This is a genomic window from Streptomyces sp. NPDC024687 (genome assembly GCF_055559055.1).
In genome coordinates, this window is sequence record NZ_JBVHLJ010000014.1 from 1 (window position 1) to 54,277 (window position 54,277).

General features: G+C 71.5%; 56 protein-coding genes and 3 pseudogenes (1 of these 59 cut by a window edge). 19 read left to right on the top strand and 40 right to left on the bottom strand.

Going from position 1 to position 54,277, the window contains the following annotated elements:
- Positions 1-167: 167 nt before the first annotated feature.
- Together ACZ39I_RS37580 and ACZ39I_RS37585 are read right to left on the bottom strand one after the other, a co-directional pair.
- Positions 168-611 (bottom strand): ankyrin repeat domain-containing protein, encoded by a 444-nt coding sequence (locus ACZ39I_RS37580; protein WP_467249648.1) that lies wholly within the window; start codon positions 609-611, stop codon positions 168-170.
- A 115-nt stretch (positions 612-726) separates the two neighbouring features.
- Positions 727-1,753 (bottom strand): annotated as a pseudogene (locus ACZ39I_RS37585) (transposase).
- Between the two features lie 747 nt (positions 1,754-2,500).
- Between ACZ39I_RS37585 and ACZ39I_RS37590 the strand changes: the two are divergent.
- Entirely contained in the window at positions 2,501-2,902 is a 402-nt protein-coding gene (locus tag ACZ39I_RS37590; RefSeq protein ID WP_467249650.1) for a squamosa promoter-binding protein 15, read from the top strand.
- 206 nt (positions 2,903-3,108) lie between these two features.
- On the opposite strand, the gene ACZ39I_RS37595 is transcribed toward ACZ39I_RS37590, so the two are convergent.
- Both ACZ39I_RS37595 and ACZ39I_RS37600 read right to left on the bottom strand, forming a co-directional pair.
- Entirely contained in the window at positions 3,109-5,004 is a 1,896-nt protein-coding gene (locus tag ACZ39I_RS37595; protein ID WP_467249652.1) for a rhamnogalacturonan lyase, read from the bottom strand.
- Positions 5,005-5,047: 43 nt separating this feature from the next.
- A complete protein-coding gene (locus ACZ39I_RS37600) occupies positions 5,048-5,998 on the bottom strand; it encodes a helix-turn-helix transcriptional regulator (protein ID WP_467249654.1) in 951 nt (316 codons plus the stop codon).
- 40 nt (positions 5,999-6,038) lie between these two features.
- Between ACZ39I_RS37600 and ACZ39I_RS37605 the strand changes: the two genes are divergently transcribed.
- Complete coding sequence (locus ACZ39I_RS37605; protein ID WP_467249656.1) at positions 6,039-6,518, top strand: hypothetical protein; 480 nt, start codon at positions 6,039-6,041, stop codon at positions 6,516-6,518.
- Entirely contained in the window at positions 6,515-6,991 is a 477-nt protein-coding gene (locus tag ACZ39I_RS37610; protein WP_467249658.1) for a hypothetical protein, read from the top strand. The genes ACZ39I_RS37605 and ACZ39I_RS37610 overlap by 4 nt, the downstream gene beginning before the upstream one ends.
- Here the strand turns inward: ACZ39I_RS37610 and ACZ39I_RS37615 are convergent.
- Positions 6,960-7,607: pseudogene (locus tag ACZ39I_RS37615) on the bottom strand (class I SAM-dependent methyltransferase). The gene ACZ39I_RS37610 and the pseudogene ACZ39I_RS37615 overlap by 32 nt on opposite strands.
- 42 nt (positions 7,608-7,649) lie before the next feature.
- Positions 7,650-7,955 carry a 4a-hydroxytetrahydrobiopterin dehydratase gene (locus tag ACZ39I_RS37620; RefSeq protein ID WP_467249660.1) on the bottom strand — a complete coding sequence of 102 codons (306 nt, stop codon included), beginning with the start codon at positions 7,953-7,955 and terminating at the stop codon, positions 7,650-7,652.
- A gap of 142 nt (positions 7,956-8,097) precedes the next feature.
- Between ACZ39I_RS37620 and ACZ39I_RS37625 the strand changes: the two genes are divergently transcribed.
- The 3 genes from ACZ39I_RS37625 to ACZ39I_RS37635 all read left to right on the top strand — a co-directional run bounded on the left by ACZ39I_RS37625 (position 8,098) and on the right by ACZ39I_RS37635 (position 10,709).
- On the top strand, positions 8,098-8,919 hold the full coding sequence (locus ACZ39I_RS37625; protein WP_467249662.1) for a helix-turn-helix domain-containing protein: 822 nt from the start codon (positions 8,098-8,100) through the stop codon (positions 8,917-8,919).
- Positions 8,920-8,984: 65 nt separating this feature from the next.
- Entirely contained in the window at positions 8,985-9,848 is an 864-nt protein-coding gene (locus ACZ39I_RS37630; RefSeq protein ID WP_467249663.1) for a helix-turn-helix domain-containing protein, read from the top strand.
- Positions 9,849-9,908: 60 nt separating this feature from the next.
- Positions 9,909-10,709 carry an SAM-dependent methyltransferase gene (locus ACZ39I_RS37635; RefSeq protein ID WP_467249665.1) on the top strand — a complete coding sequence of 267 codons (801 nt, stop codon included), beginning with the start codon at positions 9,909-9,911 and terminating at the stop codon, positions 10,707-10,709.
- 12 nt (positions 10,710-10,721) lie between these two features.
- On the opposite strand, the gene dnaK is transcribed toward ACZ39I_RS37635, so the two are convergent.
- From dnaK to ACZ39I_RS37675, 8 genes are all read right to left on the bottom strand, one after another.
- Complete coding sequence (gene dnaK / locus ACZ39I_RS37640; RefSeq protein ID WP_467249667.1) at positions 10,722-12,572, bottom strand: molecular chaperone DnaK; 1,851 nt, start codon at positions 12,570-12,572, stop codon at positions 10,722-10,724.
- A gap of 49 nt (positions 12,573-12,621) precedes the next feature.
- Positions 12,622-13,380, bottom strand: a complete 759-nt coding sequence (locus ACZ39I_RS37645) for a glycerophosphodiester phosphodiesterase family protein (RefSeq protein ID WP_467249669.1) — start codon at positions 13,378-13,380, stop codon at positions 12,622-12,624.
- Between the two features lie 7 nt (positions 13,381-13,387).
- Positions 13,388-14,746 carry a magnesium transporter CorA family protein gene (locus ACZ39I_RS37650; RefSeq protein WP_467249671.1) on the bottom strand — a complete coding sequence of 453 codons (1,359 nt, stop codon included), beginning with the start codon at positions 14,744-14,746 and terminating at the stop codon, positions 13,388-13,390.
- A 94-nt stretch (positions 14,747-14,840) separates the two neighbouring features.
- Complete coding sequence (locus ACZ39I_RS37655) at positions 14,841-15,269, bottom strand: OsmC family protein (protein WP_467249673.1); 429 nt, start codon at positions 15,267-15,269, stop codon at positions 14,841-14,843.
- A 64-nt stretch (positions 15,270-15,333) separates the two neighbouring features.
- Positions 15,334-17,100, bottom strand: a complete 1,767-nt coding sequence (locus ACZ39I_RS37660) for a vWA domain-containing protein (RefSeq protein WP_467249900.1) — start codon at positions 17,098-17,100, stop codon at positions 15,334-15,336.
- Between the two features lie 59 nt (positions 17,101-17,159).
- Positions 17,160-18,221: an ATP-binding protein gene (locus ACZ39I_RS37665; RefSeq protein WP_467249675.1), complete on the bottom strand. Its 1,062-nt coding sequence runs from the start codon at positions 18,219-18,221 to the stop codon at positions 17,160-17,162.
- Between the two features lie 76 nt (positions 18,222-18,297).
- Positions 18,298-20,385, bottom strand: a complete 2,088-nt coding sequence (locus ACZ39I_RS37670) for a phage holin family protein (protein WP_467249677.1) — start codon at positions 20,383-20,385, stop codon at positions 18,298-18,300.
- A 59-nt stretch (positions 20,386-20,444) separates the two neighbouring features.
- Positions 20,445-20,846 carry a hypothetical protein gene (locus ACZ39I_RS37675; RefSeq protein WP_031045739.1) on the bottom strand — a complete coding sequence of 134 codons (402 nt, stop codon included), beginning with the start codon at positions 20,844-20,846 and terminating at the stop codon, positions 20,445-20,447.
- A gap of 83 nt (positions 20,847-20,929) precedes the next feature.
- Here ACZ39I_RS37675 and ACZ39I_RS37680 point away from each other — a divergent pair, with 83 nt between their 5' ends.
- Positions 20,930-21,703 (top strand): MBL fold metallo-hydrolase, encoded by a 774-nt coding sequence (locus ACZ39I_RS37680; RefSeq protein WP_467249680.1) that lies wholly within the window; start codon positions 20,930-20,932, stop codon positions 21,701-21,703.
- Entirely contained in the window at positions 21,700-22,314 is a 615-nt protein-coding gene (locus tag ACZ39I_RS37685; protein ID WP_467249682.1) for a DedA family protein, read from the top strand. The genes ACZ39I_RS37680 and ACZ39I_RS37685 overlap by 4 nt, the downstream gene beginning before the upstream one ends.
- Before the next feature lie 13 nt (positions 22,315-22,327).
- On the opposite strand, the gene ACZ39I_RS37690 is transcribed toward ACZ39I_RS37685, so the two are convergent.
- From ACZ39I_RS37690 to ACZ39I_RS37705, 4 genes are all read right to left on the bottom strand, one after another.
- Positions 22,328-23,440 (bottom strand): MBL fold metallo-hydrolase, encoded by a 1,113-nt coding sequence (locus ACZ39I_RS37690; RefSeq protein ID WP_467249684.1) that lies wholly within the window; start codon positions 23,438-23,440, stop codon positions 22,328-22,330.
- Positions 23,437-24,675: an aminotransferase class I/II-fold pyridoxal phosphate-dependent enzyme gene (locus ACZ39I_RS37695; RefSeq protein ID WP_467249685.1), complete on the bottom strand. Its 1,239-nt coding sequence runs from the start codon at positions 24,673-24,675 to the stop codon at positions 23,437-23,439. The genes ACZ39I_RS37690 and ACZ39I_RS37695 overlap by 4 nt, the downstream gene beginning before the upstream one ends.
- 185 nt (positions 24,676-24,860) lie before the next feature.
- Positions 24,861-25,538 (bottom strand): hypothetical protein, encoded by a 678-nt coding sequence (locus ACZ39I_RS37700; protein ID WP_467249687.1) that lies wholly within the window; start codon positions 25,536-25,538, stop codon positions 24,861-24,863.
- A 207-nt stretch (positions 25,539-25,745) separates the two neighbouring features.
- Positions 25,746-26,546 carry an RNA polymerase sigma factor SigF gene (locus tag ACZ39I_RS37705; protein ID WP_467249902.1) on the bottom strand — a complete coding sequence of 267 codons (801 nt, stop codon included), beginning with the start codon at positions 26,544-26,546 and terminating at the stop codon, positions 25,746-25,748.
- Between the two features lie 242 nt (positions 26,547-26,788).
- Here ACZ39I_RS37705 and ACZ39I_RS37710 point away from each other — a divergent pair, with 242 nt between their 5' ends.
- The 4 genes from ACZ39I_RS37710 (at position 26,789) to ACZ39I_RS37725 (ending at position 30,255) form a co-directional block, all read left to right on the top strand.
- On the top strand, positions 26,789-28,582 hold the full coding sequence (locus tag ACZ39I_RS37710; protein ID WP_467249689.1) for a thiamine pyrophosphate-requiring protein: 1,794 nt from the start codon (positions 26,789-26,791) through the stop codon (positions 28,580-28,582).
- Between the two features lie 255 nt (positions 28,583-28,837).
- On the top strand, positions 28,838-29,224 hold the full coding sequence (locus ACZ39I_RS37715) for a DUF2795 domain-containing protein (RefSeq protein WP_467249691.1): 387 nt from the start codon (positions 28,838-28,840) through the stop codon (positions 29,222-29,224).
- Positions 29,221-29,706 (top strand): CBS domain-containing protein, encoded by a 486-nt coding sequence (locus tag ACZ39I_RS37720; protein WP_467249692.1) that lies wholly within the window; start codon positions 29,221-29,223, stop codon positions 29,704-29,706. The genes ACZ39I_RS37715 and ACZ39I_RS37720 overlap by 4 nt, the downstream gene beginning before the upstream one ends.
- Before the next feature lie 6 nt (positions 29,707-29,712).
- The gene (locus tag ACZ39I_RS37725; RefSeq protein WP_467249693.1) at positions 29,713-30,255 is read left to right on the top strand and encodes a type 1 glutamine amidotransferase domain-containing protein; all 543 of its coding nucleotides are present in this window, start codon (positions 29,713-29,715) and stop codon (positions 30,253-30,255) included.
- Between the two features lie 84 nt (positions 30,256-30,339).
- Here the strand turns inward: ACZ39I_RS37725 and ACZ39I_RS37730 are convergent, their stop codons facing one another.
- The gene (locus ACZ39I_RS37730; RefSeq protein ID WP_467249694.1) at positions 30,340-30,621 is read right to left on the bottom strand and encodes a DUF6158 family protein; all 282 of its coding nucleotides are present in this window, start codon (positions 30,619-30,621) and stop codon (positions 30,340-30,342) included.
- A gap of 64 nt (positions 30,622-30,685) precedes the next feature.
- Here ACZ39I_RS37730 and ACZ39I_RS37735 point away from each other — a divergent pair, with 64 nt between their 5' ends.
- Positions 30,686-31,789, top strand: a complete 1,104-nt coding sequence (locus ACZ39I_RS37735; RefSeq protein WP_467249695.1) for a baeRF2 domain-containing protein — start codon at positions 30,686-30,688, stop codon at positions 31,787-31,789.
- Positions 31,790-31,819: 30 nt separating this feature from the next.
- On the opposite strand, the gene ACZ39I_RS37740 is transcribed toward ACZ39I_RS37735, so the two are convergent.
- On the bottom strand, positions 31,820-33,442 hold the full coding sequence (locus tag ACZ39I_RS37740; protein WP_467249696.1) for an ABC-F family ATP-binding cassette domain-containing protein: 1,623 nt from the start codon (positions 33,440-33,442) through the stop codon (positions 31,820-31,822).
- 215 nt (positions 33,443-33,657) lie between these two features.
- Between ACZ39I_RS37740 and ACZ39I_RS37745 the strand changes: the two genes are divergently transcribed.
- Together ACZ39I_RS37745 and ACZ39I_RS37750 are read left to right on the top strand one after the other, a co-directional pair.
- Positions 33,658-34,503 (top strand): class I SAM-dependent methyltransferase, encoded by an 846-nt coding sequence (locus ACZ39I_RS37745; protein WP_467249697.1) that lies wholly within the window; start codon positions 33,658-33,660, stop codon positions 34,501-34,503.
- Positions 34,504-34,543: 40 nt separating this feature from the next.
- On the top strand, positions 34,544-34,714 hold the full coding sequence (locus tag ACZ39I_RS37750; RefSeq protein ID WP_069760366.1) for a hydrophobic protein: 171 nt from the start codon (positions 34,544-34,546) through the stop codon (positions 34,712-34,714).
- Between the two features lie 13 nt (positions 34,715-34,727).
- Here the strand turns inward: ACZ39I_RS37750 and ACZ39I_RS37755 are convergent, their stop codons facing one another.
- From ACZ39I_RS37755 to ACZ39I_RS37815, 13 genes are read right to left on the bottom strand one after another with little or no spacing between them, the layout of a single operon-like run.
- The gene (locus ACZ39I_RS37755; RefSeq protein WP_467249698.1) at positions 34,728-35,012 is read right to left on the bottom strand and encodes a gas vesicle protein K; all 285 of its coding nucleotides are present in this window, start codon (positions 35,010-35,012) and stop codon (positions 34,728-34,730) included.
- On the bottom strand, positions 35,009-35,197 hold the full coding sequence (locus ACZ39I_RS37760) for a gas vesicle protein (RefSeq protein WP_007385868.1): 189 nt from the start codon (positions 35,195-35,197) through the stop codon (positions 35,009-35,011). Before ACZ39I_RS37760 ends, ACZ39I_RS37755 begins: the two co-directional genes overlap by 4 nt.
- Entirely contained in the window at positions 35,194-35,964 is a 771-nt protein-coding gene (locus ACZ39I_RS37765; protein ID WP_467249700.1) for a GvpL/GvpF family gas vesicle protein, read from the bottom strand. The genes ACZ39I_RS37760 and ACZ39I_RS37765 overlap by 4 nt, the downstream gene beginning before the upstream one ends.
- A complete protein-coding gene (locus ACZ39I_RS37770) occupies positions 35,961-36,299 on the bottom strand; it encodes a gas vesicle protein (RefSeq protein WP_057608233.1) in 339 nt (112 codons plus the stop codon). Before ACZ39I_RS37770 ends, ACZ39I_RS37765 begins: the two co-directional genes overlap by 4 nt.
- Positions 36,296-37,444, bottom strand: coding sequence for an SRPBCC family protein (locus ACZ39I_RS37775; RefSeq protein ID WP_467249701.1), 1,149 nt, complete (start codon positions 37,442-37,444; stop codon positions 36,296-36,298). Before ACZ39I_RS37775 ends, ACZ39I_RS37770 begins: the two co-directional genes overlap by 4 nt.
- On the bottom strand, positions 37,444-38,175 hold the full coding sequence (locus ACZ39I_RS37780; RefSeq protein ID WP_467249703.1) for a DNA primase: 732 nt from the start codon (positions 38,173-38,175) through the stop codon (positions 37,444-37,446). Before ACZ39I_RS37780 ends, ACZ39I_RS37775 begins: the two co-directional genes overlap by 1 nt.
- A complete protein-coding gene (locus tag ACZ39I_RS37785; RefSeq protein WP_467249705.1) occupies positions 38,172-38,435 on the bottom strand; it encodes a gas vesicle protein GvpG in 264 nt (87 codons plus the stop codon). The genes ACZ39I_RS37780 and ACZ39I_RS37785 overlap by 4 nt, the downstream gene beginning before the upstream one ends.
- Before the next feature lie 7 nt (positions 38,436-38,442).
- A complete protein-coding gene (locus tag ACZ39I_RS37790) occupies positions 38,443-39,213 on the bottom strand; it encodes a GvpL/GvpF family gas vesicle protein (RefSeq protein WP_467249707.1) in 771 nt (256 codons plus the stop codon).
- The gene (locus ACZ39I_RS37795) at positions 39,210-39,635 is read right to left on the bottom strand and encodes a gas vesicle structural protein GvpA (RefSeq protein WP_403672064.1); all 426 of its coding nucleotides are present in this window, start codon (positions 39,633-39,635) and stop codon (positions 39,210-39,212) included. Before ACZ39I_RS37795 ends, ACZ39I_RS37790 begins: the two co-directional genes overlap by 4 nt.
- A 60-nt stretch (positions 39,636-39,695) precedes the next feature.
- Complete coding sequence (locus ACZ39I_RS37800; protein WP_467249709.1) at positions 39,696-40,064, bottom strand: gas vesicle protein GvpO; 369 nt, start codon at positions 40,062-40,064, stop codon at positions 39,696-39,698.
- Between the two features lie 44 nt (positions 40,065-40,108).
- Positions 40,109-41,041, bottom strand: coding sequence for a non-homologous end-joining DNA ligase (gene ligD, locus ACZ39I_RS37805; protein ID WP_467249711.1), 933 nt, complete (start codon positions 41,039-41,041; stop codon positions 40,109-40,111).
- Positions 41,038-42,885 (bottom strand): transketolase, encoded by a 1,848-nt coding sequence (locus tag ACZ39I_RS37810; RefSeq protein WP_467249713.1) that lies wholly within the window; start codon positions 42,883-42,885, stop codon positions 41,038-41,040. Before ACZ39I_RS37810 ends, ligD begins: the two co-directional genes overlap by 4 nt.
- Entirely contained in the window at positions 42,882-44,621 is a 1,740-nt protein-coding gene (locus ACZ39I_RS37815) for an NAD(P)/FAD-dependent oxidoreductase (protein ID WP_467249715.1), read from the bottom strand. Before ACZ39I_RS37815 ends, ACZ39I_RS37810 begins: the two co-directional genes overlap by 4 nt.
- A 149-nt stretch (positions 44,622-44,770) precedes the next feature.
- Between ACZ39I_RS37815 and ACZ39I_RS37820 the strand changes: the two genes are divergently transcribed.
- Together ACZ39I_RS37820 and ACZ39I_RS37825 are read left to right on the top strand one after the other, a co-directional pair.
- Positions 44,771-45,730, top strand: coding sequence for an LLM class F420-dependent oxidoreductase (locus ACZ39I_RS37820; RefSeq protein ID WP_467249717.1), 960 nt, complete (start codon positions 44,771-44,773; stop codon positions 45,728-45,730).
- A 3-nt stretch (positions 45,731-45,733) separates the two neighbouring features.
- Positions 45,734-46,825 carry an enolase C-terminal domain-like protein gene (locus ACZ39I_RS37825; RefSeq protein WP_467249719.1) on the top strand — a complete coding sequence of 364 codons (1,092 nt, stop codon included), beginning with the start codon at positions 45,734-45,736 and terminating at the stop codon, positions 46,823-46,825.
- A gap of 41 nt (positions 46,826-46,866) precedes the next feature.
- Here the strand turns inward: ACZ39I_RS37825 and ACZ39I_RS37830 are convergent, their stop codons facing one another.
- Positions 46,867-47,874: an SDR family oxidoreductase gene (locus ACZ39I_RS37830; RefSeq protein WP_467249721.1), complete on the bottom strand. Its 1,008-nt coding sequence runs from the start codon at positions 47,872-47,874 to the stop codon at positions 46,867-46,869.
- A 32-nt stretch (positions 47,875-47,906) separates the two neighbouring features.
- The gene (locus ACZ39I_RS37835; protein WP_467249723.1) at positions 47,907-48,371 is read right to left on the bottom strand and encodes a phage holin family protein; all 465 of its coding nucleotides are present in this window, start codon (positions 48,369-48,371) and stop codon (positions 47,907-47,909) included.
- A gap of 57 nt (positions 48,372-48,428) precedes the next feature.
- Between ACZ39I_RS37835 and ACZ39I_RS37840 the strand changes: the two genes are divergently transcribed.
- The gene (locus ACZ39I_RS37840) at positions 48,429-48,779 is read left to right on the top strand and encodes a VOC family protein (protein WP_352381340.1); all 351 of its coding nucleotides are present in this window, start codon (positions 48,429-48,431) and stop codon (positions 48,777-48,779) included.
- A 13-nt stretch (positions 48,780-48,792) separates the two neighbouring features.
- Here the strand turns inward: ACZ39I_RS37840 and ACZ39I_RS37845 are convergent.
- Both ACZ39I_RS37845 and ACZ39I_RS37850 read right to left on the bottom strand, forming a co-directional pair.
- Positions 48,793-49,638, bottom strand: a pseudogene (locus ACZ39I_RS37845) (tetratricopeptide repeat protein); the annotation flags it as partial.
- Position 49,639: 1 nt separating this feature from the next.
- Entirely contained in the window at positions 49,640-50,539 is a 900-nt protein-coding gene (locus ACZ39I_RS37850) for an arginase family protein (protein WP_467249725.1), read from the bottom strand.
- 59 nt (positions 50,540-50,598) lie between these two features.
- Between ACZ39I_RS37850 and ACZ39I_RS37855 the strand changes: the two genes are divergently transcribed.
- Positions 50,599-50,946 (top strand): DUF6204 family protein, encoded by a 348-nt coding sequence (locus ACZ39I_RS37855; RefSeq protein WP_467249727.1) that lies wholly within the window; start codon positions 50,599-50,601, stop codon positions 50,944-50,946.
- On the opposite strand, the gene ACZ39I_RS37860 is transcribed toward ACZ39I_RS37855, so the two are convergent.
- The 3 genes in view from ACZ39I_RS37860 to ACZ39I_RS37870 are tightly spaced (at most 20 nt apart) and all read right to left on the bottom strand, a layout consistent with a single transcriptional unit that may run on beyond the window.
- Positions 50,918-51,481, bottom strand: a complete 564-nt coding sequence (locus ACZ39I_RS37860; protein ID WP_467249729.1) for a GNAT family N-acetyltransferase — start codon at positions 51,479-51,481, stop codon at positions 50,918-50,920. The two genes, ACZ39I_RS37855 and ACZ39I_RS37860, sit on opposite strands and share 29 nt — an antisense overlap.
- Positions 51,482-51,501: 20 nt before the next feature.
- On the bottom strand, positions 51,502-52,425 hold the full coding sequence (locus ACZ39I_RS37865; RefSeq protein ID WP_467249732.1) for a S66 peptidase family protein: 924 nt from the start codon (positions 52,423-52,425) through the stop codon (positions 51,502-51,504).
- Positions 52,422-54,277: the 3' portion of a dipeptidyl-peptidase 5 gene (locus tag ACZ39I_RS37870; RefSeq protein ID WP_467249736.1), read on the bottom strand. 133 nt of this gene lie beyond the right edge of the window; 1,856 of the gene's 1,989 nt are visible here — the last part of the coding sequence; its start codon lies beyond the right edge, outside the window — the gene reads right to left on this strand; the stop codon is at positions 52,422-52,424. Before ACZ39I_RS37870 ends, ACZ39I_RS37865 begins: the two co-directional genes overlap by 4 nt.

Sequence of the window (54,277 nt, forward strand, 5' to 3'; positions counted from 1 at the left end):
CCTCCCGCCCCACCCGTCACCCCGCCCAGCCCGCATGCCCCGCGCACACCTGCTACCTCTTCGGCACCGCAATCCCACATTGCAAGAATCGGCCTCTATCAAGGCAGTACAGGTGACAACGACCTCTTAGGGCCTGTTGCCGAAGGTGGGTAGTGAGATTCTGCTGGCTACGGAGCTGGGTGAGCTTCCGTTGTTGGGTGCGCTCCTGCTGCCCTGAGGACTTCGGCAGTGTCGGGGTGGGGGCCATGGTCCGCCCAGTCCAGCGGGGACCAGCCTGTGCCGTGGTCTTCGCGGAGGGTGGGATCGGCGCCATGCGCCAACAGTTCCCGGACCGTCGCGGTGTGTCCCCAGCAAGCAGCTGCACACAGCGGTGTGCCCTCCGAGCCGGTGCCGCTGCTTTGAGTGTCAGGGGAAGCCCCGGCCTCCATGAGCAAGCGGGCCACCTCGGCCTCTCCCTGCACCGATGCCAGGTACAGAGGAGTGGTGCCGTCGGGGTTCCTTCTCTCCGGACTTGCTCCACTGCGCAGCAGGGTCTTCGCGCTCATGGCGTCACCCGACAGGATTGCCTCGAAAAGGCGGTGGGAGAGCTTCTTCTGCTGCCGCTGCTTCATAGCCGTTGAGGCTAGCGATCATCGGTAGGTCAGAACCACTCATATCTATTCGTTGATCATTGCGATCAGCACAGTGGCCTCGTAGCGGACGGCGAGCTTGATGCCCCTATGGATGTCAAGCAGCTGATCCTGGCTTGTCCATATTCGGTCGGAGCGTGACGATCGCCTGGTAGATCTCGCGGGCGACGTAGCGTTTGAGGCAGCGTATGGCTTCGCGGTGTGTCCTGCCTTCGCAGACTCGGCGTTCGATGTAGGCGCGGGTGCGGGTATCCCAGCGCATCCGGGCCAGGACGATTGTGTAGAGGGCGGAGTTGGCCTGGCGGTCGCCGCCGCGGTTGAGTCTGCGGCGCTGGGTCTTGCCGGAGGAGGCTTCGACGGGGCGCGCGCCGCAGAGAGCGGCGAAGGACGCCTCGCTGCCCATCCGTTGCGGGTTGTCCCCGGCCGCTGTCAGCAACGCGGCAGCGGTGTCGGGGCCGACGCCGTGGACATCGAGGAGTTTGGGCGCGCAGACGCCGATGGCCGAAGTGATTTGCTTGGTGAGGTCGCTGATCTCGTCGGTGAGATGCAGGATGCGCCTGGCCAGGAGACGGAGCGTGTGTCGGGCGGCGGCCTCAGGGCCGGGTCCCCCGCTGAGGCTCAGCTCACTGCAGCCCCGGATGAGCTTGGGGTTGCTCAGGTCGGCCAGTGACTCACGCAGGGTCGGGTCTGCGGCAACCAGGATGGCCTTGAGCTGGTTGATGGCCTGCGAACAGGACTTGATCGCGGATGTCTTGGCCATTTTGAACAACCGGATGGTCTCCACCGGGCCGTTGGTGGTCTTGGCGGCGGCGGTGGCGCGGCCAGACAGAACGGCGTGAGCCGCTGCTGCAGCGTCGATCGCGTCGGTCTTGCCGCGTCGGCGGTGCGGCTCCGTAGGAGCCCGTGCACTCCACGCCGGCCCGCTGTAACTTCCCGAAGGAGCGGGCCCAGGACAGGAGTTGGCAGTATCCCTCCCTCGTGGTGGGGAACGTGCGACTGTCCAGCAGTGCTCCGGTACTGGTGACTACCGCGGCTGCGTGGATGTCCTTGTGGGTGTCCACCCCGAGAACCACTTCCGCGCTGAGGTCAGTCGTGTGGTGACGTGGGCGGGTGTGCTGGGTCATGCTGGTCACGGTCGACTGTCTCCTGACGTCTCGGGAACACCGGCCGACGCCGGGCCGAGTGTGACGGTCAGGACTGTGACGGTGCCTGTCGCGAAGGCCCCTATCGGGACACGCCCACCGGTCCGGCGGCAGCATGCGCCGCCTCAGGCAGTGGTCGGCAGATCAAACTCAAGGCGCCAAGGCCAGTCGTATCGCGTGGCCACGGCCCGATGGCGCTAGAGGGGATCGATGCCGCACTCGACGGCATGCCGCCCGCGGTAGTCGCTCTCGTCGAACTTCGGAGGCCGACCGCCTTGGGAGCTGAGCTTGCGGCGGTTGCGGACCCGCCCGCCGGAACCGGGATGGTCGCCTTGATACCGCGTCTACGCAGGTAGGCCCGGGTGCGGCGGGAGTCGTACGCCTTGTCGGCCCGCACCCGGCCCGGTCGCCTGCGAGGCCGTCCAGGGCCGAGTCGGGGCACCCGGATCGCGCCCAGGATTCACCGATTCGGGACGCAGCGCACGCTGAACCCCCGGCCAGCGTGCGGACCGGGGGCGCGCGGTGCAGGGTCAGGCGGGTACCGCGGAGGCTTCGGTCGGGGCGAGGCCGGAGTTTGCCTCGGCGACATCCGCAGTCCCCTCGAACAGGTAGGGGGCTTACTGATCGTTTCGAAGTGAGACGTGCCAGCCGGCACGCGAGCCTTGGTCACGTTTACCTGTGGAGGAAACGTGGGGCAGAGACGCTGGTTGTTGCTGTACAACGATCGCCATGAGCTGGGTGGCGAACGTGATGATCTCGGTTGACGTGGCCGACGGCGCAGGTGTGGAGGCGCTGAGTGAGTGGTTGCGGACGGATGCCCCCCGTCGTTCTCAACCGGAGGCCCATGGCGTCGGTTTCTTGCAGTCGCTCACCAGCCGCGAGACCCATCAATGGGGTGGATGGAAGCACCCCGAGTGCGAGGTGTGGGCGGGTGCTTTGAACCACGCCGATCTCGACGCCCTCAAGCAGCGTGTATTCGAGATGCCATGGCGGGAACCGAACCTCGTACAGCTCTTGGTGATGGATCAGGAGGAAGCGTTCTTCCGCGTGTGGATGATCCGAGGCGGCGAGCTGCGGCAGTTTGCGCCGCTGCAGCCGAACGAGGAGGACGAGGGCTTCTATCGAGGTTGATGAGCTGGGTCGGTGGTTCATGCCGAACTGCTCGTCGAACGTCATGGGGCGTTGCTCTTGTACTCGATGATCCAGGTCGACAAGGTGTCGGATGCGCCTACAGAAGTTTTCCCACGCAAGCCGGCGGAGTGGGCGGCGACCGGTGATGGCCCTGAGCCGATCGCCGCTCCGATTTCAACGAGGAGCCGTTTCAGCAGGTCATGGCCCTACGGCGTGTAGACCGCCGGCCTCGGTGCCGTGGCCATCCCGTTGCCGAGGTAGAAGCTCGGGTGCGGGGGTTGGTTGTAGGCCGTGTTCTGCCAGGCCAGGGCCGTGCGGTACATCGTGTCGTGGAGGAGGGTCGTGATCTTCGTCGTCGTTTCGTACGGCGTGGAGTAGATGCGGAGCGCCTTGTTGTCGGAGGTCGGCCAGACGACCTCCTCGCGCCAGTCGCCCAGGATGTCGCCGGACAGGGACGGGGTCGCCTTGGTGCTGTTGTTGGAGTGGACCGACGCTCCGGTCAGCAGGCGGGTGTCGGACGAGGTGCCGTACTTGTCGATGTGGGTGCCGTCGAGGAGTTCGCGGACAGTGTCGCCGTCCCACCAGGACAGGAAGTTCACCGAGGACGGCTCGCGGCCCTTCGTGGCGCCGGCCTCGTCGCGGATCGAGGAGTCGGAGGCCGACCAGACCTCGGCGCCGTCGTTGCCGGCCCAGATGTCACCGGCGACCCCTCGCCCGTTGTCGCAGCACGCCGCCAGTTTCCAGTTCACCGTGCCGTTCGCCGGGTTGATGTACAGCTCCGCCGGCTGGGAGGTCGACTCCGAGACCTTGAAGTACTCGAGACCCGCGTGGGAGGGGTCGAGGTCGCCGAGGTGCTGGGCGTCGCCGTGCCCGGTCTTCGTGGTCCACAGCCCGTTGCCGTTGTCGTCGACCGCCATCGCCCCGTAGACGATCTCGTCCTTGCCGTCGTTGTCGACGTCCCCGACGGACAGACTGTGCGAGCCCTGACCGTCGTATCCCTTGCCGCTGTTGGTCGAGGAGTTGGTGTCGAAGGTCCAGCGGCGGGTGAAGGCGCCGCCCCGCCAGTCCCAGGCGGCGATCACCGTGCGGGTGTAGTAGCCGCGGGCCGTGATCAGCGACGGCCGGGCGCCGTCCAGGTACGCCGTTCCCGCGAGGAAGCGGTCGACGCGGTTGCCGTACGAGTCGCCCCATGACGACACCGTGCCGCGGGCCGGGACGTAGTCGACGCTCTGCATCGCCTTGCCGGTCTGCCCGTTGAACATGGTCAGGTACTCGGGGCCGGACAGGACATAGCCGCTGGAGTTGCGGTAGTCGGCCGACGGGCTGCCGATCACCGCGCCCGTCCCGTCGACCGTGCCGTCCGCCGTCTTCATGGCGACCTCGGCCTTGCCGTCGCCGTCGTAGTCGTACGCCTGGAACTGCGTGTAGTGCGCGCCGGAACGGATGTTGCGGCCCAGGTCGATCCGCCACAGCCGGGTGCCGTCGAGCTTGACGCCGTCGAGGATCGTGTTGCCGGTGTAGCCGGACTGGGAGTTGTCCTTGGCGTTGGTCGGCTGCCACTTGAGGACGAAGTCCAGTGCCCCGTCACCGTCGAGGTCGGCCACCGAGGCGTCGTTGGCCTCATAGGTGTAGGCGACGCCGTCGGGGGTCGTGCCGCCGGACGGCGGGCTGATGGGAACGTCCTTGTAGCCGCTGCGGAGTTGGACCGCATGGACCGAGTCCGCCTGCTCGACTCCGCCAACGACCGCCCGGACGGTGTAGTCGGCCTCGGCGGGCGCGCCGGAGTGGAAGTAGTTCGTGGAGCCGGTGACCGGGGTCGAGTTGACCTTCGTACCCGCGCGGTAGACGTTGAAGGACACGTCGTTCGGGTCGGTGCCGAGCCAGCGCCAGCTGACCAGGTTGCCGCTGCTGGTGTGCACGCTGACGACGCCCCGGTCGAGCTTCTCGACCTGGCGGGCGGTGGCGGCCTCGGCCGTACCGGGCGACAACGCGGTCAGTCCGGCGGCCACGAGGGCTACGGCGGCGGTCGTCGCCGAGAGGAGGACCCGGCGTCTGCGGTGCGGGTGAGGACGCCGGTGGGGGTGCGGGTGCGGGTGCTGCACGGGGTGAACCTCCGAAGCTGTGGGGACGGACGGGTTCCACCCCTCAGTCGCCGCACGGGGAAGCCGAGTTGCCGTATCTTTCGGCCAGTTCGGCGACCGTTCGCGCCATCCGTTCGCGCAGCTCGGGGGGTTCCAGCACCTCGATGTCGGCGCCCAGGCGCAGGAATTCGCCATGGGCGTGCTCGACGGACTCGATGGGGACCCGGGCGAGGGTCCGACCTGCGGGATCGGTACGGACATGGGCCGCCCTCGGCAGCCGCACGCCCGGCGCCAGCCGCACGAGCGCCTCGCTCCGGTACAGCCGGTCGTGGAAGTCCCGCTGGTACGCCGTCCACCAGGCAGCCAGGTCGAAGCCCTCGGGACGGCTGAACTCCTCTTCCGTGGAGGTCAGTTCGAGGATCTGGTCCACGCGGAAGGTGCGTGGTCCCGGCCCCGCGACGACGTACCAGCGGCCCGCCTTCGCCACCAGCCCGTATGGCTCCAACCGCCGCTCCACATCGGTCGGTTCGGCCCAGCGGCGGTACCGGACACGGAGCACCCGGCTGCTCCACACCGCCTCCGCCACCGCCGGGAGGAACGGTGTCTGTTCGGCCTCCGCGTACCACCCGGGCGTATCGAGGTGGAAGCGTCCGCTGATCCGGTCGGCGTGGGCCCGCAGTTCCGCCGGCAGCGCGGCCCGCACCTTCAGCTGGGCGGCGGCGAGGACGGGCCCCAGGCCCAGCTCGGCGGCGGGACCGGGCGCTCCGGCCAGGAAGAGGGCCTCGGCCTCCTCCGCGGTGAGGCCGGTCAGCCGGGTGCGGTAACCGTCGAGCAGGCGGTAGCCGCCGGCGTGGCCCGCGTCGCCGTACAGCGGGACGCCGGCCGCGCTCAGCGCCTCGACGTCCCGGTAGACCGTGCGCACGGACACCTCCAGCTCGTCGGCGAGCTGGGCGGCGGTCATCCGGCCCCGGGTCTGGAGCAGCAGGAGGATCGAGACGAGTCGGCCGGCCTTCACTGACACAGGATGTCAGTGAAGCGGGCCTAGCGTCCTGCCCATGGCTTTCACCGAGAAACTGCTGACCGTGCCGCCGCCGATCGAGGTCGCCGGGCGGCACGTCAAGCGCTACCACGTCACCGCCGACCCGGCCGGCATCGCGCCCGAGGTCGAGAAGGCGGCGTACGAGATCCTCCCGGAGCTGCTGCCGGAGCCGGACGGCACTCCGCCCGCGACCTTCGTCGTGCTGCACCGGGGCGCGGACACCGGCGCCTACCTCAACGCCTACAGCTGGGTGTGGGACAACGTGCTCCACTTCCGTGGCGCCGCCGCCGGACAGCCCGCGCTCCGCTGCCCTGACCTCGACCCCACGCACTTCGTCAAGCCGGACCTGCCCTGGATCGGCTGCGTCTGGGAGCTCCCGCCGATCGCGCACGAACGGGACGCCTGGGTACGGCACCTGCTCGCGTCCGAAGTCCCGGACCTGAAGGCCTACTTGGCGGATTCGCTGCCCGAGGGAACCACGGGGGACCGCTCATGAGCAGCCCCCACGACTTCGACTTCCTCCACGGCGAATGGGAGGTCGTCAACCGCCGCCGCACCGACTTCCTGGATCCGGACGGCGGTTGGGAGGAGTTCCGGGCCACCAGCCACTGCTGGCCGCTGTTCGACGGGGCCGCGAACATCGACGAGATCGACATGCCGCACCTGGAAGCCAAGGGCGCGACCCTGCGGCTCTTCGACCGGGCGACCGGGCAGTGGTCGCTGAACTGGGCCGCGAGCCGCAGCGGGACGCTGTTCCCGCCGGTCGTCGGGCGGTTCGAGGCCGGTCGCGGCGAGTTCTACGGCGACGACGCGTACGACGGGAAGGACGTGCGGGTGCGGTTCGTGTGGGCGGACGTCTCGGTGCGAGGGGCCCGCTGGGAGCAGGCGTTCTCCGTGGACGGCGGGGAGAGGTGGGTGACCAACTGGACCATGGACTTCAGCCGGCCTTCCGGAGCGCCGGGAGGCTGAACACCGGTTCGGGACACGGGAGTTCCTGCTCCGGGAGCGCCTCCCGTCGCTCGGCGAACCGCTGCGTGAGCGGATCGCCGGGCGGCAGCCGGGTGAACCAGCCGCCGCACGTCGCCAGCGGCGCGGCTGGGACTGCGCCCCTGACCACGGCCCGGGAAGCGGGCCCGGCCGGCCGGATGCAGGAGGTGGGCGGCGTACGACTCGACGAGCGGCGCCGCGTCCGGGGCCGGGCGGCAGCCTTGTCGGCGGTGGTGACGTACACCCCGCCGAGCCTGGGCACCCGGGCGCACTCGGCGACCCCGGCCCCCACGTCCTCGGGCCGGCCGAGGAGGTGCAGCAGTCACACGCCGGTGACGGCGTCGAACACCCCGTCGGCGAACGGCAGCGCACGGCCGTCGGCGATCACGACCGCGCCGGGCAGCCGCACGGCGGCCGTCCGGGCCATGCCGTACCTCAGGTCGGCGCCCGTCCCCCGGTTCGCGGGCCGGGCGGCGGCGAGCCTGCGGGTGACGATCCCGGTGCCGCAGGCCACGTCGAGGAGCCGGCGGGTGTCCGCGGGGATCAGACAGCGCACGGCTGCCGCGGCCGCGGCAGCCCTTGGCTCGCCGCCGCGCACGGCGTCGTAAGCGTCGGCCCCTCGTCGCGGTCGAGCACCGGCTCACTGGGCTCCGTGTCCGGCGGCGAGCGCCTCCACCCGTTGTGCGAGCTCGAAGTCCTTCTCCGTGAGGGCGCCGCCCGCGCTGTGCGTGTGCACGGACAGTGCGACCGTGTTGTAGCCGAGGGTGAGGTCGGAGTGGTGGTCGAGCTCCTCCTGGACCTGGGCGATGTGCACGACCATCGCCGTGGCGGCGAAGTGGGTGCCAAGGCGGTACGAGCGGGTGAGACGGCCGTCGTCGACGGACCAGCCCGGCAGTTCCGCGAGCCGGTCCTCGATCTCCTTCTGCGACAGCGGTTCGACGGGCATGGCCTCGCTCCTTCCTGGGGGTCGGGGGTGTTCTCAGCGTCCCACAGTTGTACCGCTGAGGCCCTGGTCAGGAGGGTTCAGGCGGCCGGACGGGGGACATCTTCGGCCGTGTACGCCCGCCCCCTCGACTACGGTCGTACATATGACCACTGCCCACTCCGCCACAGCCACCCCTCCCGGCCAGGGCGTGGGTCCCCTCCTGCGTGCCTGGCGAGAGCAACGGCGGGTCAGTCAGCTGGAGTTGGCGCTGCGGGCGGACTCCAGTGCCCGGCACATCAGCTTCGTCGAGACGGGACGCTCCCGCCCGAGCGAGGAGTTGGTGCTGCGGCTCGCCGAGCATCTGGAGGTGCCGGTGCGGGAGCGCAACGCGCTGCTGCTCGCGGCCGGTTACGCCCCGCGCTTCCCGGAGACCCCGCTGGACGATCCGGCCCTGGACGCCGTGCGGGAGGGGATCGAGCGGCTGATCCAGGGCTACGAGCCCTATCCGGCCCTGGTGTTCGACGCCGCGTATCACGTCGTGGCCGCGAACCGGGGGATCATGATGCTTCTGGACGGCATCCCGGAGTCCCTGCTGCGGCCCCCGCTCAACACGATGCGGCTCACCCTGCACCCGCAGGGCCTCGCCCCGCGCATCCGCAACCTGCGGGAGTGGCGCGGCCATCTGCTGGAACAGATGCGGCGGCAGATCGCCCTGCGCCGCTCCGAACGGCTGCGGGAACTGTACGAGGAAGTCGCGGCCTACCCGGTGCCGGGTCCGGAGGAGTCCGACGACGACCGACCGGCCGGGCAGGTCCCCTACTTCGCGCTGCCGATGCGGATCGAGCACGAGGGGCGGACGCTGTCGTTCATCTCGTCCACGTCCACGTTCAACACCCCCATGGACGTGACCGTCGCCGAACTGGCCATCGAGACGTTCCTGCCGGCCGACCCGGCGACGGCCAAGTACCTTCACTCGCGGTCTTGACCGGTGAGACCGGCGCCGGGCATGGCACACTGCACGCAAGCTTCGACGCGTAGGGGAGGCGTGGCGTGAGTGAGCGGCGACCTGCGCCGACCGTGGGCCAGGTGGTGCTCGGCAGACAGCTGCAGGAATTGCGGGAGGCGGCCGGCCTCAAGCGTGAGGAGGCCGCGCAGGTACTGCGGGTGGCCCCGGCGACCGTACGGCGGATGGAAATGGCCGAGGTTGCCCTGAAGATCCCGTATGTCCAGGTGCTGCTCGAGACGTACGGGGTGCCCGAGGAGCGGGTCGGGGCCTTCGTCCAGCTGGCCGAGGAGGCCAACAAGCCGGGCTGGTGGCAGCGGTTCCACGACGTGCTGCCCGAGTGGTTCAGCCTGTACGTGAGCCTGGAGGGCGCGGCCGGCATCATCCGCTCCTACGAGCCGCACTTCGTGCCGGGACTGCTCCAGACCGAGGACTACGCGCGGGCCGTCATGGAGGCCGGGACGATCGGCCACGCGGGTCCTGAGTCGCTGGAGCGGCACGTGTCGCTCCGCATGGCCCGGCAGGAACTGCTGGAGCGCCCGAACGCACCCCATCTGTGGGTGATCATGGACGAGACGGTGCTGCGCCGCCCGGTGAGCATCCGCTCCCAGGTGATGCGCGAACAGCTGGACAAGCTGCTGGAGTTCGCCGAGCGCGACCGGATCACGCTCCAGGTGTGCGAGTTCGAGGAGGGCCCGCACCCGGGGACGTACGCGCCCTTCTCGCTGTTCCGCTTCACCGAGCCGGAGCTTCCCGACCTGGTCTTCACCGAGTACCTGACGGGCGCGCTGTATCTCGACTCCCGCCAGGAGGTCGCCACGCACCTGGAGGTGCTGGACCACATGTCGGCGCGGGCCGCGTCGGCCGAGCGCACCAAGAAGCTGCTGCGGGAGCGCCGCGAGGACTTCTGAGCGGGCGTCACCGCACCACACGTCCCACAACACGTCTCACCACAGGGGAGAAGACACCGCATGACCGGATCCGACGCCGCAGCCCCCGCCATAGACACCAGTCGGCCGCACCCGGCCCGGGTGTACGACTGGTGGCTGGGCGGCAAGGACAACTACCCGGTGGACGAGGAACTGGCCCGCCGGATCCTCGCCGTGGACGGCACGGTGATGCGCGGGGCGCGCGCCAACCGCCGTTTCATGCAGCGGGCGGTGCGGACGGCCGCCGAGGCCGGGATCCGCCAGTTCCTCGACATCGGCACCGGCATTCCCACCGAGCCCAACCTGCACCAGGTGGCGCAGGAGGTCGCCCCGGAGTCGAAGGTCGTGTACGCGGACAACGACCCGATCGTCCTCAGGCACGCCCAGGCCCTCCTGCACAGCAGTCCCGAGGGCGCCACGAACTACGTCCACGCCGACGTCCGCGCCCCGGACACCATCCTGCGCCTGGCCGCCGAGACCGTGGACTTCTCGCAGCCGGTCGCGCTGTCCCTGGTGGCGCTCACCCACTACCTGAGCGACGACGCGTACGGCCTGCTCGAGCGGTATGTCGCCGAGCTCGCTCCGGGCAGTTACGTGATCCTGTCGCAGGTCACACCCGATCTGAGCCCCGAGGCCATCGAGAAGGCCGCCGAGCAGTTCCGGCGCAGCGGCACCCCCTTCTTCCCCCGTTCGCTCGCCGAGTTCTCCCGCTTCTTCGCCGGCCTGGAGCTGCTCGGCCCCGGAGTGATCCCGGTGTCGGGCTGGCGTCCGGGCCCGGAGGACGTGGCTGCGCAGGCGGAGGGCATCGTGCCGGTGTACGCGGGGGTCGCGCGCAAGGTCTGACCCCGTACGGCGCTACTCCTTCCGGTCCTTCTCGTCGTCCACGATCTCCGCGTCGACCACGCCCTCCTCCTCGTGCTGCGGGGAGGCCGGTTCGTCCGGCGGGGACTGCTGCTGGGCCTGGGCGTACATCTCCTGGCCCATCTTCTGGCTGACCGAGGCGAGTTTCTCGACGCCGCCCCGGAGGGTGTCGGTGTCGGCGTTCTCCTCCAGGAACCGTTTCAGTTCGGAGACCGCCGACTCGACGTCCGTCTTCGTGGCGGCGGAGATCTTGTCGTCGTTCTCGCGGACGAACTTCTCGGTCTGGTAGACGAGTTGCTCCGCCTGGTTGCGGGTCTCGGCGGCCTCGCGGCGGTTGCGGTCCTCCTCGGCGTACTGCTCGGCCTCCCGCATCATGCGGTCGATGTCGTCCTTGGGGAGCGCCGATCCGCCCGTCACCGTCATCTTCTGTTCGCGTCCGGTCGCGAGGTCCTTCGCCGAGACGTGCATGATCCCGTTCGCGTCGATGTCGAACGCGACCTCGATCTGGGGAACGCCGCGCGGGGCCGGCGGCAGACCCGTGAGGTCGAAGACGCCGAGCTTCTTGTTGTACGCGGCGATCTCGCGTTCGCCCTGGTACACCTGGATGCCCACCGAGGGCTGGTTGTCGGTGGCCGTGGTGAAGATCTCCGAACGGCGGGTGGGGATCGTGGTGTTGCGCTCGATGAGCTTGGTCATGATGCCGCCCTTGGTCTCGATCCCCAGGGACAACGGCGTCACGTCGAGCAGCAGCACGTCCTTCACGTCGCCGCGGATGACACCCGCCTGCAGCGCCGCCCCGACCGCCACGACCTCGTCGGGGTTGACCCCCTTGTGCGGGTCCTTGCCCGTGAGCTCCTTGACCAGGTCGGTCACCGCGGGCATCCGGGTCGAGCCGCCGACGAGGATGACGTGGTCGACCGCGGAGAGCTTGATGCCGGCGTCCTTGACCGCCTGGTGGAAGGGGGTCTTGCAGCGGTCGAGCAGATCCGCGGTGAGCTCCTGGAACTGCGCGCGGGTCAGCTTCTCGTCGAGGTGCAGGGGGCCCTCGGCGGAGGCGGTGATGTAGGGCAGGTTGATGGTGGTCTCGGAGGACGAGGACAGCTCGATCTTGGCCTTCTCGGCGCCCTCGCGCAGCCGCTGCAGCGCCATCTTGTCGTTGCCGAGGTCGACCCCGTACTGCCCCTTGAAGCGTTTGACCAGGTGCTCCACGATCCGGTGGTCCCAGTCGTCACCACCGAGATGCGTGTCGCCGTTGGTGGCCTTGACCTCGATGACCCCGTCGCCGATCTCCAGCAGGGACACGTCGAAGGTGCCGCCGCCGAGGTCGAAGACCAGGACCGTCTGCTCCTCGCCCCGGTCCAGGCCGTACGCCAGGGCCGCCGCCGTGGGCTCGTTGATGATCCTGAGCACGTTGAGGCCGGCGATCTCCCCGGCCTCCTTGGTGGCCTGCCGCTGGGTGTCGTCGAAGTACGCCGGCACCGTGATCACGGCGTCGGTGACGTCCTCGCCGAGATAGGACTCGGCGTCCCGCTTCAGCTTCTGCAGGACCCGCGCCGACAGCTCCTGCGCCCGGTACCGGGTGCCGTCGATGGAGCCCTGGTCCGGGAAGCGCCAGCCTGTGTCGCCCATGTGCCGTTTCACGGAGCGCGCGGTGCGCTCGACGTTGGTCACGGCCTGCCGCTTGGCGACCTCGCCCACCAGCACCTCGCCGTTCTTGGCCAAGGCCACGACCGAGGGTGTGGTCCTGGCTCCCTCCGCGTTGGCGACCACCGAGGGTTCACCGCCTTCCAGCAGGGCCACCACCGAGTTCGTGGTACCGAGATCGATCCCGACCGCACGTCCCATCGCTGTCCCCTTCCGCCAGGGATGTCCACCAGGGAATTGCACCACCTGCTCAGTGTGACGTGTACCCCGGCGAACGCTCCTCGTGCCGTTCCCCGCGCAGCGCGACGGCCCGGCGCGGCCGGTCGGTGATCAGGACGTCGACGCGCGGATGATCGAGGAACGCCCGCATGACGGTGTCGTCGTTGACCGTCCAGACCATGGTGAACAGGTCGTGCCGGGCCGCCTGGCGGAGCACGCTGGCGCGGGCCAGCCGCTGGTGCACGGCCACCCCGCTCGCGCCGCAGGCGCGCACCCGGCGCATCGGCAGGAGCTCGCTGAGCCGGGTGCCGACGAGGCGGGACCGGGCGATGTCCCTGCGGTCGCGGCCCAGGGACAGCGCGGTGCGCACCCGGGGGAAGGCCCGTGCGATGGCCGCTACGGAACGGTCCTCCAGAGTCGTGGCGACGAAGCCGTCCGTGCCGAGCAGGGCGACCGCCCGGTCGATCAGCTCGCGCTCGTAACCGCTCTCCTTCAGGTCCAGGTGGCCGACCAGCTTCCCCGCGATCAGCGACATCACCTCGTCGACGACCGGCACGGGATATCCGGCCCGTTCGCTCAGCTCGGCGTGGGTGATCTCGCTGAGGAGCGGACCGGTGCGCCCCGCCCGGGCGTCGTGGTGGACGACGAGGACCCCGTCCGCCGTACGCCGGATGTCGAACTCGACGCACTCCGCCCCGGACCGGATCGCGTCCTCGTATGCCTCCCAGGTCGCGGCGCCGGCACGCTCGGTTCCGCCCCGGTGGGCGGAGATGGCGGGACGTCGTGGCATACGGCTCTCAGCTTCCGGACGGCGGACGAAGCGGCGACCGCGGGGCGGGCACCGGGACGGCCGTCGGGGTCGCCAGCAGCGCGCCGGAGCGCCTGCTGACCCGCCTGAGCAGGAGGTATCCGATGACGGCGAGGGCGATGAAGGGAAGCCAGGCCAGCAGGTAGGCCGGGAGGTAGTGGGCGTCGAAGATGGACCGCCGATTGTCCACGTTCGAGGCGTTGGCCCCGAAGAACGCCAGCAGCAGCGTCGGCGGCAGGGCGATGCCGGTGGCCACCGCGACGAGCGCCGACACCGTACGGTCCCTGCGGTCGTCGCGCTCGGCGAGCTGGGCCTGCAGCGCGGCCGAGCGGGCGCTGATCACCGAGGTCAGCCGCTCGACCATCCTGGCGGAGTTGTCCAGACTGTCGGGGATGCCGAGGGCGTCGCGCAGCGAGGACTGGAAGGTCTCCATGACCGTCTCGGGGATCAGCAGGCTGTCGACGTACGCCTCGACGCCGAAGGCCAGGTCCAGCTGGAGTTCGTTCACCCCGTCGGAGAGCCGGGAGATCAGCCTGCGGATCTCGTACGGCGACTCGGCCGCGGCCTGTTCGTTGGCGCGCATGGTCTCGAAGGCGGCCAGCCGGGTGCGCTGCAGGACGGCGAGCGCGGAGATCATGCCGACGGCGACCAGGATGAGGCCGTTCTCCACGTGCCCGGCCCAGCCGGCGTGGACGGAGACGCCGCGGCCGTGCGCGGAGAGGGTGCGGCCGTGCCGGTGGAGGTGGGGCGGCTCGGACAGGGACAGCCGGCCGCGGTACACGATCTCGTTGAGCAGGGCGGGCGAGCCGGCCTCGTCGGGACGCAGCAGGTCGTTTTCCAAGTCGCCGCCGGGAAAGACCAGTTGGTGGACGTTCTGGCCGAAGGCGAGCGGCTCCCGTGGGGCGAGCAGGCCGCCCAGCGAGTCGAGCAGGGCCGTGCTGCCGAGCGTGATCCGGTCCCGGTCGAAGCAGGTGTCGGCGAGCCACGCCGCGAGGGCGGCGGGAGGCGTCTGTCCGGCGAATCCGCAGTCCAGGGCCAGGGTGATGTCCCCGCGCGGGGTGGCGAGGACCGTGATCTCGACGGACGCGAGGTCGAGCCCGTGGCCGCCGTGCGGCAGCCGCAGCTCCCCGGGCGACACGTCCTCGACGAGCACCGGCACGGGCAGGACCGCCTCGCTGGACGTCAGGTGCAGGGCGAAGCGGCCGAAGTCGAAGGTGTCGACGAGGCTGGCCGGCGCGGGCCGCCCCGGGTCGAGTCGGCCGGTGAGGCTGAACAGCACGACGACACGGGTGAGTTCACGGGTGCCGGAGTCGAGTGCCGCCGTACCGCCGGCCGTTCCCACAGTCATCGCGTTGCCTTTCGCACCACCGGACCGGCCCCCGAACCACGTGCCGCGCAGACCGCCCCGGACGAGCGGCCTGCGCGACCCGGTGTCTTCGGGATCAGGCGAGCTTGGCGTCCAGGGTGATCGGTACGGCCTTCAGTGCCTGGCTGACCGGGCAGTTGACCTTGGCCTGCTCGGCGGCGGCCACGAAGCCCTCCTCGTCGAGACCCGGCACGCTGCCCTCGACGGTGAGGTGGATGCCCGTGATGCCCTCGCCCGGCTGGAAGGTGACGTCGGCGGAGGTGATGAGCTTGGTGGGCGGGGTGCCGGCCCCGGCCAGGGCGTGCGAGAACGCCATGGAGAAGCAGCTGGAGTGGGCGGCCGCGATCAGCTCCTCGGGGCTGGTCTTGCCGTTCGCCTCCTGGGTGCGGGCAGCCCACGTCACCGGCTGCTCGTCGATGGCACCGGAGGAATCGAAGGTGACGACACCGTTGCCCTCGAGGAGGTTGCCTTCCCAGACGGTGTGTGCGGAGCGCGTGGTAGCCACGTTCAGTCCTTTCGTGTGGTCCCGCTGACGGGGGTGTGCGGGAACCATCCGATCACACTACGGCTCAGCTCACGCGGAAGACCGGCCCCCTTGCGGTGAACGGCAGCCTGGCCCCCTGCGGGATCAGGTAGGCGTGCTCGCGCCGGACGCGGAGCACATCGCACCAGCCGTCGGTGATCACCAGCACGGGCGCGTTCGCGGGGAAGTCGTCGGCGCGGTGCAGGAGGTCGATGCCGGGCTGCAGGACGGTGCCGCCGCGGCCGTGCACCCGGACCCGCTCGGCGATCTCGGTGACGGGCAGATAGCCGGCGTCGTGCGGGGCCGCGTCGCAGAACACGACCCGGGCGGCGGGTACGTCCCGGGCCTCGGCGTACGAGGCGATCGCGCCGAGTGCCTTGCCGAGCAGGGTGCGGCTCATCGAGCCCGAGGTGTCGAGGACCACGCCGAAGGTGCAGCGGGCGATCTCCTCGGGCGGGAAGTAGCGGCCCGCGCGCGGGATGTCGGGGGTGGAGGACTGACGGCGCGCGGGACGGGCGTAGGACCTGACGGGCTGGGGGCTGGGCACGAACTCGTCGAACCAGCGGGCGAGTTGCGCGTCCCAGGGCAGCGGTGGATGGCTGAGCGCCCGGATCTCCTCGACCAGGCCGCCGGGCAGGAACCCGCGCTCCTGCCGCTGGTGCAGATCGAGGCCCCGGGCGAGGCCACGGCGGTAGAACTCGTCGAGGTCGACGTAGTCGCGCGGCGAGCCGAGCGGGCCGCCGAGGATGTCGCCGGCGCCCTTGCCGCGGAGGGTGGCGAGGCGGCGCATGCGGCGCAGGTCGCCGGCGATGCGGTCGTAGACCTCCTCGGAGGAGAGGCCGGTGAGCTCGGGGTCGTACAGCAGGCCCTCGGGCATGGTGCCGATGCGCATCTCGGTCAGCCAGCCGTTGATGACGTAGTCGCAGGCGATGTTGAAGAGGTGGGGGTCGCGGGTGCCGCAGCGGTCGCCGTGGCGCAGGGCGGCGTGCAGCATCTCGTGGGCGAGGATGAACCGCCATTCCTCGTCGTCGAAGCGGCGCAGCGGGTTGATGTAGATCTCCGCGGCCTCGGCGTTGACGGCGGCGATCGCGATGCCGTGCGCACGGGCGAGTTCGGCGTCGGCGACCAGGGTGATGCCGGCCGCGATGCCGCCGAGCAGCGGGTAGGAGGAGATGAACCAGCTCAGGGCCTGCTGCCAGGGGCGTTGCGGGGTCACTTCCCCGCTGAGCGAGTCGCGGCGGCCGCCCGCCATGTCCATCGCCGCGGACATGGTCCGGGTCAGTGCGGTGGCGAACGCCAGCTGCCAGTCGGGCGGCTGGGACCAGCCCGCCCACCTGAGCAGCAGCTGGTCGGGCTCGGGGCCCGCCGTACCGCAGTGTTCGTAGGCGGCCGGGATGCCGTCGCGCCGCCAGCGCGCGGCGAGCTGCTCCTCGTCGCCGTCCGGGTAGGAGGCGGGCAGGTGCTCGGGGGCCCGGCCGACGGGGAAGCCGAGCAGGAAGCGGTTGACGACGAGGCAGCGGGCGGCGAGGTCGAAGCGGTCGGGCTGGGTGCGTTCGCCCTTGACCGCGGGGACGTGTCCGAAGCCGAGGTGGAGGACGGCGTGGGCGAGCGCCCAGGCCCAGGCGGCGGGCTCGGCGGTGGGGGTCCCCCCGCGCGAGTCTGTTCGAGCGCGGGGGAGGTCGGGGTGGGCGTGCACGTCGCCGTCGGAGTCGACGACCACGAGCCCGTCCCGGGGCGCGAACCGGCACTCCTCCCGGCGGCAGACGTCGAACTCGACGGCCGCGAGCGCCGGGTTGGCCCGCATGAGCCGCATTCCCTCGGCGAACGCCTCGCCCGCGAGGTCGCGCTTCTTCTTCTTTTCGGGGCTGCGGCTCACCGCCGCGCCTCCACCAGACGGGGCATGTCCCGGGCCGCCTCGACGAGGAACCAGGAGGGCAGTACGGGGTTGCCGTCGTCGTCCGCGGCGATGACGGTCTGCGCGACCTCGACGGAGATCTCGGCGAGCTGGACCAGCAGCGACTTGGCGCGGTAGGCGGTCTGCCGGCCGTTCGCCGACATGTGCTCCTTGCTGACCGGGAGTTCCTTGAGCAGACGGCCGCGGAAGGACTCGGCGAGGTAGTAGAGCAGGTCGCGGTCCTCCAGGCGGTTCGGCCAGCGGGCGTCGCCCTTGATGATCACCTCGATGCCGAACCGGCTGCGCACGATCTTGACGTAGCCGCAGAACGCGGTCGCGTGCCGGGGCGTCAGCGTGCCGTGCGCGAGGACCTTCAGGGTGTCCTCGTCGAGGTCCCGGCCGAAGGAGTGCAGCGCGTCGGAGAGCATGTGCCAGGAGCGGGGCGTGGAGAAGGGCTCCTCGGTCTTCGGCGGCTTGGACCACAGGTGGTCGGGCCGGTCGGTGAGGTGGTCGAGGATCCAGGGGTGGATGCCGTGCTCGGCGGCCCAGACCAGCCAGTCCTTCGCGGACGCCTCCAGGTGGACGTGGGTGAGGCGGTTGACGAGGGCGGAGGCGATGGGCCGGGCCAGCGCGTTGTCGGTGGCCCGGTTTCCGGCGCCGATGACGATGGAGCCCTTGGGGAGCTCGTAGTCCCCGATGCGGCGGTCCAGGATCAGCGAGTAGAACGCCTTCTGCACATCCGGGGTGGCCGCGTTCAGCTCGTCCAGGAACAGGCAGTACGGCTCGTCGCGCGCGATGGACTCCGGCGGGCAGAACACCGAGCGCCCGTCGCGGATCTGCGGCACCCCGATCAGGTCCTCGGGAGCCAGCTGCGTGCCGATCAGGCTCACGCACTCCAGGCCCAGCGACGCGGCGAACTCCCTGACGAGGGAGGACTTGCCGATGCCGGGGGCGCCCCAGACGAAGACGGGCCGCACGGTGGCGAGGCCGAGGAGGAGGTCGGGGATGCGGGAGGGCGAGACGGTGACGGCAGCCTGCAAAGCGGTGGCTCCAGAAAGTGTTCGAGAGGGGGACTCGAACAGTGTGAGCACAGGCCCTGGTCGGCGCAGCCGATTTTCAGGCGGCCCGCTCGTCCGCCCCGGTCACCAGGGGCACTTGGGGACCCCCGGCCTCGTCGAGCCACCCCCGCAGCACATCGTGGACTCGCTCCGCCCCGGCAAGCCCCTCGGGCGGCGCCGACAAGGCAAGTGGTGACAACAGAAACGGCTTGGCCTGGGCTCCGCCAAGACCACCGTGCGACCCGATCTGCTCCTCGAACGCGAGCACTTCGCCCTCGGCCGGGTCGTACCAGGAGTTGACCATGATGTCGGCGGTGTGCGGGAAGGAATGGGTCCGGCGTACCGCGTCGGCCGCGCCCGGTCCGAAGTCGGCCAATGGGCCTGGATTGTCGTCCAGTTGGTCGAGCGGGATCTCCGTGCCGAACGGTCCCAGCACCACCCCGCCGTGCTCCTCGCTGCGCACCAGGAGGAACCCGATGCCGGGATGGTTGGCGAGGGTGGTCAGCAGCGCCGGGTGCCGCGCGTCCAGCTCCTCCTTGGTCATCCGGTGGTGCACATCGGGGAAGGAGACCAGGCCGAGGTTGCCGGAGGCCAGCACGATCGGCTCGGAGCCGCGCGCGGGCCGGTACTGCTCGCGCGCTTCCTTGCCCGGCCGGCGCAGTGCCGCACGGACGGCGGCGCGGGCCTCGGCCCCGCTGTGGGTGTGCTCGGCCTTGCGCGACACGGGCAGCCCGCAGCCGGCCCGGACCAGGTCGCCGAGGGTGAGCCCGTAGCGGGTGCGGAAGGTCTCGCCGGGGCTCTGGCCGTGGTCGGAGAGGACGACGATCCGGTACGGGCGCGGGGCGTGCTCGGCGACGTTCTCGATCAGCGCGAGTGAGCGGTCCAGGCGCTCCAGGACCTTCGCGGCATCGCGGCTGGTCGGCCCGGAGTGGTGGGCGACCTCGTCGTAGGCGACGAGGTCGGCGTAGACGGCTGTGCGGCCCGCGAGCATGTCGCCCGTCACGGCGGCGACCACGACATCGCGTTCGACGACGGTCGCGAAGGCGCGCACCAGCGGGTACAGGCCCCCGCGGCCCACCCGCGGGCGCTCCTTGCGGGCCCGGGTGCGGGTCGACTGGCCGATCTCCCGGCCGACCTCGGCGAAGAAGGACAGGGCGGTGCGCACGGCGTTGGCGGGGTCGGAGAAGTAGGCGAAGTAGCCGGCCCGGGAGCGGGTCTCGCGGCTGCGGCGGCGGGTGGCGATGGACAGGACGAGGGCCTGCTCCTCGGCGCCGCCGGAGAAGAGGTTGCCGCGGCTCGCGCCGTCCACGGTGAGCAGTCCGCCGTGTCCGGCCTGTTCCACGGCCCGCTGCTGGAGTTCGACGGCACTGGTCGGGCGGTTGCAGACCACGACCTCGCCGCGGTCCTTCTCGTACCAGCGGAAGGCGGGGACGTCGTGGTTGCTGCCGTGCAGGATGCCGAGCTGGCTTGCGCCGGTCTGGCTGGACCAGTCGGTGCGCCAGGAGGTGAGCCGGTGGGTGGGGCGCACCGCGCGGCCGGGGGTGTCGCTGTGTCCCATCCAGCGGGCGACGGTGGGCATCAGGCCCTGGCCGACCGCGGCCAGCAGGACGTCGTGGCCGACGCCGTCGAGCTGGAGGAAGACGGTGCCGGGTGTGGCCGGACCGACGGGGCCTCTTCTTCGGCGGCGGTCGGCGAGCCGGTACAGGCGGCGCCGGTAGGCGTCGTCGTCGCGTACGGCGAGGGCGCCGCCGGTGGCGGAGGCGACCGCGGACATCACGGCGGCGACCACGACCGCGGTCTCCGGGGCGGCGTCGCCGCGCTCGGCGGGGTTCAGGCGCAGGGCGAGCAGCAGCAGCGCCCCGTTGAGGAAGAAGACGAGGAGCCCGAGCACCAGCGTCGGCACCAGCAGGAACAGCCGGACGAGCAGGGGCCACACGACGGCGGACAGCACACCGAAGGCGCCGGCGCCGAACGCCGCGGTGACGGCGATCCGGGTCGCGCTGTCACCGGTCGGGGACTGGAGCCGGAAGTCCGGCAGGATGCCGGCCAGCACCAGCATGGTCAGGGTGGAGACGACCCATACCGTGACGCTCCGCCCGACCTGACTGACGACCCGTCGCCAACGCCCCGCACCCACGCCCCGCACACCTCACGTCCTGGCCCGTCGTCGGTGCGGGCGCTGGGACCAGCGTGTCACACGGGTGGCTAGCGGCCGTCGTATCCCGCGGTCGGCATCGACAGCCTGCGGTGCACCCTGGCCTTCATCTGGGCGTCGTAGAGGGGTTCCGCGAAGCCCACGGTCTCGACCCGGACCCCGCGGCGGGCGCATTCGGCGGTGAACTCCTCCACGGAGGACAGGGCGCTCTCCAGGACCCGGCGGCTGGGCGCGACGAAGAGATCCCGTCCCGCCCGCACCCCGTCCCACAGCACGCAGTGGTCGGCGCGCAGGCCGCGCACCAGCAGTTCCCGCCGCACGGTGTACCCCCGCTCCGCGGCCCAGCGCGCGCACATCGCGTGCTGGCTGCGGGAGTCCACCAGGAAGGGATCGGCGTCGAGTTCCTCCAGCGGCGTCAGACTCGCGATCGCCGTGACATGGACCGCTCCCATGGTGTCCCCCTCACCTCCGGGTTTCGCCGCCGACCATACTCCAGCCCGTAGGCTTCGGGGAGTCGCGCGAAGGAGGCAAAGAGGTGCCGGTGGAGATCACCTGGTGGGGGCACGCCACCTGCACGGTCACGGATTCGGACGTACGTGTCCTCACCGACCCTCTGTTCGCCCGCCGACTCGCGCATCTGCGCCGGCGCCGCGGGGCGGTACCCCCGCCCGAGGCCCGGCGTGCGGACGTGGTCCTCGTCTCCCATCTGCACGCCGACCATCTGCACGTTCCCTCGCTGGCGCGGCTGGAGCCGGGCACGCGCGTGCTCGTGCCCCGGGGCGCACCACGCCAGGTGCCGGGGCTGCGCCGGCTCACCGACCTGCGGGTGGACGAGGTGGTACCCGGCGACGAGCGACGCGTCGGCGACCTCCTGATACGCGTGGTGCCCGCGTGGCACGACGGGCGGCGGCTGCCGGTCGGGCCGCACCGCTCCCCCGCGCTCGGTTTCGTCGTCGAGGGCTCGGCGCGGACGTACTTCGCCGGGGACACCGGGCTGTTCGACGACATGGCCAAGGAGGTCGGGCCCGTCGACGTGGCGCTGTTGCCGGTGGGCGGGTGGGGGCCGTATCTCGGGGAGGGGCACCTCGACGCGGGGCGCGCGGCCGAGGCGCTGGCCCGGCTGGAGCCGCGCAGTGCGGTGCCGGTGCACTACGGGACGTACTGGCCGATCGGGATGGACGCGGTGCGGCCGCACGAGTTCCACGCGCCGGGCGCGGAGTTCGTGCGGCTGGCGGCGGAGTTCGCGCCCGAGGTGGATGTGCACCGGCTGGAGCACGGGGAGAGCGTGCGGCTGGGGGTTGCGCGGTGACCTGGCTCGCGGCCGCCACCACGGGGGCGACACCCGTGGCCGCGGGAGGGGCGATCGGGTATCCGACCCTGTTCCTGCTGGTGTTTCTGGGGGCGCTGGTGCCGGTGGTGCCCACGGGCGCGCTGGTGAGTTCGGCTGCCGTCGTGGCGTTCCATCAGACGGCGCCCCTGTCCTTGCTGTTCGTGTTCCTCACGGCCTCCCTCGCCGCGTTCCTCGGGGACATCACCCTGTACTGGCTGGGGCGGCGCGGGATGAAGTCGAAGAACGGCTCGCGGTGGCTGAAGGCGCTGCGCTCCCGGGCACCGGAGGAACGGCTCTCGCAGGCGCAGGGGAAGCTGGCCGACCACGGGGTGGCCGTCCTGGTGCTGTCCCGGCTGGTGCCGGCCGGGCGGATACCGGTGATGCTGGCCTGCCTCATGGCGGAGTGGCCGCTGCGGCGGTTCGTCCGGGGGAATCTGCCGGCCTGTCTGGCCTGGGCCGTGACGTACCAGCTGATCGGGATCCTGGGCGGGTCGTTGTTCAAGGAGCCCTGGGAGGGAGTGCTCGCGGCGGTCGCGCTCACCGTGGCGATGAGCGCGGCACCGACGGTGTGGAAGCGGGTCCGCCCCTAGGGACCCTCCGTCCCTAGGGACCGTCCGCTCCTAGGGACGTCCGCTCCCAGGGACGCTCCAGGGGATGTTCCAGCACCCGTGAGCCGCCGACCGGCAGGTCCCACAGGTCCTCGCGGGCCAGGCCCGCCTTCGCCCACGCCTCCCGCACCCTCGTCAGGGGTTCCAGCACCGGTTCCGCCGACAGCACGAACGTCGCCCAGTGCATGGGGGCCATCCGACGGGCGCCCAGGTCCTGGGCCGCCCGCACCGCGTCCTCCGGGTCGCAGTGGACGTCGCTGAGCCACCAGCGGGGGTCGTAGGCGCCGATGGGCAGCAGGGCGAGGTCGATGCCGGGGTAGCGGTGGCCGATGCGGGAGAACCAGTGGCCGTAGCCCGTGTCGCCCGCGAAGTAGACGCGCTGCCCGTCCTGAGCGGTGAGGACCCAGCCGCCCCACAGGGTGCGGCAGGTGTCCGTGAGGGAGCGCTTGGACCAGTGGTGGGCGGGGACGAAGTCGAAGCGGACGCCGTCCAGTTCGGCCGCCTCCCACCAGTCGAGTTCGGTCACCGCGGTGAAGCGGCGGCGGTGGAACCAGCGGGCCAGGCCGGCCGGGACGAAGACCGGGGTGTCGCGCGGCAGTCGGCGCAGTGTCGGGGCGTCCAGGTGGTCGTAGTGGTTGTGGCTGATGACGACGGCGTCGACGGGCGGCAGGGCGTCCCAGTCGAAGCCGACGGGGGTGATGCGGGCCGGGGTGCCGAGGATGCGGCGGGACCAGACCGGGTCGGTGAGGACGGTCAGGCCGCCGATCCGCACCACCCAACTGGCGTGTCCGGCCCAGGAGACGGCGACCGTGCGGGCGTCGACGGCGGGGAGCGGGGCGGGTGCGTAGGGCAGCTTCGGGATGTCGGCGAGGCCCTCGGGCCCGGGGCGTACGGCGCCCTCGCGGGCGAAGCGGGCCATGGCCTTCAGGCCGGGCAGCGGGGCGGTCAGACGGTCGTGGAAGGACCTCGGCCACACTCTGCGCTCCCCCAGCGGTCGGGGTTCGGCGAGCGGCGGGGACAGGGGCGGGGACGGGGGCGCGAACGAGGAGGGGGCCGGGGGTTCGTCGGCCACTCGCGTGCTGGTGGTCGACTCGGACTGCTGCGTCATCGAGGAGGCTCCCATCGCTGAGCGTCGTCGCGGAGGTCGTCGAAGACCGACTCCAGGGTGATCAACGCGCGTTGCACCTGTGGCAGTTCCAACGGCGCGGGTGACATGAGGCATTCCGCGCGTTCCTCGTCGGAACCGCCGAGCAGGGGGCCGGTGGACAGCCGTACACGCAGCGCGCCGAGGTCGTCGCCGAAGCGGTGGCCGCCGGGAGCGGGCATCCCGAGCCGGGCGGTGAGGAACTCCTCCAGGTCCTGGGCGTCGCCGACGCCCTGCGCGCTGAGCGCGGGCCGCAGGGGACCGAGGTCGACGTAGAGGTGACGGCCGGCCCGCGGGGGCCGGCACAGCGCGCCCGCGCCGACGACCACGGAGTGCGCGGCGGCGGCCACGCGCGCGTGGAGGTGTCCTACGGCGGTGCGGTGGGCGGTGACCGCTTCGGGCTCGGTGAGGGCGTGGGCGGCGGCCGCGGCGACCGGGGCGGCGACGCGGGCGCCGAGGGCGGTCAGGATGTCCAGCACGCGCGCGTGGAGGCCTTCGCCGTCGGCCGGGAAGCGGGCGAAGGCGGCCGGCCAGCCGGTCGGGAGCAGGCTGCCGGCCAGGTCGGTGACGACGGTGACCCGCTCGGGCAGCATCTCGGCGGGGCTCAGCCAGACCGTCTCGTGCGGGGCGTGCACGGTGTCGCGCCAGGTCTCGTCGCTGACCAGGTGCAGGCCCTCCCCCGCGGCGGCCTCGACGGTCTCGTGCAGCACCTCGGGCGGGGCGACGGTGGCGGTGGGGTCGTCGGCGACGGACAGCACCAGCAGCCGTGGGTCACCGCCCTCCGCCCGCACCCGGCGCACGGTCTCCAGGAGGGCGTAGGGGTCCGGGACACCGCCGCACTCGGCCGGTGTCGCCACGTGGAAGACGCGTCTGCCCAACAGGCGTGCGTACGGCGCCCACCAGGCGGCACAGGGACGGGGCACCAGGACGTCACCGCCGAGCGCGGCGGTCAGGGCGAGCAGGAGGGCGGGGGCGCCGGGGGCGGCGGCAATGTGGTCGGGGTCGGTTGGCAGGCCGCGCCGGGCCGCGTAGGCGCAGGCGGCCGCCAGGAGCGGGGTGCCGCCGCCGACCGGTTCGGCGTGCGAGCGGGCGGCCGCGGCGGCGAGGACGGCGGTGAGTTCGGGCAGTACGGGCAGCCCGTCCTCGGGCAGCGGAGGGCCGTAGCGGACGGGGCCCTGGCCCTCCGGGTCGGTCCGCATGGTCACCTCCGTATGACGCTGTCCGGTGGCTCGTCCGGTCCGCCGTCTCGTACGCTCGCGCCGGGGGCGCTCCTTGCAGCTCCTCGCAGCTTTTTGCGGCTCCTCGCGCTCCGAGTACCCACGGCGCCGCGGGCCCATGGGCGCCGGGCGGGTTGCGCCTGTCACACAGACCTGAGGTTTCGGCCTCAGAGATCCGTCGCGGGGGCCTTGCGGCGCAGCCGGTACACGGCGCCCGCGGCGGCGCCCGCGATCAGCAGACCGCCGGCGACCAGGGCGGGCACGGAGTCGGTGAAGCTGCCGCCCTCACCGGCGTGGACGGGCTTCTGGACGACCGCGGTACCGCAGCTCTCGGTGTGCGGCTCGGTGCGTGGCTCGACGGGCGGCTGGGAGCGTGGCTCGGTGCACGGGCGGTGGCTGCTGTCGGTGGCGGCTCCGCTCGTGACGGTGAAGGTGGCGCTCCAGGCCTTGCCCGGTGCGCGGTCCGAGGTCGGGCAGGTGCCGTCGACGGTCCACGCCGAGTCGGGTCCGACGCTGCCGGCACCGTCCTCGAGTGCCGGGTCGGCGGCGACGCGCGCGGTGCCGCTGTAGGCGGGGCCGGAGACCTTGTCGTCGTTGCCGGGTACCAGCTGCAGCCGTACGGTCTGCGACTCGAAGGCCTCGGAGGTGGCGTCGAGGGTGGCGGGCGGTGTCCCGGTGCCGGGATCGCAGGAGACGGACACGGTGACACTGCCGCCCGGCTGGACACTGCTCGGGCTGACCTCCGCGGCCGGATCCGCGAAGGCGCTCGGCGCGGCGGTGCCCAGGGTGATCCAGAGCGCGGGGAGGACGACGGACAGGGCCCGGAGACGGGCGGTGCGGCGCATGGGGTGGACTCCTTCGGCCGACGGCTGCGGGGCCCGTCGTCGGGCGTCGGGGTCTCGACGACCGGGCCGGGGGCACGACGGTCGCACCCACGGCCATCACAGCCCGGCCCGCCCCGTCCCGCGCGCGGCCGGAGGCCATTGGCGGGACGGGGAGGGCCGAGTGGGTGACGCCCGGGCGCCGGAGGTGTCGTTCCCGCGGCGCTGCCGTCAGCTGCCCGCGGCATCGCGCATGATCTGCTCGCGCAGCCGACCGCAGCAGCGGTTGATCAGCCGGGACACGTGCATCTGGGAGATGCCGAGCTGTTCCGCGATCCGGCTCTGGGTCATGTCGCCGAAGAACCGCATGTAGAGGATGGCGCGCTCCCGCTCGGGAAGGGCGGCCAGCCGGGGCTTGACGGACTCGCGGTCGACGACCGTGTCCAGGGCGGGATCGAAGGAGCCGAGGGCGTCGGCGAGCGAGTAGCCGTCCTCGCTGCCGGGCAGTTCGGCGTCGAGGGAGAGGGCGGTGAAGCTCTCCAGGGCCTCCAGGCCCACCAGGACGTCCTCCTCGCTCAGGCTCGCGCGCTCGGCGATCTCGGCGACGGTGGGCCCGCGTCCCGGGATGGTCTGGGCGAGGTCCTGGGAGGCGAAGCGGACGCGGTTGCGCAGTTCCTGGACCCGGCGCGGCACGTGCAGGGTCCACATGTGGTCGCGGAAGTGCCGCTTGATCTCGCCGGTGATGGTGGGGACTGCGTAGCTCTCGAAGGCGTTGCCGCGGGCGGGGTCGTAGCGGTCGACGGCCTTGACCAGGCCGAGGGCGGCGACCTGGCGCAGGTCGTCGAAGCTCTCGCCGCGGCTGCGGAAGCGTCCGGCGAGCCGGTCGGCCATGGGCAGCCAGGCCTCGACGATCTGTCCGCGCAGGGTGTCGCGCTCGGGTCCGGCGGGCAGTGCGGCGAGCCTGCGGAAGGCTTCGGCGGTGTCGGGTGCGTCGTCGTGCGGGTGGTGCTTCACGCTCACTGGAGGGGGCATCTGCATCGCAGCTCCCTGGATCGTGCTCGGATGGACGATCGGCGTGGGGAGCGCGTCCAGGGTGCGGACGGGCGCGGCCGTGGCGGTCGATCGCCGCTTTCACGGACGTGCCTCCGGTCCGAAGCACTGTGAGTGCGCCTGCCCCCGGCCCCTCGGGCCAAACCCGGGGCAGGTTTTCCGGTGGCCCGCAGGGTGACTCGTAAGGCTGCTGCCTGTGCCATCCATGTCCGGGAGGTCAGCCCATGAGCACCAAGGTGTCCGATCACATCCTCGAGCGGCTGCGCGAATGGGGGGTGGAGCACGTCTTCGGCTATCCGGGGGACGGCATCAACGGCCTGCTGGCGGCCTGGGGCCGGGCCGACAACCAGCCGCGGTTCGTGCAGTCCCGGCACGAGGAGATGTCCGCGTTCGAGGCGGTCGGCTACGCCAAGTTCAGCGGTCGCATCGGGGTGTGCGCGGCGACCTCGGGGCCCGGCGCGATCCACCTGCTCAACGGGTTGTACGACGCCAAGCTGGACCATGTGCCGGTGCTGGCGATCGTGGGCCAGACGCACCGCACCGCGATGGGCGGGTCGTACCAGCAGGAGGTGGACCTGCACACGCTGTTCAAGGACGTCGCCTCGGAGTTCGTGGAGACGGTGACGGTCCCCGAGCAGCTGCCGAACGTCCTGGACCGGGCGATCCGCACCGCGTACGCCCGCCGTTGTCCCACGGCGATCATCATCCCCGGGGACGTGCAGGAGCTGGACTACTCGGCGCCCACGCACGAGTTCAAGATGGTGCCGTCCAGCCTGGACCGCAGCGCCTGGACGGCCGTTCCGTCGCAGGAGTCGCTGGAGCGGGCCGCGGAGATCCTCAACTCCGGTGAGAAGCCCGCGATCCTGATCGGCCAGGGCGCGGCGGGGGCGCGGGCCGAGGTGGAGCGGATCGCCGAACTGCTCGGCGCGGGCGTCGCCAAGGCGCTGCTCGGCAAGGACGCGCTGAGCGACGAACTCCCGTACGTCACCGGCTCGATCGGCCTGCTGGGCACGCGCCCGTCGTACGAACTCATGCGGGACTGCGACACCCTGCTGACCATCGGCTCGTCGTTCCCGTACACGCAGTTCCTGCCGGAGTTCGGCAAGGCGCGCGGTGTGCAGATCGACATCGACCCGCACATGGTCGGCATGCGCTACCCGTACGAGGTGAACCTCGTCGGCGACGCGAAGGCGACGCTCCAGCGGCTGATCCCGATGCTGGACGTGGAGCGCGGCGGGCGTGAGTGGCACGACACGGTGTGCGGCAACGTCTCGCGCTGGCGCGAGGTGATGGAGCGGCGGGCGCAGCAGTCCGCCGACCCGATCAACCCGGAGTACGTGGCCCACGTCCTCGACCCGCTGCTGCCCGACAACGCGATCGTCACCTCGGACTCCGGGTCCACCGCCAACTGGTACGCCCGGCACCTGACCATGCGGCCCGGCATGCGCTCGTCGCTGTCCGGCACGCTGGCGACGATGGGCCCCGGAGTGCCGTACGCCATCGGCGCGAAGTTCGCGCACCCGGACCGGCCGGCGATCGCGCTGGTCGGGGACGGGGCGATGCAGATGAACGGCATGGCCGAGCTGATCACCGCGGCCAAGTACCGGGATCTGTGGGAGGACCCGCGGCTGATCGTCGCCATCTGGAACAACCACGACCTCAACCAGGTCACCTGGGAGATGCGGGCCATGGAGGGCGCCCCGTCGTTCCTGCCCTCGCAGCAGCTCCCGGACGTGCAGTACGCCGCGTTCGCCCGCTCCCTCGGTCTGACCGGGATCCGGGTGGAGAAGCCGGAGGACGTCGAGGCGGCCTGGCGGGCCGGGCTGCAGGCGGACGGGCCCGCGGTCCTCGAGTTCCTCACCGACCCGGCCGTACCGCCGATCCCGCCGCACGCCACCTGGGAGCAGATGGAGGCCACGGCCGCCTCGGTCCTCAAGGGCGACGCCGACCGGGCGTCCATGGTGAAGCAGGGCTTCAAGGCGAAGGTGCAGGAGTTCCTGCCGGGGCGGGAGAAGTAACCGTCGGGAGGGCGGCCGGTTCGAGCCGGTCGCCCTTCGGCTCCGGAAGCATCAGTTCCTCGTACCGGCCGAGCGCGAGCACCGCGGCGAGCATGAGGATCGGTATGAGCGCGGCGAGGACGACCATCGCCATGTCCTTCCCAGGGGAGGTGCGCGGGGGGTCCGGATCGGGTCTCCCCGCTTCGGTCCGGCAAACCCGGTGTCGGCCTCCGGTGCACGGGTACGCGGTGCGGACCCGAAGATCTGGAGGGAGTCATGCAGCGAGGCAGCGACAGGCTGAGCCGCCACCGCGACGACGAGATGAAGCACGAACTCCAGGGTCTGCTCCGCTCCGGGCATCCCACCCGCAGCGAGGAGTGGAACGACCCGGAGCCGACCGCCGACGACGATCCGCAGGTCTGGGGCGGGCCCGTGACGCCGGGCAGCGACGGGGCGTCGCTGGAGACCGTCCGGCTGGAGCTGGCCCGGATCCTTGGCCGCAGCTCGTTCCCCGCCACCCCCGTGGAGCTGGTGCGGGTGCTGCGCCACGAGCACGCACCCGACCCCCTCGTCGAGGCGGTGGAGGAACTGCCGCGCAAGGAGAACTACACCAATGTCCAGGAGCTCGCGCAGGCGCTGACCGGGACGGAGGGCACCCGGTGACGGCGGACCTCGTCAGGGACGTGATGACGCCCGGTGTGGTGGCCGTCCGCCCGGACGCCTCGCTGGTCGAGGCGGCGCGGCTGATGCGCGCGCAGGACATCGGCGGTGTCGTCGTGGCCGACGGTCAGCGTGTGGTGGGGCTGCTCACCGACCGGGACATCACGGTCCGGGCCGTCGCCGACGGCATCGACCCGCAGACGGTGAGCGCCCAGTCGGTGTGCACGCCGGATCCGCTGACGGTGGCCCCCGGTGACCCGGTGACGCAGGCGGTCGCGCTGATGCGGGCCCATGCCGTACGGCGGCTGCCGGTCGTCGAGGACGGCCTGCCCGTCGGGATCGTGAGCCTCTCGGACATCGCCGAGGCCCGGGACCCGGGATCGGCGCTGGCCGACATCAGCCGCGCGGATCCGGACGTCACCGCGGATCCGGGAGCCGCAATGGATCCGGGAGCCGCAGAAGAGCTTTTCAGGAAAGGACGTTGAATCATCATGCGCATCGCGTTTCTGACCGCACCCGAGGGCGTCGAGCAGATCGAGCTCACCGATCCGTGGCAGGCGGCGGTGGACGCGGGGCACGAGCCCGTGCTCGTGTCGACGAAGTCCGGGAAGATCCAGGCGTTCAACCACCTCGACAAGGCGGACACCTTCCCCGTGCAGGAGGTCGTGGGCGAGACGTCCGCGGACTCCTTCGACGGGCTGGTGCTGCCGGGTGGGGTGGCCAACCCGGACTTCCTGCGGACGGACGAGAAGGCCGTGGCGTTCGTGCGGGACTTCTTCACCCAGGGGCGCCCGGTGGCCGCGATCTGTCACGCGCCGTGGACGCTCGTCGAGGCGGACGTCGTACGGGGCCGGGTGCTCACCTCCTGGCCGAGTCTCCGGACGGACATCCGCAACGCGGGCGGCACCTGGGTGGACGAGCAGGTGAAGGTGTGCGACCACGGGGACAACAAGCTGGTCACCAGCCGTAAGCCGGACGACCTGAAGGCGTTCTGCGAGACCTTCCTCGACGTGTTCTCCAAGGCGGCCGCCTGAGCGACGCCTGAACACGTTCGTGGGCGTGACCTGCTGACCATGTGGTCGGCAGGTCATCGTCCGTTCCGGGCACGGTCGGCCCGGTCAGTCCAGCGCCGGGGTGGCCGACTCCCCCGACCCGCGCTCCCGGGCGCCCTCACGGGTACGGCCCGCGGCCACGGTCCGGCGCGGGTGGCGGCGCAGGTACTCGCCCTCCAGCCGGGCCATGCGCTCGTTGTGGGCACCGAGCGCGTCGTTCGAGCCGTGGAGCAGCGTTTCGTGCCGGGTGCGATGGATCGTCTCCAGCTCTTTCATGAGCTGCTGTTCGTCCAACGTGCTGGGGTCGACTCCGGTCATGGTGGTGTCCCGCTCGTCGTGTTCGTTCATGTGGTTCGGGTACCCGCCCCGCGAGCAATACCGCACTGCCCCCGAGCGGCATCCGGGAGGGAACATGGATCTCGCTTTCCTGCATCCACTCTACGAACATCCGGGCCCCTGGGCCTCCGTGTACGTCGACACCCCCCGACATACGGAGGACACCCCGCACGAACAGCATCTCGCGGCGCTCGCGGTTTCCCGCGAGCTGTCCACCCAGGGCGCCGACGAGGCGACCTGCGTGGCCGTGCGAGAGGCGCTGGAGGAACTGCGGCACTCGTCCGAACCGCACGGCCGGGCCGTTTTCGCGCGGGCCGGCGAGGTCGTCCTGGACCCACCGCTGACCAGGTCCCCCGACGGCAGCCTGGTCCACTGGGCCCCGCTGCCGCACACCGCGCCCCTCCTGGAGCTGGCCGGCGAGGACCCGGTGTGCGTGGTGGCGTACGTCGACCGCAAGGGCGCCGACTTCGAGCTGCGCGGGGCGCTCGGCCGGCAGGTCGCCGGGTCGGTCAGCGGCAGGCAGTGGCCCGTCCACCGGACGAGCAGCGCCGACTGGTCGGAGCGGCACTTCCAGCTGCGGGTGGAGAACACCTGGGAGCACAACGCGGGCGAGATCGCCGACGCGCTCGCCGCCTGCCAGGAGGAGACCGGTGCCGACCTGCTGATCCTGGTCGGTGACGAGCGGGAGAAGCGGGCGGTGCACGAGCGGCTGCCCAAGCACCTGCACAGTCGGGTCGTGGAGGCCGAGCACGGCGCCGGGAGCCGGCTGCTCGACGAGGACGTGGAGCGGGCCCGTACCGAGCACGTACGGCAGCGCGCGGAGCGGGAGCTGGAACGGTTCCTCGCGGCCCGCGTGCCGGGTGACGACGGCCGTCCGGGTGCCGTGGAAGGCGTTCCCGCGCTGGTCGAGGCCGCGCGTGAGCACCGTATCGACGAACTCCTGATCCGCCCCGACGGGCCCGACGCACACCGCGAGGTGTGGGTCGGCGAGGATCCCGACCAGCTGGCGGTCCGCCGTACGGATCTGAAGATCCTCGGTGAGCAGAACTCCTGGTCGGCCCGCGCGGACGACGCACTGATCAGGTCGGCCGTGGCGACCGGCGCTCCGGCGCTGTCGGTGACACCGGTGGCCGAGGAGGCCCCGGTGGGCGGCCTGGGTGCCCTGCTGCGCTGGAGCTGAGACACCTCGAAAGGGCCCGGTGACCCGCGGTCACCGGGCCCTTTCCACGCGCCGCTCGTCCCACACCGGCTCCGCCGTCTCGCGCACCCGCCCGTCCGAGCCGAAGACCAGGAACCGGTCGAAGGACCGGGCGAACCAGCGGTCGTGGGTGACCGCGAGCACCGTGCCGTCGAAGGCCTCCAGGCCCTCCTGGAGGGCCTCCGCGGACTCCAGGTCGAGGTTGTCCGTGGGCTCGTCCAGAAGGAGCGCGGTGACGCCCTGGAGCTCCAGCAGGAGGATCTGGAAGCGGGCCTGCTGGCCGCCGGAGAGCCGGTCGAAGCTCTGCTCGGCCTGGCCGGTCAGTTCGTAGCGGCGCAGCCGGGACATCGCGGCGCCCCGGTCCTGGGCGTGCTCCTTCCAGAGGATGTCGAGAAGGGTGCGGCCGAAGAGCTCGGGGTGGGCGTGCGTCTGCGCGAAGTGGCCGGGCACGACCCGCGCCCCAAGCTTCCACTGCCCGGTGTGCGCCACGGTGGCGTCTCCGGCCAGCAGTCGCAGGAAGTGCGACTTGCCGGAGCCGTTGGAGCCGAGGACGGCGACGCGTTCGCCGTAGAAGATCTCCAGGTCGAAGGGCTTCATCAGACCGGTCAGTTCAAGCCCCTCGCAGGTGACGGCCCTGACGCCGGTGCGGCCGCCCTTGAGCCGCATGGTGATGTCCTGCTCGCGGGGCGGCTCGGGCGGCGGCCCGGCCTCCTCGAACTTGCGCAGCCGGGTCTGGGCCGCCTGGTATCGGGAGGCGAGTTCATGGCTGATGCTGGCCGCCTGGCGGAGACTCAGCACCAGCTTCTTGAGCTGCGCGTGCTTCTCGTCCCAGCGCCGGCGCAGTTCCTCGAAGCGTGCGAAGCGTTCGCGCCGCGCCTCGTGATACGTGGCGAAGCCGCCGCCGTGCACCCAGGCGTCCGCACCGGTGGGCGAGGGCTCCACGGAGACGATCTTCTCGGCGGCCCGGGAGAGCAGTTCCCGGTCGTGGGAGACGAAGAGAACCGTCTTGCGGGTCTCCTTGAGCCGCTCCTCCAGCCAGCGCTTGCCGGGCACGTCGAGGTAGTTGTCCGGCTCGTCGAGCAGGAGCACCTCGTCCGTGCCGCGCAGCAGCGCCTCCAGCACCAGCCGCTTCTGCTCACCGCCGGACAGGGTCCGCACCTGCCGGAACTGCGCCTTGTCGTAGGGCACCCCGAGCGCGGCCATGGTGCACATGTCCCAGAGCGTCTCGGACTCGTATCCGCGCACCTCGGCCCAGTCGGACAGCGCCTGCGCGTACGTCAGCTGGGCGGCCTCGTCGTCCACGGTCATGATCAGGTGCTCGGCCCTGTCCACGGCCTGCGCGACCTCCCGGATCCGGGGCGGCGCGACCGACACGAGCAGGTCCCGTACGGTCGTCTCGTCCCGTACGGACCCCACGAACTGGCGCATCACTCCCAGGCCGCCGCTGACCGTGACCGTCCCGCCGTGCGGTTTCAGCTCGCCGGAGATCAGCCGCAGCAGGGTCGTCTTGCCGGCGCCGTTCGGCCCGACGAGGGCCACCACGGCCCCCTCCCCCACCCGGAACGACACATCGCCGAGCAGCGCCCTCCCGTCGGGGAGGTAGTACTCGAGATGTGCGGCTTCCAGATGTCCCATGAGGCCGCATTGTGCGCGCGACGACTGGACCAGGGCAAACGCTTATGCCGGCGAACAAGCCGACGCACGGCGGGGCTCCCGCCTCTTCGTGCTCACGGCAGCCCGGAACCGACCCGGGGCGACGAGTCCACATAGTGATATTGGGGTCTCACCATGCGACATGCGCGCGTACGGTTCAACGTATCGACGGATCTGTCGCAAAGGGGAGCCCGGCCATGCCGACATCGCAGGAACTGCCGCAGGACAAGCCGCGGGAGACCGCTGTCTACACGCACGGTCACCACGAGTCCGTACTGCGTTCGCACACCTGGCGCACCGCCGCCAACTCGGCGGCCTACCTGCTCGGTTCGCTGAAGCCCCACATGAAGATCCTGGACATCGGCTGCGGGCCGGGCACGATCACCGCCGACCTCGCGGCCTTGGTCCCGGACGGACAGGTCACCGGCGTCGACCACGCGCCCGGCATCCTGGATCAGGCCCGCGCCACGGCCACCGCACGAGGTCTGACCAACATGGACTTCGCGGTCGCCGACGTGCACGCGCTGGACTTCCCGGACGACACGTTCTGCGTGGTCCACGCCCACCAGGTGCTCCAGCACGTCGGGGACCCGGTGCAAGCCCTGCGCGAGATGAGGCGGGTCACCAGGCCCGGCGGATACATCGCGGTCCGCGACTCGGACTACGCGGCCATGACCTGGTACCCGGCGTCAACGGGGCTGGACGACTGGCTGGACCTGTACCGCCGGGTGGCCCGGGCCAACGGCGGCGAGCCGGACGCCGGCCGGCGGCTGAAGTCCTGGGCGCTGCGGGCAGGCCTGACGGACATCACCGCGAGCTCCGGCACCTGGACCTACTCCACCGCCGAGGAGCGGGAGTGGTGGGGCGGGCTGTGGGCGGACCGCACACTGGCCTCGGCGTACGCGGAGCGGGCCACCGAGGGCGGTCACGCCACCGCGGAGCAGCTGCGGGCCGTCTCGGAGGCCTGGCGGGAATGGGGCGCCCAGGACGACGGCTGGTTCTGTGTGCTGCACGGAGAAATTCTGTGCCGAAAGCAAGCCTGAAACACAGATTCCGGGAAACCCGGAATGCAGGAGGTTCATCATGATTGCCATCCTGCTCGTGCTGCTTCTGGTGTTGATTCTTTTCGGCGCCGGTTTCGCAGTGAAGATTCTCTGGTGGATCGCACTGGCTGTGCTCGTGCTGTGGTTGCTGGGGTTCCTGATGCGTGGGACGACGTCTGGCGGAAGCAGGGGTCGCTGGTACAGGTGGTGACCTTCCCGGGATCTCATTCCCGGGGAAGCAGCGGTCCCAGCGGCCCGAGGTCCAGATTCAGGTCCTCGGGCCGCAGTCCGTACCGCTCGCGCAGCTCGGTCATGCGGTCGTCGAGCAGCATGAGGGTGAGCCCGATCCGCTCCTCCTGCTCCTCGCTCAGGTCGCCCTCGTCGAACCGGCGCACGGCCTGGCGCTCCATGAGCTGCCGCAGCAGCTCCACGACGGTCAGGACGAGCTTGACCAGGTCCCGCTCGACCGTGTCGGGCTCCAGGTCCAGCCGGTTGCGTCGGGTCGTCACAGCAACTCCTCCCACGGTGAGGGGACTTGAGCGTTGACCGAGCTGATCAGCGCGTTCAGGTCGATGCGCACGAGGTCGACGTCCGCGATGCGCAGGGTAATGTCCCCCGTGATGACGACCCCACCGGCCAGCAGCCGGTCGAGCAGGTCGACAAGGGCCACCTCGCGGCGTTCGATGACGGTCACGGTTGTTGTTCCTCCCCCGCGAAGGAATAGGCCGCCCACGGCCCGGTGAGTTCCACCCGCATTCCCGGGACCTCGCCCTTGGTACGGTCGACCATTTCCACGAATTCCTCGGAATCGCCGCGCGACACAAGATAGGCGGCATTCAGAATGTTCTGCCCCGAGGCCCCGGAAAGCGTGGGGTTCTGCGGGGCGTGCAGCCGCGCGTCCTCCGCGTACCGGGAAAGCGTTTCGTGCAGTCGGGTCGCGAAGGCCTCCGCCTGCTGCCACATCTCCTCGTGCGAACGCACCCGTTGGCGGCGCTGCCGCAGGTAGTCCCGGCCCGAGACCGGCTTCTCGGGTGTCATGGCGGGCTCCGCACGGTCCGCGGCCGCCGTCTCGGCGTACACCTTGACGCCCCACTCCACCCGGTCGTGAAGCCGGTCGAGGGTGCGCCGGAAGCTCTCCTCGCGTTCCTCGATCATCACCCGGACGCCGCTGTCGTCACGGAAGACGGTGCCGAGCCGGAGCGGCAGCGGGGTGGTGACGACCGTGAGCGCGTCGATCACGCTCTGGTGCGCGCGCACGGTCCCGGTCAGCCACTCCAGGTCCTCCAGATGCCTGCGGAGCGGCTCTTCGGCGAAGTCCCGCTCCGGCACATGGCTGACGACGGCCACCAGGCCGTGGTGGTGCAGCAGTCTGGGCGGATCGCCGGCCACCCCGGCAAGCTGGGCCTGCAACGGGGTGCCGAAGGGATGGCAGACGGCGTACACGTACCGCAGTCCGGTCATGAACTCTCCTCCTCGGCACGCCGGCTGGGCTCCAGCTCCTCCAGGCGCGCGAGCCGCTCGCGCAACTCGGCGTTCTCCCGGGTGAGTTCGTCACGGCGGGCGCGGGTGGACAGCGCCGGGTCATCCTCCCACCAGTCGATCCCCATCTCCTTGGCCTTGTCGACCGAGGCGACGATGAGCCGCAGTTTGATGGTGAGCAGCTCGATGTCGAGCAGGTTGATGCGGATGTCTCCCGCGATGACGATGCCTTTGTCCAGCACACGCTCCAGGATGTCGGCCAGGTTGGCTCCGCTCCCCTGACCGTAGGGATCCGGGAGCCGGCTGGGCATGCTCATCGTCGGCTCCCGCCCTCGGCGTACTCGTCTTCCTCTTCTTCCTCGGGTACCTCTTCCTCGGACATTTCTTCCTCGTCCTCGGAAGCCTCGTCCGCGGGAGCCTCGCCCGCGGGAGCCTCGTCCTCGGCCTCCTCCTCGTCGTACTCCTCGTACTCGTCCTCGGGCTCGCCCTCCTCCTCGGGCTCGTCCTCGGTCTCGTCCTCGGCGTACGGGCCCTCCTGCTCGTCCTCGTCCTCTTCCTCGGTGCCCTCGGCCTCGGCCTCTTCTTCCTCCGCCACCGCGTCCTCGTGGCTCTTGACGACCTCGCCGTCCTGGATCTCGCCGCGCCAGCCGTCCTCCGCCTCGCCCTTGAGGGTGATGAAGCGGGCGAAGTTCTTGAGGTCCAGCCGGGCCCGGCGGCCCTGGGCGCGCCAGATGTTGCCGGTCTTCTCGAACAGGCCCTGGGGGTAGTACTCGATCACCAGCAGGACGCGGGTGAGGTTGTCGGCGAGCCTGTGGAAGGAGACGACGCCCTTGGTCGTGCCCTTGGCTCCCTCCGACGTCCACTGGATCCGGTCGTCGGGGATCTGCTCGGTGGTGGTGGCCTTCCAGTTGCGGTTGGACCAGAAGATCTTCATCTGCCAGTCGCTGTGGGTGTCGTCGGCGCGGTTCGCGCTCTTGACGCCCTTCGCGAAGGTGGAGAAGTCCTGGTATTGCGTCCACTGGTTGTAGGCCGTGCGCAGATCGACGCCGACATCGATGAACTCGATGATCACCATGGGCTTCTGACCGGACCCGCGCTTGCGCTTGCCCTTGCCGCCGCCGCCGAGGTTCTTGAAGGCGCCGACCACCTTGTCCTTGGCATGCGAGAAGCCGAGCTCGACCGCGCTGCGCATGGGCCCCTTGCCCTCGGCGAGCTTGCGGCCGCCGTCGAGGGCGAGCTTGGCGAAGCCGGGACTGTTGCCCTCGGCGATGTCGTTCAGCTTGCCGGTGGTCTCGCCCAGCTTCTGACCGACGCCGACCAGCATGCGCTGGACCTGCGCGGAGAGGTATTCCTGCACCTCGGCCTTGAGCCGGTCCGCGGCCTCACTGTGGGCCAGGTCGGTGACCGGGTTGTTCTTCGCCTTGTCGGTGGCGTCGCGGGCGGATCCGAGTGTGTCGGTCATCACTCACCGCCTCCCTTCGGCTGTCGGGCCCGGGTACTCCGGTCGGCCCCCCTGGCCGAGGTCGCCTTCTTGGCGGCCGTCTTGTTGGCCGTGGACTTCTTGGCCGCGGTCTTCTTGCCGGGCGTGCGCCCCTGGCCCTGCGCCGCCTTCTTCGCGGGCGGCGTGCGGCCCGGCGCCTTCTTCGCGGCCGACTTCTTGGCCGGGGCCTTCTTGGCGGTCTTCTTCGCCGGGGCCGGAGCCTCTTCCTGCTCTTCGTCGGCCTCGTCCTCGTCGGCCTCGTCGTCCTCGTCCTCGTCCTCGTCCTCGTCCGAGGGTTCCTCGTCGGCCTCGTCCTCCGCGGTCCCAGTCTCCTCCTCCTCGGGCTCCTCGTCCTTTTCGGAGTCGTCGTCCTCGTCCTCGGAGAGGTCGGGCACCACGCCCGAGAGCTGGTCGCGGACCTGAGCGGTACGGCCGTGCAGCCGGTCGGCGATCGCGTCGATCTGCCGCTCCACCATGGCCCCGGAGGCCGCCTTGCCGACGCCTCGCAGGTCCTCGCGGAGCGTGTCCCCGATCTCCTTGAACTGCGGGTTCTTCAGCAGCTGCTGAGAGACCAGGTCGGCCACCGCCTTGGGGCTCAGATGCATCCGCTTGCCGGCCACGAGGGAACCGACGGCGAACGCCATCTTCAGCTTCTTGGTACGTCCGAGGAAGTATCCGGCCCCTACGGCGAGGCCCAGTCCTATTCGGTTCATCGCATCGTCCCGTCGCCAGTCCCCGCGCCACCGCGCAGGCCGATCTCCAGTCGTTCGAGGAGTTCGTCCTCCTGTCGGTCGAATTCGTCCTCGTCGAGCTCGCCCGCCTCGAGTCGCTCCTCGAGCCGGGCGAGCTCGGCCCGGACCGTGGCCGGGTCGTAGTAGAGGCGCTCCGCTTCGTTCAGCACCTGCCTGATCACCCAGCCGCTGCCGCGTACCGGGGCGAACGGCAGCAGCAGCACCTCTCCTATGAGACCCATGGCCGCCTCACTCCTCCGCGTGATCGATGCCGACCGTGGTGCCCGCGGGCTCGCCCGGGCCCGGTTCGACGAAGCTGTACGGCGGCAGCGGGCCGTTGACCCGCAGGTCCAGGTGCGGATGGGCCTTGCGGAGCTCGTCCACCGCCTCCAGGAAGGACGCGGCAGAGTCGCGCTCCACGAGGAAGGACACGTTGGCGAGCCAGCCCGAGGACTCGGGGCCCACGCTGATCGCGTCGGCGACCGGTTCCAGGGCGCGCTGCACCTCGCCGGCGTCCTCGGCCTCGCGGGCCTTGACCGCGGCCACGACCATCTCGCCGAGCCGGAGACGGTCGTCGTAACTCCCGCCGCCCGCCTTCCGGTTGGCCTCGGCCACGGCGCGGACGTCCGGGTTGTCGGACATCACGCGGTGCAGTACGGCCTCTTCGTCGTGCGTGGCCTTGACGTTGTACTCGACCTTGCCGTCGAGGGTCCGCAGGCGCTCCTGGTAGTGCTCCTGGCGTTCCGCGAGCACCCCGGTGACGGTGCCGTCGTCGGGGGCCACGCTGCCGAACCGCATGGGCAGGATGCAGCCCTCCGCGCCCGCCTCGCTCAGCACGTTCTGGTGGGCGAGCAGGTCACGGCGCTTGGGCCGCAGCCCTTCGGGGGAGTCACTGACGATGGCCGCCAGCTCGCCCTCCGTCAGCACCCGTACCGGCAGCGGGGGGTCACCTACGCCCACCAGGTTCTCCGGCAGCGTGGGGTGGGAAGCGGCAGTGATGCCGTACACGTACGTGCTCACTCCTCTTCCTCCTTCCGGCGCGAGGACGTCGTCTTGCGGGCGCGCGGCCTGGACTCCGTCTGACCTTCCTCACGGGCCTGCTTGAAGGCACCGGATATGGTCTCGGCGGCACCGGACAGCGCTCCCTTGGACTTGCCGCGGGCGCCGGACTCGGTCATCTCGCCGACCAGGTCGGGCAGGCCGGGGTCCTTGCGCGGCCCGGCCTCCAGGTCGAGCCGGTTGCACGCCTCGGCGAACCGCAGATACGTGTCGACGCTGGCCACCACGACCCGGACGTCGATCTTGAGGATTTCGATGCCGACCAGGGAGACCCGTACGAACGCGTCGATGACGAGACCCCTGTCGAGGACCAGTTCCAGAACGTCGTAGAGGCCGCTGGAGCCGCCTCCGCCACCGCCCTGTTGTGCCGGGACAACGGTCATGTCGACCGCGCCTCCTTTTCTGTGTGTGCTGGTGGACAGATGTCTGCGTGACGGAGCCGTCTAGCGGCCGCCCTGCCTCTGTGCGTCCGAGCGCCCGCGTTCGTAACGGCGAACGCGCCGATAGCCGGTGAGCTGGCCTTCCGGGTCGAGTTCGACCTGGTAGCTCGCCATCAGGCTCATCGTGTCGGGCACGCGGGACAGCTCGAGGACCTCGATCTCGAGCGACCAGCCGTCCTCGGTCTGTGCGAAGGACGACACGTTCTCGGCGTCCATGCCGGTCAGCTCGGCCAGCTGGGTGCGCGCGTTGCGCAGCACCTCCATGGGCTTGGGCCGCCTGTTCTCCGCCACGTTCTCTTCCGCGTCCTCTTCTGTCCCTTTGCGGGAGTTCCGTGAATCCTGTGTTTCCGATGAGTTGTTTGTGTTCGACATGGCACCTCTCACCTCGGGTGGCCGCTCGTTCCTTCGCCAAACCTTCAAGAGGACATCAACGCGTTCAACCTGCGCCGGGCGGGACCGAGGGCGCGCCCCTTGGCCATGACCCCGGCCCACGGATTGGTGCGGGCCTGTTCGACGGCGTCGGCGATGGTCCAGCGGCGGGCGTCCAGGCCGGGATCGTCCAGCTGGGCCCAGGCCATCGGGGTCGCCACCGGTGCCCCGGGTTTCGCACGCACGGTGAAGGGTGCGACGGCGGTCTGCGCGTAGCCGTTGCGCTGTATGTCGAGGTAGAGACGGTCGCCGCGGTCCTTCTTGCGGGCGGCGGTGGTGAGCCGGTCGGGGTGCCCCACGACCAGGGTGTCGGCGACGTCCCTGGCGAACTCCCGGACCTCGTCGAAGCCGTGCCGGCCGTTGAGAGGCACGATCACATGCAGCCCGCGCGAGCCGGTGGTCATCAGCGCCGAGGGCAGTTTCAGCTCGTCGAGCAGTTCCCCCAGCAGCTGGGCCGCCTCGCGCACCGCGGCGAAGTCGTCGTCCCCGGCCGGGTCGAGGTCGAAGACCATCCGGTCGGGCCGCTCGACGCTCCCGACCCGGGACAGCCAGCGGTGCAGGGTGAGGGAGGCCTGGTCGGCGAGGTACAGGAGGGTGGCGGTGTCGTCACAGACGGTGTGACAGACGGTGCCGCCCTCCTTCGGCACCTCGACGCGGCCGATCCACTCCGGGTAGGAGTCCGGGGTGTTCTTCTGCATGAACCGGGGACCTGTGACACCGTCCGGATGCCGTTCCAGCATCAGCGGACGACCCCGCAGATGCGGCAGCATGAAGGGCGCGACGGACCGGTAGTAGTCGACGAGATCGCCCTTGGTGTACTCCTTGGCGCCGTCGCCGCCGGGGAAGAACACCTTGTCCGGCCGGTGCACCTCGACGGTGTGTTTCCCCGCGCGTACGGTCCGTACGTCGTCCCCGCTCACGGCACGATCGCCTGCTCCACCAGCAGCCGTGCGGCGGCCGCGATCGACTCGGCGTCGATGCCGGCGGCGTGCAGCTGCTCGTCCGGCGAGGCCGAGCCGGGCATCGTACGGACGGCGAGGCGTACCAGGCGCGGTACGGGCCGGCCGTCGGTGAAGGCGTCGAGGACGGCGTCGCCGAGGCCGCCCTCCTCGCGGTGGTCCTCCACCGTCAGCAGGCAACCGGTGTCCTCGGCGGCCTGCCGCAGGGTCTCCCGGTCGACGGGCTTGACCGAGTACAGGTCGACGACCCTGACGCGGATGCCCTCCCGGTCCAGCGCCTCGGCGGCCTCGAGGGCCTCGTGCACGGTGACGCCCGCGGCGACGATCGTCAGCCGGTCGCTCTGGGAGAAGCGCAGCACCTTGCTGCCGCCGATCGGGAACTCCTCGTCGGCGCCGTAGATCACCGGGCTCTCGCCGCGGCCCGTGCGCAGATAGCGGATGCCGTCCAGGTCGGCCATCTCGGCGATCAGGCGGGCCGTCTGGTTGGCGTCGCACGGGTACAGCACGGTCGAACCGTGGATCGCCCGCATCATCGCCAGGTCCTCCAGGCCCATCTGGCTGGGTCCGTCCTGCCCGATGGCGACACCCGCGTGCGAGCCGACGAGGTTGAGACCGGCCCCGCTGATCGAGGCCATGCGCACGAAATCGTAGGCACGGGTGAGGAAGGCCGCGAAGGTTCCGGCGTACGGCACCCAGCCACGCGCGGCGAGTCCCACGGCGGCCGCGACCATCTGCTGCTCGGCGATGTAGCACTCGAAGTAGCGGTCGGCGTGTTCCTTGGCGAAGAGCTCGGTACGGGTGGAGTCACCGACCTCGCCGTCCAGGGCGACGACGTCGCCGCGTCCGGTGCCGAGGGCGGCGAGGGCCTGCCCGTAGGCGTCCCGGGTCGCCACTTCCTCGCCGGTGTCCCAGCGGGGCAGTTCGAGGTCCCCGCCGTGGACGGCGTGCAGGATGCGGGCGGCCGGCGGCTCCTGCACCTGGACACGGAGGTCGCGTACGCCGCCGAGCTCCTCGATGGCGTCGTCGGCGTTCTTCAGCGGCTTTCCGTGCAGTCCCTCGCGGTCCTCGATGTCGGCGACGCCCTTGCCCTTGAGGGTGCGGGCGAGGATCGCGGTGGGCTGGCCCTTGGTGGACGCGGCCTCGCCGTACGCGCGGTCGATGGCGTCCACGTCGTGGCCGTCGATCTCGACGGTGTGCCAGCCGAAGGCCTGGAAGCGGCGGGCGTAGGCGTCGAGGTCGTGGCCGTGCCGGGTGGCGCCGCGCTGGCCGAGCCGGTTGACGTCCACGATCGCGGTGAGGTTGTCGAGGTGTTCGTGGCCCGCGTGCTCGGCGGCCTCCCAGATCGAGCCCTCGGCGAGCTCGCTGTCGCCGCACAGCACCCACACGCGGTAGTCGGTGCGGTCCAGCCGCTTCCCGGACAGCGCGATGCCGACGCCCACGGGGAGCCCCTGGCCGAGCGAACCGGTGGCCGTCTCGACCCAGGGCAGCTTGCGCGGGGTCGGGTGTCCTTCGAGGCGGCTGTCGAGCTTGCGGAAGGTCAGCAGCTCCTCGTCGTCGACGGCGCCGGCCGCCTTGTACGCGGAGTACAGCAGCGGCGAGGCGTGCCCCTTGGACAGTACGAAGCGGTCGTTGCCGGGGTGCTCGGGGCGGTCGAAGTCGTAGCGGAAGTGGTTCGCGAGGAGTACGGCCATCAGGTCGGCGGCGGACATCGAGGAGGTCGGGTGCCCGGAGCCCGCGGCGGCCGATGAGCGGACACTGTCCACGCGCAACTGCTGGGCGAGTTCGACGAGTTCACCGGTGTTCATGAGTCTCCTTCTGCGGGGTCCGTGTCAGCGCGCTCGACGGGGCCGGGGGCTTGACCCGGCTCACCGCCGGGCTGGTTCTTGGCGGGTTCGGGAGCCGGCTGGTTCTTCGCCGGTTCGCCGCCCGGCCGGCTCTTCGCGGGCTCCGGAGCCTGCTGCTCGGGTGCCCGCCCCTCTGAGAGCTCCTGCCCCGATGGCTGCCGCTCAGGCGGGTCCTGATCGGCCGCCTCCCGGGCCTTCGCCTCCGAGATCACCGCCTCGCCCGCGCTCGCCACGAACGTCGGCTCTTCCGCATCGCTCTGTACGTCCACGGGTTCCTCCGGATCGGCGTGTACGGTCGCGGCCTCCTCGGGCGCGGGCCTGTCCGGCCTCGTGTCCTCCTCCGTCGCCGCCCCTGGCCCCGAGCGCGCCTCGGCCTCCTGGCGTGCCGTCGGCCGTGCGGGCATCCGTGCCAGCTCCGGGGAGGCGGTGTCCAGCGGTACCGACCAGGACCGCACGAGTCCCAACTGAACGGCCTGGCGCGGGAGTACGGCGTCCAGCAACCAGTCGGCGGCGACCCGGACACGGTTGCCCGGCATCGCGGCGAGGTGATACCCGCGGGTGACGGCACCGGCCGCGAGGCCGGACAGCGGGACGCCCAGCGGGTTGGCCGCGGCCTTCACTCCGCCGAGGTCCACGACGAAGCCGAGGTCCCGGTGCTCGTAGGGGCGGCGCACACCGGCGCCCAGCGAGGCGGCGACGTTGAGGGCCGCCGTACGGCCCTGCCGCCAGGCGTGCTGCGCCGTCATCGGCGTGTACTGGCCCGGGTTGTCCAGATCGGGCACCGCGGCCGCGTCACCGCACGCGAACACCTCGGGCCGCCCCGGCACCTGCAGGTTCGGGTCGACGAGCAGCCGGCCGCGCTCCAGCGGCAGTCCGAGCGACTCGGCGAGCGGATCGGGCCGTACGCCCACGCACCACACCAGCGACCGCGTCGGGACGAACTCGCCGTCCGTCAGCAGCACTCCGTCCGGCGTGGCCTCCTTCACGGAGGTGCCCATCCGCACCTCCACGCCCCGTTCCCGGAGCGTGCGGTCGGCGGTGCGGGACAGATGCTCGTCGAGCTCGGGCAGGACCCGCTCCGCGACGTCGAGCAGGATCCAGCGCGGCCGCATGCCCTCCCGCAGCGGGTGCTTACGCACCTGCGCCTCGGTGAACAGCTGACCGTGCGCGGCGACCTCGGTGCCCGTGTAGCCCGCGCCGACCACGACGAAGGTGCACCGGGCGGCGCAGGTCGCGGGATCGTCGGCGGTCGCGGCGAGTTCTATCTGCCGGGTCACGTGGTCGCGCAGGTACAGCGCCTCGGGCAGGCCCCGGAAGCCGTGCGCGTGCTCGGCGACCCCGGGGACGGGCAGCAGTTTGTTGACGCTTCCGGCGGCCAGGACCAGCCGGTCGTAGGCGAGCGTGCCGCCGGTGCCCTCGGGGTCGGTGTAGTGGACGGTGCGGGCGTCCAGGTCGATGCCGTCGGCCTCGCCGAGCACCAGCCGCACGCGCGGCAGGGTGTCGGAGAGGGAGACGGTCACCCGCCGGGGTTCCAGGATCCCGGCGGCGACCTGGGGCAGCAGGGGCAGATACAGGAAGTAGTCGGTCGGGTTGAGCAGGGTGATGTCGGCCTTGCCGCGGGCTTTTCGGGACAGTTCCTTGGCCGTCCGGTACCCGGCGAAGCCGGCACCGACGATCACGATGCGGGGTCGACTCACGGTTCGCCTCCGGGGCTGTTGCGTACCTCGGGAGCCTTCCGCGTCCCCCCGGCCGGAGCACCCAAACGCCGGTTTCCGTACGGGCCGCCGGGTACTCGGACAGGGCCCCTCTCATCACGGAACCGCCAGAACCGCCGGAGGTACCCCCCATGCCCGAATACGGCTATTTCCTGTCGTGCGAGGAGTTCGGTCCCGCGGACCTCGTCGAACAGGCGCGGATGGCCGAGCAGGCGGGCTTCAGCTCGCTGTGGATCTCCGATCACTACCACCCGTGGAACGACGCGCAGGGCCAGAGCCCCTTCGTGTGGTCGGTGATCGGCGCGCTCTCGGAGGCGGTGTCCCTTCCGATCGAGACGGCGGTGACCTGCCCGACCGTGCGGATCCACCCGGCGGTGGTGGCACAGGCCGCGGCGACCTCGGCCGTGATGACGAACGGCCGCTTCCGCCTCGGCGTCGGCTCCGGCGAGGCCCTCAACGAGCATGTGCCCGGGCATGTCTGGCCGCCCGCGCACATCCGCCTGGAAATGCTGGAGGAGTCCATCCAGGTGATGCGGCGCCTCTTCACGGGCGAGGAGGTCAACCACCACGGCACGCACTACACGGTGGAGAACGCCCGCCTGTACACGGTCCCCGACGAGCCCGTCCCGATCGACATCTCCGGCTTCGGCCCGGCGGCGACGGCCCTCGCGTCCCGGGTCGGCGACGGCTTCATCACGATGATGCCCGACGAGTCGATGGTGGAGCAGTTCCGCAAGGGCGGCGGGGCCGGCAAGCCGGTCATCGGCGGCACGAAGGTCTGTTACGGCATCGACCGCGACGAGTGCGTCCGTACGGTCCGCAAGCTGTGGTTCAACCAGTTCCTGCCCGGCGAGATGGCCCAGATCCTGCCGTCGCCGCGCCACTTCGAACAGCTGGAGCCGCTGGTCACCGAGGACATGGTGCGCGAGAAGTCGGTGTGCGGGGACGACGTCGACGAGCACGTCTCCGCGCTGAACGCCTTCGCCGACGCGGGCTTCGACCGCGTCTACGTCAACCAGATCGGCCCCGACCAGCGCGGCTTCTTCGACTTCTACCGTACGAAGGTGCTGCCCCAGCTGCAGCAGGGGTGAACGATGAAACTGCACCGGCCGGTCGTCTCGGTGTACACGGTGCCGACCGACGCCCCCGAGGCCGACGGCACGTTCGCCTGGGACACCACGACCATGGTGATCGCCGAGGTGACGACCGGTGAGGAGACCGGCACCGGCTGGACCTACGGCCCGGCCGCGGTCGGTGACTTCCTCACCGAGCAGCTCGGACCGCTGGTCGAGGGCCGCAGTGCGCTGGACATCCCCGCGCTGCACGACACGATGTGCCGTTCGGTCCGCAACGCGGGCCGTCCGGGCATCGCGGCCTGCGCGATCTCGGCGCTGGACATCGCCCTGTGGGACCTGAAGGCCCGTCTCCTGGAACTCCCCCTGGCGCGCCTGCTCGGCGTCGCCCGCGAGCGCGTTCCCGTCTACGGCAGCGGCGGCTTCACGACGTACCACGACACGCATCTGGCCGCGCAGCTCAACGGCTGGGTGCACGGTCAGGGCATCCCCCGCGTCAAGTTGAAGATCGGCGAGAGCTGGGGCCGGGCGGTCCCCCGCGATCTGTCCCGGGTCCGTACGGCACGTGAAGTCATCGGCCCCGACGCGGAGTTGTACGTCGACGCGAACGGCGCCTACACCCGCAAGCAGGCGGTCCGGGTGGGCAACGCCCTGGCGGAACTCGGCGTCGGCTGGTTCGAGGAACCGGTGTCCTCGGACGACCTGACGGGTTTGCGCCTGGTCCGTGACGCACTCGTCTGTGACGTGACGGCCGGTGAGTACGGCTACGACCTGCCGTACTTCGCCCGCATGATCGCGGCCGGCGCGGTGGACTGTCTCCAGGTGGACGCGACCCGCTGCGGCGGTGTGACGGAGTTCCTCCGCGCGGCGGCGCTGGCCCAGGCCCACGGCCTGGAGGTCTCCACGCACTGCGCCCCGCACGCGCACGCCGCGGCCGCCGCCGCGATTCCCAACATCCGGCACCTGGAGTGGTTCCACGACCACGTCCGCATCGAGGACATGTTCTTCGACGGGGCACTGGACCCGACCGGCGGCACGGTCCGCCCGGTGGCAGGGGTGGGACACGGCCTGACGCTGCGCACGGACGAGGTGGAGGAGTACCGGGTGGCCTGAGGAGCCTCCCGATCAGGGCTCGGCTCAGCCCCTTCGTCTGCTCAGCCCCGTCGCCGCAGCCCTGCGGTCACCGCGGCGCCCAGCCCACCGGCCGCGGCGGCCACGAGCACGCGTCCCCGGTTCCGGGACAGCCAGTCCTGCGGGCTCGAGGACACGGCCTCCTCGTCGAACCGGCCGTGCGCCCCGAAGTCCCGGCCATGCGGTCCGTCCGCGGGAGCCCACAGGTTTCCGGGGCCGCCGTGCTCGCCCTCTTCCTGCTGTGCCTCGACGTTGGTGCGGGCGAGGTAGCGGTCCAACAGCCCCGGCACGACCGCGTTGGCGATGAGCGTGGCCACCGTGGACCCGCCGACCCAGTACTCCCGCCGCCGCCCGTGGAAGGCCGCGTGGACGATCGCGCGCGCGGCGACCTCCGGCTGGTACACCGGCGCCACCGGCCGCGCCCGGCCGGGCATCCGGTTCAACACCCAGTCGAACTGGGGGGTGTTGAGGCCCGGCAGCTGCACCATCGTCGTCCGCACACCGCTGCCCGAGTGGAGCAGCTCGCACCGCAGGGACTCGTTGAAGCCCTGGATGGCGTGCTTGGCCCCGCAGTACGCCGACTGCAGCGGAATGCCCCGGTAGGCCAGCGCGGACCCCACCTGCACGATCGTGCCGCGGTCCCGCGGCAGCATGTGGCGCAGGGCGGCCCGGGTGCCGGACACATAGCCCAGGTACGTCACTTCGGTCACCCGCCGGAACTCGTCCGCGGTGATCTCCGTGAACGGCGCGAAGACACCGGAGAAGGCGTTGTTGACCCAGACGTCGATGTGCCCGTAGGCGTCGACGACCTGCTGGGCCGCGTCGTCGACCGCCTTGGGGTCGGCCATGTCGACGCTCACGACGAGCGCCTCACCGCCGGCCCGCTGCACCTCGTCGGCGGCGGCCGCGAGGCCCTCGCGGCCCCGGGCCAGCAGGGCGACGCGGGCCCCGCGTTCGGCGAAGGCCCGGACCGTGGCCCGTCCCACGCCGCCGGTGGCCCCGGTCACCACGACGACCTTGCCGTGCTTCACGCGGGTGTCCTTCCTGCGTCGCGCACCACGCGTCACGCCCGGTGGTGCGGCTGCTCGGGGTCGGTGTCGTCCTGCCGCGGCGCCACGCCCGGTTCGGGGGTGCCCGTCGCCCCGGGGGCGACCGGCGGCATGGGCGGAATCGGCGTCCCGGACCCGCTCGGCGGCGTGGCCACCGTCTCCGCCCGGCCGGCCGTGGGCCGGGACGCGGCGGGCCTGGCGGCTCCGCGCAGCGCATAGGCCACGGCCCCCAGGATCACGGCGGTGATCAGCGCGGCCGCCCAGTCGGGCAGCCCGAGGGCGAGGGCGAGACCCACGGCCAGCGCCAGGGCCGCTCCCGCGTACAGCGCGACGGCGCCGGACGCGGCGTACAGCATGGCCGTACGGCGCTGCTTGCGCGTCTGCTCGCGCAGCTCGTCCCGTACGGTCTCGCGCGCCACCTGCGCCAGTTCCTCGACGAGATGCCTGTCCAGATGCTCCAGGTGATCCAAGCGCTCCATGGGCGCCGGGTACCCGCACGGGCGTGCGCATAACGCCGCCCCATTAGGCTCCTCCGCATGGACATTCTGGGAACCACGCTGCGTGTCTGTGTCGACGATCTGGAGGCCGCCGTCGTCTTCTACGAACGGCTGGCGGGCGCCAAGGCCCTACGTTTCGAGCGCGGCGGCGTCCACGTGGCCGCGGTGGGCTGCTTCCTGCTGATGAGCGGCCCGGAGGCCGAACTGGAGGTGCTGCGCAAGGTCGCGGCGACCATCGCGGTGAAGGACGTCGACGAGGCCCACCGGCTGCTCAGCGAGCTGGGCGCCCGTGTCCTCGCGGGCCCGGTGCCCACGCCGGTGGGCCGCAATCTGATCGCGATGCATCCCGACGGAGTGGTGTACGAGTACGTGGACCGCAACGTCGGCTAGAGGGCCCGCGGCCTCATGTCTCGGGCCGCATGCGGAAGTCGTAGTGCTGCGGCAGCGGTTCTTCGGGGGAACTGACACGGTTCCACAGGTCGCCGATCGCCTCGGCGCCCTCCCGCAGGTCGGCGACCTCGAAGCCCTCGTCGAAGACGGCCCGGGCCGCGTCGGGCCGCTCCTCGGCGAGCAGCAGCCGGGCCTCGATCAGCCGGAACCTGCCGCGTGCCCGGATCGCCGGATGCAGCCGCTCCCACACGGCACGCGCCTCGGCCGTACGCCCCGCTGCGGGCAGCGCCTCCAGCGTCTCGCGGCCGAGCGCGGCGGTGGCCGCCGTCCACGACTCGCCCTCGTCCCGCCGTTCGTGGCACAGGTCGTCGAAGGCGTCGGCGTACCGGTCGGCGGCCCGCTCGCGGTTGCCGGTCTCGCGGTCGGCGACGGCGAGGCAGCGCAGCAACGGCCAGCGTGAGGGCGCCAGTTCGAGCCCCCGCTCCCAACTGCGCACCGCCTGCGCCCGGTCACCGGCGTGCCACTGGGCCACTCCCAGGTGGTACTCGGTGAGCGGGGTGACGGGCGCGGTCTCCAGCATGTCCCGCCAGTGCGGCGCGACCAGGCTCTCGCCGGGCGGCCCTACCCGGCGCGGTTCGGGGAAGGACCCGGCCCGCAGCAGCTCCAGCCAGGGCGCCTGGGCCTGGCCGAGGGTGCTCTCGTCGAAGGGTGTGCCGGGCAGCTTCAGGTCGGCGCGCAGCACTTCCAGGGCGCCCCAGCCCGACCCGGCGGCCAGGGTCTCGCCGGGTTCGGTGTCGGCGTACGGCTTCCAGGCGGCGTAGGCCCCGTCGACGGCGGCACGCGGCAGTACGGCCTCCAGGTCAGGATTGCGCAAAGGCGTCCACGACGATGTCGGTCAGCAGCGCGCCCGCGGTGCCCTCGGGGTCCAGGTCGGGGTCGTAGATGGTGATGTTGAGGCCGGCGCAGGAGGGGGAGGCGAGCAACGGCCGCAGCAGCGCCACGAGTTCGGCGGGCAGGAGCCCCTCCGGGTCGGGGCTGTCGACGGCGGGCATGACGGACGGGTCGAGACAGTCGGCGTCCAGGTGCACCCAGAAGCCGTCGATCTCGGGGGTCTCGAAGGCCTGGGCGGTCGCCCGGGCGAGGGCGTCCGCGCCCCACTCCCGGAGGTCGCCGACGGTCACGACCGGGATCTTCAGGGCGGCGAGTTCGGCCCGGTCCTCCTCGAACGCGTCGCGAATTCCGAAGAACCGCACGTCCTCGTCGCGCAGATAGGGCTTCAGCCCCTCCAGGTCCGTCAGGTCCTCCTGCCCGCGCCCGGTGCCCAGCGCGACCTCCTCGCCGCCCGCCGCGCCGATCCGGTCGGAGTTGCCGGGGTGCCGGAAGTCCGGGGAGGCGTCGACCGCGGCCAGCCCGTAGCGGCCGATGCGGCGCAGGGCGAGGGAGGCGCCGAGCTGGATGGAGCAGTCGCCGCCGAGGACGACGGGGAAGTCCCCGGCGCGCACATGGCGCTCGATGCGGTCGGCCAGCCGCACGGTGTACGCGGCGATCGCGGCGGCGTTGAAGACGCCGTCGCCCTCCTGCCAGTCCCCCCGGTCGTAGCGCGGCGGCACCACCACCCCGCCCTCCAGGGCGTGCAGCCGCTGCACCATCCGCTGCTCCCGGAGGGCGCCGGCGAGCTTGTAGCAGCCGGGCACGGTACCGGGGGCGGGCGGACGCAGGCCGAGGTTGGAGGGGGCGTCCAGCACGACGATATTCCGCATGCGGATCATCCTCGCCGACGTACAGTCGACCGTCCACGGGGATACGCGAGGGAGCGGCAGTGAGTGAGCAGCACACCTACCGGGTGATCGTCCGCGGCACGTGGGAGGGGCTCACGGACGCGGCCCGCGCCCGGCTGCTCGCCGAGGCGGCGGACCACGGCATGGCGAGCATGCGGTTCTCCGAGGAGGGCTCGCTGTCGTACGAGCCGGCACCGCTGAAGCACTTCTCGATGCGCTACGTGGTGGTGTCGGACGCGGCGGACGGCGAGGAGATGGCGGGCGCGATCGCCGAGGACCGTGCGGAGACGGCACTCCGGGGACTCGGCTACGGCTTCCGCGACCTGAGGTCCACGGTCACGGACCTGGACACCATGAAGATCAACCGGAAGCCCGCATCTCGGCGGTGATCGCCCAGCGCTCGTGGTCCCGCCAGTCCCCGTCGATGTAGATCATCTTCGGGGAGAACCCTTCGAGCCGGAAGCCGCAGCTGCGGGCGAGGGCCAGGGAGGCGGTGTTGCGGGGCTGCGCGTTGATCTCCAGGCGGTGCAGCCGCATCGGCCCGAAGGCGTGGCCGATCACGAGGTCCAGCCCCTCGCGCATCAGCCCGCGCCCGGCGGCGTGCGCGAAGGCGCCGTAGCCGAGGGCCCCGCACCGGAAGCCGCCCTGGACGATGTTGTTGATGTTGATGAATCCGGCGATGGCCCCGTCGCCCCGCTCACCGTTCTTCTCGCAGACCAGGAACCCCGCCTTGGAAGAGTCCTCGATCAGCCGGCCGGCATACGCGAGATAGGCGCTCTCGCTGTCCGGCGGGAACAGCCACGGCTGGTGCACTTCCTTGCTCTCCCGGGCCCGGGCGGTGAACTCGGCGGCGTCCTCGTAGGTGAAGGGACGAATGCCCACGCGGGGGCCTGCGGCGAGATAGCGGGATGCGGTGTGCGGCATCCCGCCACCCTACGACGCCGTCAGCGCAGGGCCGGTTCGTCGAGGGTCAGGGTGCCCGCGTCGGCGTCGAGTTCGGCGGACACCCCGAACGGGATCGTCAGCGCCCCCTCGCAGTGCCCGAACCCGAACTCCTCGACGACGGGCACGCCGAGGCCGCCGAGCCGGTCCAGGAGCAGCGCCCGCACCCTCTCGTACGGTTCGCACCTCTCCCACGAGCCGAGGAGCACCCCGCGCACCCCGTCGAGCCAGTCGGCGCGCAGGAGTTGGGTCAGATAGCGGTCGAGGCGGTACGTCTCCTCGCCGACGTCCTCCAGGCAGAGCAGTCCGCCGCGCGCACCGGCCCTGGCGTGCGCGGAGCCCAGTTCGGAGGCGAGCAGGCACAGGCAGCCGCCCAGGGTGACACCGCGGGCCCGGCCGGGGACCAGGGCCGTGCCACCGGAGGCGATCGTGCGGACCGTCTCCGGAGCGAAGAGCGTGGACCTCAGATGCTCCTGGGCCCGCGCGTTCTTGATGAAGTCGATGCCGGCGGCCATCGGGCCGTACAGCGTGACCAGGCCGAGCCGGGCGGCGAACGCCTCGTGCAGCGCGGTGACATCGCTGAACCCGACCAGCACCTTGGGCCCAGCCGCGCGCAGGGCGTCCCAGTCGAGCAGTTCGACCATGCGCATCACGCCGTATCCGCCGCGGGCGCACAGCACGGCGTCCACGGACGGGTCGCACCAGGCGTTCTGGAGATCGGCCGCCCGGTCGGCGTCCGTGCCCGCGAGGTAGGTGAACTCACCGTGCCGGTCGAGGACATGGGGGGCGGCGACCGGATCGAGGTCCCAGCCGCGCAGCACGTCCAGTCCGGCCTGGAGGCGCTCCTCCGGCACCGGTCCGCTGGGGGCGACGACGGCCACGCGGGCTCCGGGCGCGAGTCTGTGCGGCCGTACGAGTTGCTTCACCTGGTGAGCTCCAATGTCGGGACGCCGGGCGGATTCAGCCCGAACACCTGGGCGTACAGGGAGAGTTCGGCTTCCAGGGCGCGGATCATCGTGTCGGCGCGGCGGAACCCGTGCCCCTCCCCCTCGAAGGCGAGGTAGGCGTGCGGCACCTGTCGGCCGGCGATCCGGGCGAGGAACCGCTCGCACTGCGCGGGCGGGCAGATCACGTCGTCCAGGCCCTGAAGCAGCAGGAAGGGCGCGGTGACCCGGTCGGCGTGCTCGACGGGCGAGCGTTCCGCGTACCGTCCGGGGACCTCGGCGAGCGGTCCGACCAGGCTCTCCAGGTACTGGGACTCGAAGTCGTGGGTCTCCCCCGTGCCCCAGCCGGCCAGGTCGAGGATCGGGTAGACGATCGTGCCGCAGGCGTAGACGTCCGTCGTGGTGAGCGAGGCGGCCGCGGTCCAGCCGCCGGCGCTGCCGCCACGCACGGCGAGCCGGTCGCGGTCGGCGGTGCCCTCGTCGGCGAGGGCGAGCGCGACGGCCGCGCAGTCCTCGACGTCGACCACGCCCCACTGCTCGCGCAGCCGGTCCCGGTACTCGCGCCCGTATCCGGTCGAGCCGCCGTAGTTGACCTCGGCGACGCCGATCCCGCGCGAGGTGAAGTAGGCGATCGAGAGGTCGAGGACGAGGGGCGCGTGGCCGGTCGGTCCGCCGTGTGCCCAGACGACGTACGGCGGCAGTTCGTCGCCCGGTGCCCTGTACCCGGGGTGGTGCGGCGGATAGACGTGGGCGTGGATGTCCCGGCCGTCCGGTCCGGTGAAGACGCGGATCAGGGGCTCGGGGTAGTACGCGGGGTCGACCGGGTCGTCGTGCTCGGCGCCGATCACCCGGGCCCGGCCCGTGCGCGTGTCCAGCTCCACGACCTCGTGGGCGGTGCGGGGGCTGGCGCCGACGGCGACGACCCTCCCCCACCCTTCGGGCGGGGGGACCCCCATCTCGCTTCGCTCGCCGTGCACCGCGAGGGTGGGCGCGAACTCGGTCCAGGGGCCGGCCGCGTCGACGAGTTCGCCGGTCTCGGGGTCCAGGATGCCGAGCGCGGTCGAGCCGGTGCCGTGCACGACGGCGATCAGTCCGCTGTCCAGCGGGGCGAACCAGCGGTGGCCGAGTTTCCAGAGGGCGCCGCCGAACTCCTCCTCGCGCGGGCACAGTTGCTCTCCGTCGCGGTAGAGGTTCCACCATCCGGTGCGGTCGCTCGCGTACAGCAGACGGCCGTCGGACGACCAGTCGGCCTGGGCGATGGACTCCTCGGGACCGCCGGCCACCGTGCGGGGCTCCTGGAGCGTGCCGCCCAGGACCTCGGCGACGACCAGTTCCGTGCCGTCCCAGGGCATGCGCGGGTGGTCCCAGGCGAGCCAGGCCGCGCGCGTGCCGTCGGGAGAGATACGGGGGCCGGTGAGGAACCGGTGGCTGTCGTCGGTGAGTTCGCGCACCGCGTCGCGGTCCCGCGCGGCCGAGCCGTCGAGCGGTACGGCGGCGATGACCCGGCGGACGGCGGTGGGCCCGTCCCCGGTGAACTCCTCCAGGACGCACCACACTTCGCCGAGGTCGAGCCTCAACTGCGGCTCCGCCCAGCGCAGTCCGCCGCCCACCGGGGAGACGGGGGTGAGCGGGACCGGCTCGCCGCCGGGCTCGTACCGGTACAGCCGCTGGTCGGCGAAGTGCACGAACACCACGAGCGGCGCGCCGTCGACCACCGCACCGGCCCAGGGGTGGCCGCCGTACTCGATGACCCGGCTGCGCACGTTCCACGGCGCGGGCAGCACCGGCTCCTCGGCCCCGTCGGCGCGTCTGCGCACCAGGGTGCGGCGGCCGC

Bases quoted from the DNA above. Each gene is read 5' to 3' on its own strand.
- ACZ39I_RS37765 (WP_467249700.1), bottom strand. From the start codon at position 35,964: ATGACCGGACTGCGGTACGTGTACGCCGTCTGCCATCCCTTCGGCACC.
- ACZ39I_RS37770 (WP_057608233.1), bottom strand. From the start codon at position 36,299: ATGAGCATGCCCAGCCGGCTCCCGGATCCCTACGGTCAGGGGAGCGGA.
- ACZ39I_RS37675 (WP_031045739.1), bottom strand. From the start codon at position 20,846: ATGGGAGCGGTCCATGTCACGGCGATCGCGAGTCTGACGCCGCTGGAG.
- ACZ39I_RS37780 (WP_467249703.1), bottom strand. From the start codon at position 38,175: ATGAACCGAATAGGACTGGGCCTCGCCGTAGGGGCCGGATACTTCCTC.
- ACZ39I_RS37620 (WP_467249660.1), bottom strand. From the start codon at position 7,955: ATGCCCGTCGAACCGCTGTCGCAGAAGGAGATCGAGGACCGGCTCGCG.
- ACZ39I_RS37775 (WP_467249701.1), bottom strand. From the start codon at position 37,444: ATGACCGACACACTCGGATCCGCCCGCGACGCCACCGACAAGGCGAAG.
- ACZ39I_RS37660 (WP_467249900.1), bottom strand. From the start codon at position 17,100: ATGCGGCTCATGCGGGCCAACCCGGCGCTCGCGGCCGTCGAGTTCGAC.
- ACZ39I_RS37725 (WP_467249693.1), top strand. From the start codon at position 29,713: ATGCGCATCGCGTTTCTGACCGCACCCGAGGGCGTCGAGCAGATCGAG.
- ACZ39I_RS37705 (WP_467249902.1), bottom strand. From the start codon at position 26,546: ATGCCCCCTCCAGTGAGCGTGAAGCACCACCCGCACGACGACGCACCC.
- ACZ39I_RS37700 (WP_467249687.1), bottom strand. From the start codon at position 25,538: ATGCGCCGCACCGCCCGTCTCCGGGCCCTGTCCGTCGTCCTCCCCGCG.
- ACZ39I_RS37740 (WP_467249696.1), bottom strand. From the start codon at position 33,442: ATGGGACATCTGGAAGCCGCACATCTCGAGTACTACCTCCCCGACGGG.
- ACZ39I_RS37580 (WP_467249648.1), bottom strand. From the start codon at position 611: ATGAAGCAGCGGCAGCAGAAGAAGCTCTCCCACCGCCTTTTCGAGGCA.
- ACZ39I_RS37715 (WP_467249691.1), top strand. From the start codon at position 28,838: ATGCAGCGAGGCAGCGACAGGCTGAGCCGCCACCGCGACGACGAGATG.
- ACZ39I_RS37590 (WP_467249650.1), top strand. From the start codon at position 2,501: ATGAGCTGGGTGGCGAACGTGATGATCTCGGTTGACGTGGCCGACGGC.
- ACZ39I_RS37750 (WP_069760366.1), top strand. From the start codon at position 34,544: ATGATTGCCATCCTGCTCGTGCTGCTTCTGGTGTTGATTCTTTTCGGC.
- ACZ39I_RS37745 (WP_467249697.1), top strand. From the start codon at position 33,658: ATGCCGACATCGCAGGAACTGCCGCAGGACAAGCCGCGGGAGACCGCT.
- ACZ39I_RS37820 (WP_467249717.1), top strand. From the start codon at position 44,771: ATGCCCGAATACGGCTATTTCCTGTCGTGCGAGGAGTTCGGTCCCGCG.
- ACZ39I_RS37860 (WP_467249729.1), bottom strand. From the start codon at position 51,481: ATGCCGCACACCGCATCCCGCTATCTCGCCGCAGGCCCCCGCGTGGGC.
- ACZ39I_RS37850 (WP_467249725.1), bottom strand. From the start codon at position 50,539: ATGCGGAATATCGTCGTGCTGGACGCCCCCTCCAACCTCGGCCTGCGT.
- ACZ39I_RS37800 (WP_467249709.1), bottom strand. From the start codon at position 40,064: ATGTCGAACACAAACAACTCATCGGAAACACAGGATTCACGGAACTCC.
- ACZ39I_RS37795 (WP_403672064.1), bottom strand. From the start codon at position 39,635: ATGACCGTTGTCCCGGCACAACAGGGCGGTGGCGGAGGCGGCTCCAGC.
- ACZ39I_RS37690 (WP_467249684.1), bottom strand. From the start codon at position 23,440: ATGACGCAGCAGTCCGAGTCGACCACCAGCACGCGAGTGGCCGACGAA.
- ACZ39I_RS37710 (WP_467249689.1), top strand. From the start codon at position 26,789: ATGAGCACCAAGGTGTCCGATCACATCCTCGAGCGGCTGCGCGAATGG.
- ACZ39I_RS37625 (WP_467249662.1), top strand. From the start codon at position 8,098: ATGACCACTGCCCACTCCGCCACAGCCACCCCTCCCGGCCAGGGCGTG.
- ACZ39I_RS37635 (WP_467249665.1), top strand. From the start codon at position 9,909: ATGACCGGATCCGACGCCGCAGCCCCCGCCATAGACACCAGTCGGCCG.
- ACZ39I_RS37730 (WP_467249694.1), bottom strand. From the start codon at position 30,621: ATGAACGAACACGACGAGCGGGACACCACCATGACCGGAGTCGACCCC.
- dnaK (WP_467249667.1), bottom strand. From the start codon at position 12,572: ATGGGACGTGCGGTCGGGATCGATCTCGGTACCACGAACTCGGTGGTG.
- ACZ39I_RS37645 (WP_467249669.1), bottom strand. From the start codon at position 13,380: ATGCCACGACGTCCCGCCATCTCCGCCCACCGGGGCGGAACCGAGCGT.
- ACZ39I_RS37785 (WP_467249705.1), bottom strand. From the start codon at position 38,435: ATGGGTCTCATAGGAGAGGTGCTGCTGCTGCCGTTCGCCCCGGTACGC.
- ACZ39I_RS37840 (WP_352381340.1), top strand. From the start codon at position 48,429: ATGGACATTCTGGGAACCACGCTGCGTGTCTGTGTCGACGATCTGGAG.
- ACZ39I_RS37825 (WP_467249719.1), top strand. From the start codon at position 45,734: ATGAAACTGCACCGGCCGGTCGTCTCGGTGTACACGGTGCCGACCGAC.
- ACZ39I_RS37650 (WP_467249671.1), bottom strand. From the start codon at position 14,746: ATGACTGTGGGAACGGCCGGCGGTACGGCGGCACTCGACTCCGGCACC.
- ACZ39I_RS37810 (WP_467249713.1), bottom strand. From the start codon at position 42,885: ATGAACACCGGTGAACTCGTCGAACTCGCCCAGCAGTTGCGCGTGGAC.
- ACZ39I_RS37735 (WP_467249695.1), top strand. From the start codon at position 30,686: ATGGATCTCGCTTTCCTGCATCCACTCTACGAACATCCGGGCCCCTGG.
- ACZ39I_RS37835 (WP_467249723.1), bottom strand. From the start codon at position 48,371: ATGGAGCGCTTGGATCACCTGGAGCATCTGGACAGGCATCTCGTCGAG.
- ACZ39I_RS37605 (WP_467249656.1), top strand. From the start codon at position 6,039: ATGGCTTTCACCGAGAAACTGCTGACCGTGCCGCCGCCGATCGAGGTC.
- ACZ39I_RS37610 (WP_467249658.1), top strand. From the start codon at position 6,515: ATGAGCAGCCCCCACGACTTCGACTTCCTCCACGGCGAATGGGAGGTC.
- ACZ39I_RS37695 (WP_467249685.1), bottom strand. From the start codon at position 24,675: ATGCGGACCGACCCGGAGGGCCAGGGCCCCGTCCGCTACGGCCCTCCG.